Source organism: Streptomyces sp. NPDC020742 (assembly GCF_040641675.1).
In the GTDB taxonomy this organism is placed as follows: Bacteria; Actinomycetota; Actinomycetes; order Streptomycetales; family Streptomycetaceae; genus Streptomyces.
This window is the reverse complement of the sequence record NZ_JBFAEA010000022.1, coordinates 1-56,834: the sequence shown is the minus strand read 5'-3', so window position 1 is coordinate 56,834 and position 56,834 is coordinate 1. Positions and strand designations below refer to the sequence as shown.

Here is a 56,834-nt window from a genome sequence, read left to right as displayed (position 1 = left end):
CTGTGGATCACCCTGGTGCTGCTGGCGGCGCTGGGCGCGGTCTTCCTCAAGGGCTTCCGCGAGGCGATCGGCATCGCGGTGGGGCTGGTCGGCAGCTATCTGGTGCTGAACATCGTCGTGCTGGCCACCGCGGCCTGGCATGTGGTCTCCCACCCGGTGGTGGTCGGTGACTGGTGGGGAGCGATGACCGCCGGGCACTCCTCGCCACTGGCGATCGTGGGCGTGGCGCTGCTGGTCTTTCCCAAACTGGCGCTGGGCATGTCCGGTTTCGAGACCGGTGTCGCGGTGATGCCGCAGATACGGGGCGACGCCACCGACACCGACGCCAAGCCGGCCGGCCGGATCCGCGGCACCCGCCGGCTGCTGACCACCGCGGCACTGATCATGAGCGGCTTCCTGCTGCTGTCGAGCCTGGCCACCACCCTGCTCATCCCGCAGAAGGAGTTCGAGGCCGGCGGCGCGGCCAACGGGCGCGCGCTGGCCTACCTGGCGCACGCGTACCTGGGCGAGGGCTTCGGGACCGTGTACGACGTCTCCACCATCGCCATCCTGTGGTTCGCCGGCGCCTCGGCGATGGCCGGGCTGCTGAACCTCGTACCGCGCTACCTGCCGCGCTACGGCATGGCCCCGGAGTGGACCCGGGCGGTGCGCCCGCTGGTGCTGATCTTCCTGGCCATCGCCTTCGGCATCACCGTCGTCTTCAACGCCAGCGTCGACGACCAGAGCGGGGCGTATGCGACCGGTGTGCTGGTGCTGATGCTCTCGGCGTCCTTCGCCTCCACGGTGGCCGCCCGCCACCGGCGGCACCGCGCGGCCGCCGTCGGCTTCGCCGCCATCACCGTGGTCTTCGGCTACACGCTGATCACCAATGTCATCGAGCGGCCGGACGGCCTGAAGATCGCGCTGCTGTTCATCCTGGGCATCCTGCTGACGTCGTTCGCCTCCCGGGTCCGCCGCGCCTTCGAACTGCGCGCCGTGCAGGTCGACTTCGATGAGACCGCCGGGCGGCTGATCGACGCGGCGATGGCGGCCGGGCCGCTGCGGGTGATCGCCAACGAGCCCGATGAGCGGGACGCGGAGGAGTACCGGGAGAAGGAGTACAGCCAGCGCGAGGAGACCCACATCCCCGACGGCCGGCCAGTGCTGTTCCTGGAGGTGACGGTGCGGGACTCCTCGGACTTCACCACGAATCTGCACGTCCAGGGCGAGGAGCGGTACGGGGCGCAGATCCTGCGGGTGGAGGGCGCCGGCGTGGCGAACACCATCGCCGCGGTGCTGATGCAGCTGCGCGAGCGCACCGGCCAGGTCCCGCACGCGTACTTCAACTGGACCGAGGGGCATCCGGTCAGCCACCTGCTGCGCTTCCTGGTCTTCGGTGACGGTGAGGTCGCGCCGGTCACCCGGGAGGTGCTGCGGCGGGCGGAACCCAACCCGGCCCGGCGGCCGCGGGTGCACGTCGGCTGACGCCCCACGGCCCCGCCACGGCGCCCCGTCAAGGACCCGGTCGCATTCCCGACCGGCTCCCTGGCGGGGCGTTCCGCATGCCGCCGCCGGCGTCGTGGCCCCTGGACGTCGGCGGCGCCCGCGTCCGTCACCGTTCCTTGACGGACGCGGGCGCACGGTGCCGTGGCGGCCCGCCCGGAGTGCCGGGCCGGATCAGTTCCGCCGGCCGAGCGCCTTCGCCCGGGTGTGTGACCAGCCGGCCAGCAGCACCCCCACGGCGACGAGCAGCACCTGGGCGGCGAGCGTGACGCCGAAGCCCCCGCCGAGCCAGCCGAGCAGGCCGGTGTCGCCGTGGTCGAACAGCAGCCGGACGGCTCCCTGGGCGAAGACCACCGTCATGGCCGCGCCGATGATCTGCAGGACGTCGTACTTCATCGATTCCGAACCCCCCTTGACGAATTCCGTCGCCCCGTTCAGCACGTGACGACGTTACGAACGTACCATTGGGAAAGTCGAAGAAGTCGCCAGAATTACTGGGGAATTCGATTTACGTCACACAATTTCAAGGACCGTGGAGGGGAATTGTGCGTGTGGAAAAGGGGCGGACGACGGGGCCGGCGTGCCGGATCTGCCGTACGGCCATCACCCCCTCGGGCCGCGGCCGGCCACCGCTCTACTGCTCGCGCAGCTGCCAGGCGAAGGCGTACCGGCGGCGGCGCCGGCCGGTGCCGCCGGAGTCCGAACAGCCGGCGGCGAGCGACGCCCAGGGCCGCCGGCGCCGGCAGATCGCCGAGGCGCTGTGGCGGATCGCCGCCGAGCGGGGGCTGCATGCGGCGAGCCTGCGCGAGGTGGCGGCGGAGGCCGGGGTGTCGCTGCGAGCGGTGCAGTACCACTTCACCACCAAGCACCAGCTGCTGGTCGACGCGCTGCACCTGCTCCATGAGGAGAACGAGCGGATCGCGCGCTCCCGGATCGACCACGACCCCACCGATCCGCGCGCGCTGCTCCGGGCCGTACTGGAGGAGTTCCTGCCCGTGGACGCCCAACGCGCCACCGCACTGAGGGTATTCGCGGCCTATTACGCCCGCAGCCTGACCGACCCCGCGCTCGCCGAGGTCTTCCTGCCCGCCGAGCAGCCGCTGGAACGGCTGGTGGCGGACCTGATCGGGGCGGCACAGGCCGCGGGGCGGACCGCTCCCGGTCTCGACGCCTGGCGGGAGGCGGACCTCCTGGTCTCCGGCGCGGTGGGGCTGGGCGGCGATGTCCTGCACGGGCGCCGCGGACTGGACGACGTACGGCGGACCCTGGACTACCACCTGGACAGGCTCTTCGCGGGGTAGCCGGCGCAGGCTGCGCAGACCGCACGCCCTCACCCGGCCCTGGATCACGTGACCCCAAAGTGACCTACCGCCCGGTAAGCACCGAGGAACCGGCTATACCCAGTAAGTGAGTTGGGCGTGGAATCGGACAGATGGTGCACATCTCTCAGGTGCCCCCGCCCGTCACCCCGCCGCCTTCGACTCGAAGGGGAACTGGCGCTTCGTACCTATGGACGATCTGTTAATCTGCCCGCTCCTAGAGGTTCCTCCATGTCACCGCCCCCCAAGTACCCCTCCCATGCCGGGTGCAGCGAGGTGTCCCGTACGTGTACAGCACTCCCTTCTCCCCCGCCGAGGCCAGATCCGCGCGGGCCCGGGTGGGCCTGAGCACGGCTCAGGTCGCCCAGGCCATGACGGCGTGCGGGGCGCCGGTACGTCCCGAGCTGATCGAGGCCTGGGAGTACGGTTCCCAGGCGCCGACCGAGGCCCAGCTGTTCGCCCTGGCCGACGTCCTGTGGTGCCCGCCGACCGTGCTGATGGGCATGGAACCCCGCACGCTGGCCGAGCAGCGGATGGCCCGGCAGCTGAGCGTGGAGCGGCTGGCGCAGCTGATCGGGATGGCTCCGGCGGCGTACCAGGCGGCGGAGGCCGCGCAGCGGTGGAACGGTGACTACCGCCAGACCAGGGCGCTGGTGGAGGCGCTGGGGCTGTCGCTGCGCAAGCTGATCGGGGTGATGGGGCGGGACGAGGAACTGGCCGGGCACCTGCGGTCGGCGATCGACGGGCGCTGGAAGTCCCATGTCGCCGCGGTCGTCGAGATCACCACGCTGAACAAGACCCGGGTGAGCGATGCGCTGCGCACGATGCACGCGGAGTTCGCGGAGTTCTCCGACCGCTACATGGGGCACCTGGTGGCGCGGAACGACGACTCCCGGCTGAAGGAGGTCGCGGCCGAGCGCTCGGCGTACCTGCGCCGGCTGGCCGACCACTTCTGGGAGCTGATCGGGGAGGCCGGCGAGGCGCCGCCGTTCAACACGGTGCCCACGTACTGACGGCGGCGGGGACGGGCCGGCGAGGGCCCGTCCCCTGAGGCGTTTTCGGCCGCGATGCTGGATGCGTTTCCGGATGCGGCTTCGGCTCGCTTCGCCGCGTGCGTCTGGGGTGCGGCTCAGTGCGTCGGAGTGCCCCAGTGCGGGCCCTGCGGTCCGTGCGGGGCCTGCGGCCCGGGTGCCCCGTACGGGCCCTGAGGGGCCTGCGGCCGGTACGCCCCGGGCGTGCCCTGCGCCCCGTACGGCCCCGGCACCCCCTGCGGCCCGTACGGGTCCGCCGGCCCGGGTGCACCCATCGGGCCGGGGGCGCCGGCGGGCTGCGGGGTCTGTGCCTGCTGCGGGACGTCCATCGGCTCCTCGTCGTCCGCCATCTCGTCCCAGTCGATCTCGACCGAGTTGCGGCGGGTGAAGACGTGGAAGAGCAGGTTGAGCAGGATCGCGGTCAGTCCGCCCAGTGTGATCCCGCTGTTGAGGACCGCGCGGACGCCCTCCGGCATCCGCTCGAAGAACGGCGCGACCGCGGTGGGCAGCATCGAGGCGCCGAGGCTGACGGCGAGGATCAGCGCATTGCGCTCCTCGCGCAGGTCCACCTTGCCCAGGATCTGGATACCGACGGTGGCGACCATGCCGAACATCGAGATCGCGGCGCCACCGAGCACCGGATGCGGAATCGCCGCGACCAGGCTGCCCACCTTCGGCAGCAGGCCCAGAACGATCATGAATCCGCCGGCCGCGACGACCACGAAGCGGCTCATGACTTTGGACATCCGCACCAGGCCGATGTTTTCCGCAAAGGCCACGTAGGGGAAGGAATTGAAGATTCCACCGAGGAGCGTCGCCACACCGTCGGCGCGCAGCGCCTTGGCGACGGTGTCATTGTCGACCCGCTTTCCGGTGATCTCCCCGATAGCGTAGACGTCACCGGTGGTCTCCACCATCGTGATCAGCATGACGACGACCATCGCAATGATGGGGAACAGCTCGAACTTCGGCATTCCGTAGTGGAAGGGCGTGCTGACGCCGAACCAGTCGGCCTTCTGCACCCCACCGAAATCCACATCACCCAGGAACCAGGCGACCGCGGTGCCGGCGACCAGGCCGAGCAGCACCGCGAGGCTGCTCAGATAGGGCTTGCCGATCCGGACCACGGCCAGGATGAACAACAGGGTGCCCAGGGCGTATCCGAGGTTCTTCAGGTCGCCGTATTCGGGCTTGCCCATCAACTGCGCACCGCCGGCCGCGTCCTGGAGCGCCTGCGGAATCAGCGTCAGGCCGATGGTGGTGAGGATCGTGCCGATGACGACCGGCGGGAAGTACTTCACCAGCTTGCTGAAGAACGGGGCGAACAGGAAGGTCGCTATACCCGCGGTGATCACCGCGCCGTAGACGACCAGCAGCCCCGCGGTGCCGCCGCCGGCCCCCTGACCGATGGCGATCATGGGCGAGACCGCGGTGAAGGTGACGCCCTGTACCAGCGGCATCCTGGCGCCGATCTTCCATACCCCCAGCGCCTGGATCACCGAGGCGATTCCGCAGGTCAGCAGGTCCGCATTGATCAAATAGACCAGCTGGTCATGGGAGAGCCCCAGGGCGTTCCCGAGCAGGATCGGGACGATGACCGCGGCCGCGTAGAAGGCGAGGACGTGCTGGAAACCATAGAGGGCGAGTTTGCCGACGGGGAGCACCTCGTCGACGGGGTGCGCCCCCTGCTGGGGAAACTGCCGGGGTTCTTGTCGGGAGACTCGTGCCATCTCTGCCTTGCCTTCAGGAGGTAGGTGAATAAGAAGGGACCGGCATCGCCTCGCCGTGGACGGCGGGCGGGCCGGCTGGGTCCTACAAAGCCGACGTTGAGCGGTGTTGCCGACACCACGCAGCCCTGCGCTGCACATTGCGTCCTGGTTCGACAGGACTCCCTTGGAACAGTCCGACAAAGTCCCGGATTTCCTTGGGATATGCAGGTTGAGCTAATCGAACGCTCACCCTAGTTGACCTGTGCAGTTTCTCGCGAGTAACCGGTCGTATGCGCTCACGCACAGGGGAGAACATTCCCGAAATGCCGTTTTGGGTAGGGGCTTTGCGGGTGGGCGGCGGGGCCGTGCGAACAGGCGGACCGGGCCCCTCCGCCGTAAGATTCTGGTATGGCTGAGCGGCCGGATGCGCCTCCTGCGCCGGAACTCGTCGTCGAGTCCGACGGCGGCACCCAGGTGATGAGCCCCGGCCGCATCTACCACGTCGGACGGGACCCGCAGAGCGAGGTCGTGCTGAACGACGCCCGGGTCTCCTGGCACCACGCGGTCCTGCGGACCCGGGCTGGCCACTGGATGGTGGAGGACGAGGGCAGCACCAACGGCACCTACACCGACGGCCGCCGCATCCAGGAGTCCGGGGTCGGGCCCGGCAGCGTCATCCGGTTCGGCAACCCCGCCGACGGGCCGTGCGCGAGGCTCTCCGACGTCCCGCGGCCCACCCGGATCGAGCGGCCGTCCTCGGTCTCCCACCCAGCCGGCACCCGCACCTTCCGCGCCCCCAGCGCCGTCCGCCCCCTCCCGGCCGCCCGGACCACCCGGATCGGCCGGGCCCCCGACAACGACCTGGTCGTCGACGACCTCTCGGTCTCCCGCCAGCACGCCGAGCTGCGGGCCGGCTCCGAGGGCTTCGAGATCGTCGACCTGGGCAGCCACAACGGCACCTACCTCAACGGCCAGCCGGTGGACCGGGCCCCGCTGATCCCCGGCGACATCGTCGGCATCGGGCACTCCGCCTTCGCCCTCGTCGGCGATGAGCTGCAGGAGTTCATCGACACCGGCGAGGTCTCACTGGACGTGCAGGACCTGGCCGTACGGGTCGACGGCGGCCGCAAGACCCTGATGGAAGGGGTCTCCTTCCCGGTGGGCGAGAAGTCGCTGCTGGCCGTGGTCGGCCCGAGCGGCGCGGGCAAGTCGACGCTGCTCAACGCGCTGACCGGGCTGCGCCCCGCGGACGACGGCACGGTGCTCTACGACGGCCGCGACCTCTACCGCGACTACGCCGAGCTGCGCCAGCGCATCGGCCTCGTCCCGCAGGACGACATCCTGCACCTCCAGCTGACCGTGCGGCGGGCCCTGGGCTACGCCGCACAGCTGCGCTTCCCCGAGGACACCGCGGCGGCCGAACGGCAGGCCCGGGTCGACGAGGTGATCCATGAACTGGGCCTCGACCAGCGGGCGGACCAGCACATCCACAGCCTCTCGGGAGGCCAGCGCAAGCGGGTCAGCGTGGCCCTGGAACTGCTGACCAAACCCTCACTGCTCTTCCTCGACGAGCCGACCTCCGGGCTGGACCCCGGGATGGACCGCTCGGTGATGCATATGCTGCGCGGCCTGGCGGACGACGGCCGCACGGTCATCGTGGTCACCCACAGCGTGCTCAGCCTGGACGTCTGCGACCGGCTGCTGGTGCTGGCTCCGGGGGGAACGATCGCGTACTACGGCCCCCCTGGGGAGGCGCTTTCGTACTTCGGCTACACGCAGTGGCCGGAGGCGTTCGAGGCCTTCGAGAACGACCGGGACCGGGACTGGGCCGGTCACTACCGCGCCTCTCCGCAGCACCGGCGCTACATCGCCATGGAGTCCCACCAGCCCCCGCGTGCCCCCGAGGCGCCGCAGGGTTCGGTTCGGCCGCCCAAGGCACAGAGCTGGGGCGGTCAGCTGAGCACGCTGGTGCGGCGGTACGCGGCGGCGCTGAGTTCGGACCGGACGTTCCTGATCATCATGGTCGCGCTGCCCTTCGTGATGGGGGCGATGGCGCACGCCCTGGCGGGGTCCAGCCTCACCCGGGACTCGGCCCTCAACGGGCTGCTGATCCTCTGCGTCGGCGCGGTGCTGACCGGCGCCGCCAACGCGGTGCGGGAGCTGGTCAAGGAACGGACGATCTACCAACGGGAGAGAGCCGTCGGCCTGTCCCGTTCGGCGTACCTGATGTCCAAGGTGCTGGTCCTGGGTGTGATCACGGTCGTGCAGGCCGTGGTGCTCACCATGGTCGGACTGGGCGGCGTCAAACTGAACGCGCCCGGCGGCAAAGGGGTGTTGCTGCCGCCGCTGATCGAAATCACGTTGGCCGTGGCGCTGATGGCGTTCACCGCGATGATGCTCGGCCTGGTGGTCTCCGCGCTGGTGCGCAAGGAGGAGGTCACCATGCCGCTGCTGGTGTTCCTGGCGATCATCCAGGTGGTCTTCTGCGGTGCGCTGCTCAAGCTGAACGGCGTACCGGGGCTGGAGCAGTTGGCGTGGCTGGTGCCGTCGCGGTGGGGGCTGGGGGCCATGGCCGGCACCATCGATCTGCACCGGCTGGTGCCGGGCGGTGTCACCGCGGACCCGCTGTTCCAGCACAAGCCGTCGGTCTGGCTGCTCAACATGGGCATGATGATCGTGCTCTCCCTGGTGTCGGGGTTCGTGGTGACCCGGCTGCTGCGCCGGCACGAACCGGAGATCATGCGCAAGTAGCGCCGAGGAGCCGCCTGTGACCTCCGCCGAGTTCCTGCCCAGCCATGTCGTCCCGCCGGAGGGTATGGCGACCTGGTCGGCACCGGACTCGTCCCTGCCGAGCTCACCGCTCGATCCGCTGCTGCCCGTGCAGGTAATCGACCGCCGCGGGGACTGGGCACTGGCGCTGTGCTCCAACGGCTGGGCGGCCTGGGTCGACGGCCGGCTGCTGCTGACCATTCCGCGCGAGCCGCCGGCCGCCGGGCAGTCCGCCGCCCGGACCGCCGATCCCCGGCCGCTGCTGGGCGCGGTGGAGGGCGAACTGGGCCGCTACCGGCGGCTGGTCGAGGAGCTGGCCGCCGGGCAGTTGGACGGTGAGTCCTTCGCCGAGCGGACCCGCGGCACCCGGCTGGGCGTCGTCCTGGATGGTGATGCGCTCTGGCTGTACGACGTGCGGCACGAGCGCTGGTGCTACTGCGACGGGGTGTCGTTGCAGACCTATGCGGTGGCGTCGCGGCCGTCGTCGCGGGGCTCGGGCGAGGACTCGCCGCAGCCTCCGCCGCCGTCCGGGACACCGCAGCAGCCTCCCCCCGGATCTCCGCAGCAGCCTCCGCCACCGTCCGCGGCGCCGACGCGGGCCCCCTCGCAGGCCTATCCGCCGGGTGAGGTCCGGTGAACGGCGAGGGGCCCGGCCGCAGTCGGGACCACTCGACCGCTCCCGACTCCTCCGGGCTGCGCGGGCGCCGGATCGCCGAGTACCTGCTCCAGGAGGAGATCGGCCGGGGCGGGATGGCGGTGGTCTACCGGGCGGAGGACCTGCGGCTGGGCCGCACCGTGGCGGTGAAGCTGCTGTCGCCCGAACTGGCCCGGAACGACACCTTCCGTCAGCGCTTCGCCCATGAGTCACGGGTGGCCGCGGCCATCGACCATCCGCACATCGTCCCGGTCTTCGAGGCCGGGGAGACCGAGGGCATGCTCTACATCGCGATGCGGTACGTGCAGGGGCGGGACCTGGCGGCGCTGCTGGAGCGGGACGGCCCGCTGCCGCTGGAGACCGCCTGCCGGATCGCGGTCCAGGTGGCCTCCGCGCTGGACGCCGCACACGCCCACGACCTGGTCCACCGGGACGTCAAACCGGGCAACATCCTGATCGCCGAGGGCACCGACAGCGACCGCCCCGAGCACGCCTACCTCACCGACTTCGGGCTGACCAAGAAGTCGCTCTCGCTGACCGGCTTCACCAGCGTCGGCCAGTTCGTCGGCACGCTGGACTACGTGGCGCCCGAACAGATCTCGGGCCGCCCGGTGGACGGGCGGTGCGATGTCTACAGCCTGGCCTGTGTGCTCTTCGAGATGCTGACGGGAGCACCGCCGTTCCGCCGCGACGACGACATGGCGCTGCTCTGGGCGCACCAGTACGACCCGCCGCCGGCAGCGACCGAGCGGCGCCCCGACCTTCCGCCGGCCGTCGACACGGTGTTCGCCCAGTCCCTGGCCAAGACTCCCGATGAGCGCTACGACACCTGCCGGGGCTTTGTGGCCGCGCTCCGTGCGGCCGGCCGGACCACCGCACCGGTGCCACCGCCACAGCCCCAGACCCATGCGCTGACCCAGGTCGACGCACAGTCCCAGCCGGGCCACCCGCGCAGCCCCGCTCCCCCGCCGCCGCCCCGCTGGGCGTCGCCGGTCTTCACCGCCCGCCCCGTGCCCTAGGGCGTTGACCGCTCAGTCCGGTCTCGCGCCGCGGCGCCGTGTGCCCCGGGCCAGCAGGCTGCCGGCGAAGCCGGTGACCAGGCCCCAGACCAGGCCCACGCCCACCAGCCGGAGCAGCTGCGGCTGGAGGGTGACCTGGCCGCCCAGGTTGCCGCCGAGGTCGCCGACGCCGATCAGGGACAGCCCGTAGTGGGCGGAGATCGCGGTGAGCAGCCCGACGACGAACAGGGTGACCGCCAGCGCCACCGCCAGCTCGACGGCGTGCCGCCAGGCGGGCCGCCGGACCGGCGAGCGGACCACCGCGGAGAAGGCGGCGACCAGCAGCACCGCGGCCGCCAGCGCCACCAGCAGCCAGGCCCGTCCGTCGCGTTCGGCGAGCGAGCCGAGGTCGACGGTGTGCTGCCCGTGGGCCCGCAGCAGCTGGTCCAGGGCGGGCGGCATGGGCAGTCCGATGGCCTTGTCGACGTGCCCCACCCAGCCGCCGCCGGTCCCGATGCCCAACGCCATCCAGGCCAGGTTGGGAAGTCCGAGGAGGAGCACCGCGAGGGTGTCGGCCGGCCGCCCCCGGGTGAACAGCTCGACGATCGCGACCACCAGCCCCACCGCCACATAGATCAGCAGCGTCAGCACCATCGCGAAGGCGGGCGCCCGTACCGCGTCCTGCAGGCGCAGCAGCCCGGAGGAGAGCGGTACCCGGCGCGAGACCAAGACGGTCAGGGCCAGCAGCGCCACCACCCACAGCAGGCCGACCCCGAGGGTGGCGGGCACATCGGCGCGGAAGCCGACGGTGGGGGTGCTGCCGAGCTCGGCACCGATCTGGTTCGCGATGTCGTTGCCCACCGACAGGGTGAAGTCGTGCCGGGCGGCGAAGGTGAGCAGCAGCAGGAGGACCAGCCAGCACACGGCCGTACGGGCGATCCGGGCGAGCACCTCCCCGGTGCCGGCCACCGCCCGGTGGCGTAGCGGCAGCAGGAAGACGGCGGCGACCACCAGCGCCCCGGCCACGGTGACCGACAGCGGTACGACGTCGAGGGCGGCGTTCGCCTCCGCGATGATCCCGGCGTCGCCGGACAGGGTGACCGAGCCACCGGCGGCGGTCAGCACGGCGGCGGCGACCACCGAGGGGAACGCCCCGCCGGGCAGGTTCGCTGCGCCGGCCGCCCAGAGGCCGAGCGCGGCGATCACGAGCATGGTGACGATACCGGCCAGGGCCGCCCAGAGGGCAGCTGCCCAGGCCCGCACTTCGGGCGGTACGCCCCGGGCGCGGGTCGGGCCGGGGGGACCGGCGGACGCGGGGCCCCGTTGTTGGCTCACGCTGCCTCCCGAGCTTCCGGTTGCCTCATCCTGTCCTCGGCCCCCGCACGCTCACCGGCCGTCGCACGGTGGCGGCGACCGGTGCCGTCGGACGCACACTCCCCCCACGGTAAGCACGCTGCGTCGCGCACCGCTTGCGGAGAGCACCCCCTCCCGGCACACAATGTCCTGGACAGCGACAAATACGGGCAAAATTCGCATCGCCGGATGGCCCACGCGCCGGAAGAGGGAGCCGTGACAGCTGCACCGCCGCCCGACAGCCATCCGACGGGGCCACCGTCGGGCCCGCTCTCCGGCCCGCCGTCCGGCGCCCCGACCGGCACCGGGTCCGGCTCCTCCCACGAGCCGACGCAGGTGGGCTCGGGGCCGTGGCGGCGCCAGCCGCAGCCCTCCCGCCCGGGGCCGCCCCCACCGCCCGGTGGACCCGGCGGCAGGGGTGGCGGAGGCGGGGGCGGCGAGGAGGGCGGCCAGCCCTGGTGGCGGTCCGCGCCGCGGGTGGCGATCATCGCGGCGGTGGTCGTCGCCGTGGTGATCGCGGTCGTGGTGTTCAGCCGCGGCGGCTCCGGCCAGACCGAGGTGTTCGCCGAACCGGCCGCCTCGACCGGCCAGAACCCGGTCACCAAGTCGTCGGCGAACCAGACCCTCCCCGCCCCCTCCGCCACACCGACGAAGGCGTCCGGCTCCACCAACGCGGAGGTGTCCGGCGGCACCGCCGGCCTCTACGGCGGCACCCAGAACAACGCGAGCTGCGACGTCGAGCGGCAGATCCGCTACCTGCAGGGAGACCCGACGCGCAACCGGGCGTTCGCCGGCGTCCTGGGCGTCTCCCCCGGCGGGGTCCCGGGCTACCTGCGGTCGCTGACGCCGGTGCAGCTGAGCTACGACACCCGGGTCACCAACCACGGCTTCAAGAACGGCCAGGCCTACGGGTTCCAGTCGGTGCTGCAGGCCGGCACCGCCGTCATGGTCGACCCGTACGGGGTGCCGCGGGTGCGCTGCAAGTGCGGCAACCCGTTGACCGAACCCAAGCCGGCGCAGAACGCCAAGACGACCGGCCCGACCTGGCCCGGCTACAACGCCCACAACGCGGTGGTCGTTCAGCCCACGAAGTCCAAGATCAGCCAGTTCACCCTGCGCAACCCGAAGACGGGCCAGTGGTTCAAGCGCCCCCGGGGCGGCAGCGGCGCCAGCGACCAGTCGACGAGCCCGCCGACCCAGACCCCGGGCGGACCGGTGTCCTCCGAGCCCCCGCCCTACGGGACGGCCACGCCCGGCGAGAGCACCCCGGGCAGCTCGCCACCGGGGTCCGGCACCTCCGGTACGTCCTCCGGCTCCCCCTCGGGAGGCAACGGCGGGACGGGCACCAGCGGCGGGCCGACCGGCCCCTCCGGCTCCAACGGAGGCAGCACCACCGGCGGTTCCCCTACGGGCGGCGGGAGCAGTACGGGCGGCTCGTCCACCACCGGCGGCTCCTCGACCACGGGCGGCTCCTCGACCACCGGGGGCTCGTCCACCACGGGCGGCTCGACGACCGGGGGCTCGACCACCGGGGGCTCGACCACCGGCGGCAGCACGACAGGAGGCGGCACGACCGGCGGCAGCACAACCGGCGGTGGCTCAACGGGCGGTGGGGCAACGCCGCCGTCCACCTGACGTAGCACCCGACCACCCGAACACAGCAGGCGACGAGCACGGAAGACGATGAGAGGAGGGCACCCGCCCAGAGCGGGTGCCCTCCTCCGATATCGAACTGTGTCCTGAATATCCGGTGCACCGGACAACCACCTCAGCGAACAGCCCCTCTGCATATGCGGCGGGTGCTTTGGCAGCCTTCGACGGCTTCGCCCTCACAGGTTCAAGGGCCCGCCACTGCCAGTTGCTCTGCTTTGGAGGGAACCCGTGCACGCCGCACCCCGTCGCCACCCCGCCCGGTACATCGCCGCTCTTGCCGCGGCGTCCGGACTCCTGACCGCGTGCGGAGGCGCCGCCGACGCCTCGAAGGCGGACGGCCCGGCGGCCAAGGTAACCGTCACGCCGGCTGCGGGCAGCACGCCGGCCAAGCTCGGCTCGCAGATATCGGTACGGGCCCAGGGCGGGAAGCTCACCTCGGTCGAGGTGAAGGACGACAAGGGCGGCACGGTCGCCGGACAGCTGGCCGGTGACGGCACGTCATGGAAGTCGGACGGCAAGGTCCGGCCGCAGACCACCTACACGGTGAAGTCCAGGACGACCTCGACCGAGGGCAAGAAGGCCTCCGCCACCTCGACCTTCACCACCGAGCAGGCCGACCGGGTCAACAAGCTCACCAACACCCCGGGCGGCGGGCAGACCGTGGGCACCGGCATGCCGATATCGGTCCTCTTCGACCACCCGATAGCCAAGGACCAGCGCGCCGAGATCGAGAAGGCGCTGAAGGTCAGCAGCCAGCCGAAGGTCGAGGGCGCCTGGGGCTGGGTCAAGGACTACTCTGGCAAGGACCGGATCGACTGGCGTCCCAAGGACTACTGGCCGGCCGGCACCAAGGTCTCCGTCAAGGGCGCGCTGGCCGGCATCAACTCCGGTGAGCAGGGCGGCTGGTTCGCCCGCGACTACAACTTCGGCTTCACCGTCGGCAAGGACCGCAAGGCCGTCATCGACGTTCCCGGGCACACCCTGACCATGTACGAGAACGGCAAGAGCGTCGGCAGCGTCACCGGCTCCGCGGGCTCCCCGCAGGACCCGACCCGCGGTGGGGTGCACACCGTACGCAGCAAGAACGCGGCCGAGACCATGGACTCCGCCACCATCGGCCACGGCAACGAGTGGATGCTGGACGCGAAGTGGGTCACCCACCTCACCGCCTCCGGCACCTTCCTGCACTCCGCCCCGTGGAACAAGCAGATCGGCGTGGTCAACAACAGCCACGGCTGCTTCGGCATGACCACCTCGGACGCCCAGAAGGTCTTCGACTTCCTGACCATCGGCTCCACCGTCGAGGTCAAGGGCACCAGCAACCCCAACAAGACCGACGTGGGCAACGGCCTGGAGGTCTGGCAGGAGTCCTGGCCGCAGTGGCAGCAGCGCAGCGCCCTGAAGTAGCAGCCCGGACCGCCGGCACCCTCATCTGCGGTGCCGGCGGTCCGCGCGCTCGCGGGTGGCAAGCAGCGGCACGGTGGCCAGGACGGTGACCGCCTGGCCCAGCGCCGCGAGCTTCTTGTCACCGAACCAGCGCGGGTCGTACATGTCCGGGACCGGCCCCAGCCGCCCGGGGTGCACATACGTGTAGAACAGCAGCAGTGCCAGCCCGCCCGCCGCCACCGCGAAGGCGAAGGCGTCAGCCCCCGGCCGGCGCAGCACCAGCACCAGCAGGGCGGCGAGCGCGGCCAGCGCGGCCTCGACGCGGAACAGCGTGCCCTGGCTGAGCGTCGCGGTGATCGCGTCATAGCGGCCGGCCAGCGCCGCGTGCACCCAGGCGTCCAGCGCCAGCCCGGCCGCGGCCAGCAGCCGGGCCACCGTGGTCGCACCCGCACGGGTCGGCGTCATCGGCGGGTCCCTCAGCGCACGCTGAGCGTGGCCTTCATGTACGGGTGGATGTCGCAGACGTAGGGGTAGCTGCCGGGCTTGGTGGGCGCGGTGAAGGTCACGGTCTTGCCAGGCTCGATGGTGCCGGTGTCGAAGGCCTTGGGGCCGGTGGCGCTGACGTCGTGCGCGGTGGAGTCCTCGTTGACGACGGTGACCTTGGCGCCGGGGCGCACCGTCAGGGTGGCCGGCTTGAAGGCGAAGTCCTTGATGGTGATCCGGGCCGGCGCGGTGACGCTGGGTCCGGTGGCGCCGGGGCTGTGCGCTCCCGATGGGCCGTGGGAGACCGAGGGCGCCGGGGACTTCGACGGGGCGGTGCCGCCGGTGCCGCCCGAGCAGCCGCCGGCCACCGTGACGATCAGGGCGGCGGTGACCGCGGTGAGCGCCGTCCTGGCGGTGTTCCTCATGGGAGCCTTCCTCATGGGGCGTCGGTCTCCTTCAGTGCGGCCCGGGCGGGCCACGCCCTCCCCACTAGAGCGCAGGCGCCGCCACCCGGCCATCCGGGCGGCGGCGTTCGGCGTATCCGGCCCCGCGGGCGGGCCGGGGCGGCTCAGCGCACGCCGTGCACCGTGCGGCGGTGGGTCGAGCGCCGGTCGTCGATGGCGTCCCAGCGGTCGCCGTAGACGTTCTCGACGATCCCCGGCTCCCGCAGGAAGTCGTGCGGGAAGCCCAGCTCCACCGCGCTGGTCCGGTCCAGCCGCGCCAGCGCATCGGCGTCCAGCGCGACGTCGGTGCTCGCGAGGTTGTCGGCGAGCTGCGTCTCCCCGGTGGCGCCGATGATCGGGATGACGGTGCCGGGCCGGCTGCGCAGCCACGCCAGCGCCACCTGCGCCGGGGTCCAGCCGCCCTGCTCGGCGATCTCCACCACCGCGGTGACGGTCTCCTCCTCGTTGTGGTCCCGGGTGGCGGACGGACCGGAGACGTCGAGCCGGCCGGTTCCGCCGCGCCGGTACTTGCCGGTCAGCTTGCCGGCCGCGAGCGGCGCCCACGCCAGCACCGCCAGGTCGAAGGCGCGGGCCTGCGGCAGCAGTTCCCGCTCCGGGGTCCGCTCCAGCAGGTTGTAGCGCAGCTGCGAGCCGGCGAACGCGGTCCAGCCGCGCAGTTCGGCGAGCGTGTTGGCCTGCGCGATCTCCCAGGCCGCCCAGTCGGAGACGCCGAGGTACTGCACCTTGCCGGTGCGCACCAGGTCGTCGAGCGCCCGCATGACCTCCTCGACCGGGGTGAACTGGTCCCGGGCGTGCACCCACAGCACGTCGAGGTGGTCGGTGCGCAGTCGGACGAGGCTGTCCTCCACCGAACGGACCAGGTTCTTGCGGTGGTTGCCGGCGGCGTTCACATCCCCCTTGCGGGTGGCGCAGCTGTACTTGCTGGCCAGGACGAAGCGGTCCCGGCGGCCGTGCAGCAGCTCCCCGAGGATCTGCTCGGAGGCGCCGCCGGCGTAGTTGTTGGCGGTGTCGATGAAGTTGCCGCCGGCGTCCGCGTAGGCGTCGAGGATCCGGCCGCCGGTCTCCTTGTCGGCGCCCCAGCCCGGCCCCGCGCCGAACGTCATGGTGCCCAGGCTGAGCTCGCTCACCCGCAAGCCGGTCTTGCCGAACAGTGTGTAACGCACGGAGTTCCCTGTTCCCTTCGCTCGGGTCGTGCGCGCCACGCTAGGAGCTGGAGCGCGCTTCAACGCAAGGCGCGCGGACCGTTCGCCGGGTCGCACCGGGCGGCGGAGCGGGGGCCGGGACCGGCCGCTGCCGGCGGGCCCGCACAGCGGTGCGCCGCACCCGGACCGTGCCGGGTGCGGCGCACCGTCCTCCGTCCGGCCTCAGCCGGTGATCAGACCGGGGTCGCTGACGCCCGGCTCGCCGTTCTCGACATGGCCGGCGAACCGGCGCAGGAACGTCTTGTCGGTGTCGGAGGTGACCGTCAGGTCGTACCAGCGCTTGCCGGCCCGCAGGTCGATCGGGCGCTCGACGGTGGCGCCCGCACGGACCGGGAAGGTCTCCCGCGCGCCGCCGTAGGCGTTGGCGACGGTGAGGTGCACGTCCCTGGTGCCGGGGTTGGTCAGCTTGAGGACGATCCGGCCGGCGGTGGCGTCATGACGGGCGGTCACCTCGGGTCCGGTCTTCTTGCCCTCGCCCTTGAAGGTGCGCAGGAAGCCGTTGGGGCCGAAGACCGACAGGTCGTAGACGTCCTTGGAGTAGGCGGTGTTCCAGGTGTCGGATATCTTCTTGCCGGCCTCCGTGGTGTACGTCCACGGGCCGTCGGTGCGGTTGCCCGCGGTGACGGTGAAGCAGGCACCGGCCTTGTCGCCGGCGCTGAAGGTCAGCGTGAAGCGGCCCTCGGCCGGGGCGGCCGAGCCGTCGACCAGCGGCGCGTACGGCAGCGGGCGGGCGGGGCGGGAGCCCGGCTCCTGCTTGGGCAGCACCGGGTTGGCCGGCGGCTTGGGCACATAGCTGTCGTGCCGGTTCTTGTCGGGCGGCTGGTAGCCGTCGGTGTCCGGGAGCGCGGCCGGCTTGGTGTTCTCCAGGGAGAAGTCGAAGGCCGAGGTCAGATCGCCGCAGATGGCGCGCCGCCAGGGCGAGATGTTCGGCTCGTGCACCCCGAAGCGGCGCTCCAGGAACCGGATGATGGAGGTGTGGTCGAAGGTCTCGGAGCAGACGAAGCCGCCGGTGCTCCAGGGGGAGACGACCAGCATCGGGACGCGCTGACCGAGGCCGTAGGGGCCGGCGGAGAACTTGGCGTCGCCGGAGAAGTAGTCGAGCGAGGTGTCCACGGTCGACTTGCCCCGGTCGGCGGAGGCCGGCGAGAACGGCGGGAGGACGTGGTCGAAGTAGCCGTCGTTCTCGTCGTAGGTGATGAACAGGGCGGTCTTGCTCCACACCTCGGGGTTGGAGGTGAGCGCGTCCAGCACCTGCGAGACGTACCAGGCGCCGTAGTTCGCCGGCCAGTTGGGGTGCTCGGAGAAGGCCTCGGGGGCGGCGATCCAGGAGACCTGGGGGAGCTTGCCGGCCTTGACGTCGGCCTTGAGCAGGTCGAAGTAGCCGTCGCCCTGCTTGGCGTTGGTGCCGGTGCGGGCCTTGTCGTAGAGCGGGTCGCCGGCCTTGGCGTCGCGGTACTGGTTGAAGAACAGCAGCGAGTTGTCGCCGTAGTTGCCGCGGTAGGCGTCCTCGATCCAGCCCCACTTGCCGTCGGCGTCCAGGCCGTCGCCGATGTCCTGGTAGACCTTCCAGGAGATCCCGGCCTTCTCCAGCCGCTCCGGGTACGTCGTCCAGCTGTAGCCGGCCTCCGCATTGTCCAGGACCGGGCCGCCGCCCGAGCCGTCGTTGCCGACGTGGCCCGAGAACATGTAGTAGCGGTTGGGGTCGGTGGCCCCCATGAACGAGCAGTGGTAGGCGTCGCAGACGGTGAAGGCGTCGGCGAGCGCGTAGTGGAACGGGATGTCCTTACGGGTCAGGTGGGCCATCGTGCCGGTGCCCTTGGCCGGGATCCAGCTGTCGTACTTGCCGTCGTTCCAGGCCTTGTGGCCGCCCGCCCACTCGTGGTCGAGGCCCGCGATGAACTGCATGCCGAGGTCGTCGGCGTCCGGGTGGTAGGGCAGCACGTCCTTGCCGCCGTCGGGCTGGTGCCAGACCGACTTGCCGCTCTCCAGGGTGAGCGGGCGGGGGTCGCCGAAGCCGCGGACGCCCTTCAGCGAGCCGAAGTAATGATCGAAGGAACGGTTCTCCTGCATGAGGATCACGACATGCTCGATGTCGTTGACGGAGCCGGTGCGCCGCTTGGCGGGGATGGCCGCGGCACGGGCGATGCTGCTGGAGAGCGCCGAGACGCCGGCGGTGGCGCCGGCGATCTGGAGGAAACGCCGTCGATTCAGTTCAGGCATGGGACTGGGAACCTCTTCGAAAGTGCGGGAGTTCGCGATGTGTGGGGGTGGGTGGTTGCGCGGATGTGGAGTGTTGATCAAACAACGGTCAACAGAGTGTTCCAAGAGGAACGAGCGGTAGGGAAGAGGGGGTGTCCCTGGTGTGACACATCGCGGTACGCAGGACGAAATCCCCGGCCGGGGCGCCGGGCACCATCAGACGTGGAACAATTCGGGCAAGGAGCGTGTGATGGTCCGCAATCACCACCAGAGCAGGGATGCCGGCGCAAGATCGGCGCCCGGTGGGACCGTCGCGCCGGGCAACGCCGCGCAGGCGGAGGCCTGGAACGGCGCGGACGGGGAGTTCTGGACCCGGCAGCAGGACCGCACCGAGCGGCGGTTTCGCCACCTGACTCCGCACCTGCTGACGGCGGCCGGGCTGCGGCCGGAGAGCCGGGTGGTGGACATCGGGTGCGGCGCCGGTGGTACGACCCTGGCCGCCGCGCGGATCGCGACCGGGGGCTCGGTGCTCGGGGTCGACCTGTCGGGGCAGATGCTGGCGGCGGCCCGGGGTCGGGCGGCCGCCGCCGGGCTGCGGCAGGTGACCTTCGCGCAGGCCGATGCGCAGGTGTACGCCTTCCGGCAGGGTGACTTCGACCTCGCGATCAGCCGCTTCGGGGTGATGTTCTTCGCGGACCCGGCGGCGGCGTTCGCCCGTATCGCCGGGGCCCTGCGCCCCAGGGGCCGGCTGGCGTTCCTGTGCTGGCGCGGGCTGCCGGAGAACCCGTACCTCTCCGTGCCGTTCGGCGCGCTGGCGCCGTATGTGCAGCTTCCGGACCTCGGGGCACCGGGCGCTCCCGGGCCGTTCTCCCTGGAGGACGCCGACCGGATCAGGGCGTTGCTGGCCGGCGCAGGCTTCCAGCGGATCGCGGTGCGCGCCGTCGACGAGCCGCTGTGGATGGGCGCCGATCCGGACGATGTGGTGGCCTCGCTGCTGGAGATGCCGATGAGCAGGGCGATGTTCGAGGGGATCGGTGCGGAGCGGCGGGACGAGGCGCTGGCCGCCCTGCGCGGCGCCCTGGCCGGCCACCAGGGCCCGGACGGCGTGCTGCTCGGCGGTGCCGCGTGGCTGGTGACCGCAGTGCGGCCATGACGGTACGTCAAGGGCGGTTCGCAGTAGGCGGGTTGGCCAGTGGCCGCCGGTACGCCCGAGGCCGGGCGGACCGGGCGGCCACCGGACGGCTCAGCCCGGCACCACCTCCGGCGCCCGGGGCGACCGGGCGAGCCGGCCGGTACGGTGCAGTCCGTGGAGCGCGGCGCTGCAGGCCAGCCCCAGCGCCGGCAGGGCGAGCCAGGGCAGGGCGGGCAGACCGGCGGCGCGGGAGGCGTCCAGCGCGGCACCGGTGAGCAGATTCCCCAGGGTGATGCCGATGCCGCAGAGGGTGTTGTAGAGCCCGTAGTGGGTGGCGACCAGGCGGTCCCCGGAGAGCCGGACGATGGTGTCCATCTCGAACGGGTAGGTGATCATCGTGCCGACGGCGAGCAGCAGGGCGCTCAGCGCCGGCGGGACGACCGCGAGCGCCCAGCGGCCCGGGCCACCGTCCGGCACCGGCAGCGCACCGGCCACCAGCAGCGGCACAAAGGCCAGGCCCATGGTCAGCACCCCCCGTGCGAGGGCGCGCCCGGCCGGCATCCGGGCCCTGCACCAGCGGGTGACCCGGGTCTGGCCCAGGATCGTGCTCAGCCCGGACACCGCGAACAGCACCGCCACCGCCGCCGTGCCGAACGTCCCCTCGCCGCCCAGCCGCCGCACCTCCAGCGGCAGCGCCAGATAGACCTGGAAGGAGAGCACGTACGAGCCGGTCATGGCCGCGGAGAACAGCAGGAACGGCCGGTTGGCCAGCACCCCCCGCCACTGGGACAGCACACCGGTCCGCCGGTCGGCGCCGTCCGTCCGCTCCGCGCCGTCCGCCCGGGACGGCAGCGCCCTGATCTGCACCAGGCTCAGCAGCGCGAAGACGCCCGCGGCCACCAGGCAGGTGACCCGGAAGCCGATGCCGGTCAGCACCATGCCGACCAGCGGGCCGAGCAGGATCCCCGCCTGGTAGAAGACGTTGAACAGCGCGAAGGCCTCCAGCCTGCGCTCCCCGGCCGCGGCCGCCAGATACGCCCGCACCGCCGGGTTGAAGAGCGCGCCGGCCAGCCCGGTGGCCGCGGACGCCGCCAGCAGCGCGGGCAGCGAGTCCACCAGGCCGAGCGTGGCGAACCCGGCCGTACGCAGCAGGCACCCGGCGACGATCAGCGGCTTGTAGCCGAACCGGTCGGCGAGGGTGCCGCCGACCAGGAACATCCCCTGCTGGCTGAAGTTGCGCACGCCCAGCACCAGTCCGACCAGCCAGCCGGCCAGGCCCAGCGTCCCGGACAGATGCGCCGCCAGGTACGGCATCAGCATGTAGAAGCCGAGGTTGATGGTGAACTGATTGACCATCAGCAGCTGGACGCTGCGCTCGTAGGACCGCACCTGGGTCAGCTGCCCCCTCATCGGGCCACCTCCGGTGCGCGCCCGGCGGGGGCCGGTGCGGCGTCGGCGGAGGGACCATCCGCCGTCCCGGCCGGCCGGCCGAGCGGATCGACGACCCGGGCGCAGCGGCTCCAGGTGGTCACCTCCCGCTCCCCCGGGTGGCTCAGGACCTGCGGCGCCTCGGCCGGCGGGGCGTCGAGCAGGCCGTGGGCGGCGCAGTACTCGTCGTCGTACACGGTGCCGAGATAGCGCTGCGGGCCGTCGGGGAAGACGGCCGCGATACGGGTGCTCGGCGGGCTGGTGCGGGCCAGCCAGCCGGCCACCAGCGCGACCGCGCCGACGCTCCAGCCGCCGGTGGCGTAGTGCGAGGACGCCAGCCGGCGGCAGGTCCACACCGCTTCGCCCGGCGCGACCCAGTGGACCTCGCTGAACTGGTCGTAGGCGACGTTGCGCGGATAGATGCTGGAGCCCAGGCCGCGCATCAGCCGGCTGCGGGCGGGCTGCCCGAAGATGGTCGAGCCGATGGTGTCGACGCCGACCAGCCGCAGCTCCGGGTAGAGCTGGCGCAGCACCCGGGACACGCCGGCGGAGTGCCCGCCGGTGCCCACGCTGCACACCAGGACGTCGATATGGCCCAGTTGGGAGGCGAGTTCCAGGGCCAGCGGGAGGTAGGCGGTGGTGTTGTCGGGGTTGTTGTACTGGTCGGGGCACCAGGAGCCGGGATGTCCGGCGAGCAGCTGCGCGACCCGGTCGCGGCGGGCCTGCTGCCAGCCACCGGTCGGATGCGGTGCGGACACCACCTCGACCTGGGCTCCGTAGGCGGTCAGCAGCCGGGTCATGGCGGGCTCCAGTCCGGGGTCGGCGACCAGGCTGACCGGGTGGCCGTGCACCATCCCGGCGAGCGCCAGGCCGAGGCCGAGGGTCCCGCTGGTGGACTCGATGATCCGCGCACCGGGCCGCAACTCCCCGCGGGCGCGGGCGCGTTCGACCATGTGCAGACCGGGCCGGTCCTTGATGCCGCCCGGGTTGCGGCCTTCGAGCTTGGCCCAGAAGCCGCGGCCGGGCGGGGTCAGCGGCTCGGAGAGGTACAGGACGGGGGTGTTGCCGACCAGGCCGGGGATGCCAAAGGAGCGGTCCCGGACCGCGGGTGCGGGGACCGGGCTCGCGACCGGGGCGCCCGGGATGCCGGAGGATCCGGAGCCGGCGGCGGTGGGAGTCGTGTGCATGAGCTGCTCTCGTTCGGTGCGAAGGGCTGGGACGCTCGTTCCGCGTCGGTCGCACGGGCGCGGTCGGGCGCGCCGGCGGGCGACGGAAGCGGCCGCGGGCTCCTATATCCGGCACCGGCAGAGGGCGGCGAGGGTGGACCGGCCGCTGTGCGCGCGGCCGGGCGGCACGCCCGGTCTACGGGCGGCGTCCGACCGGCCGGGCGGTACCAGCACCGCGCCCCCGGTGGTGGGTCCGCCGCCCTGCCCGTCCGACGCCGGCCGCCCCTGCGGGAGGTGTCCGGACGGTCCGGGTGCGCAGGCGGCGGGGTGCCCGTCGTCGTGGTGGGTGACGGGCGCGGCCGTGGGGCCGGGCTGCTGGGGTGCGAAGGCCACCGGGACGGCCGGACGGTGGTGCCCGTCGGCGTCGTCGGAGCACGGGAAGAGCGCCAGCAGCAGGCCGAGGGCGAGCAGCGGCAGTAACGGCAACGGCGGTACGGGGCAAGGGGGACGGCGATACGGGGTGCGGGCGGGCACGGGTCCTCCGGGTGTCCGCCGCCGCGTCGCGGCGCGGCGCGCGGCGAACGCGGGCGCGGACGGACGGCATCAGCAGGGGGGCTCCGGAATGGCCGGAATCCACGGGGTGTCCCGTTGGCCTCTGTGAACACGGAGGCCAACGGGACAGCGCTCTACACCTGCTGGACGGGGGAACCCGTGGCGCTATGCAGCGGCGGGCGGACGGCAGCGGCGCCCACGGCGGAGCCGCACCGGACCGAGGACGGGGTGGGCCGGAGGGCGCCGCCCGGTACGGCGCGGACGCAGGGGGCGGCCAGCGCGCCGCCCTGTTGCGGCGGGGCCGAGACGCACAGCTCGTGGGAGTGCGACGGGGACCGGTCCGGGTGCCCTGCGCACCCGCTGTCGTCGGGGACGAGCGGGCCACCGGCGGCGGGGGCCGCGGCGCGGGAGTCCATGCCCCGGGGGTCCAGGCCCTTGGCGTGCAGGGCACGGGATTTCACGGCCGTGGCGTCCGTGGCCCCGTGGCCCGTGGCGGCGGGGGCCGCGGCGGCGGCCGGCAGCGAACTCACCAGATGCCCCTCGGCGCTCTCCGCCCGCGCACCGTGCGCGAGCAGCACCCCGAGCAGCAGCGTGGCCAGCCACAGCAGGCGGAACGGGACCGCTGAACCGCGGTTCCGGGTCCTGCCGTTGCCCGACCGAGCCGTTGCCATGGCGCGATCGTAACCGCGGCCGGCCGCCCTGCCGGGCATCCCCTGCCGGAGCCGTCGGATATCGGCCCCGACGGCGCGCCGCGCGAGGGTGGCGTCACCACCACGTGACGGTGCGCCAGATGCAGGGGCAGGGGCAGGGGCAGGCGACGGTGTGCCAGGTACCGGTGTCAGGCGAAGGACACCGCGGCCGCCGCCGGGGCGGGGTCGCCGGCGACGGCCGGGGCCACGGGCTCGACGAGCGGCTCGGCCGGGAGGACCGGCGGCACCGCCGGCTCCCCCTTGGCGTCCGGGACGCTGCGCGGCGGGGTGCGGCCGGTGAGCGGGGTCTTGCGGGCGGCCTCGACCCGCCGGGTGAACCAGATGACCTTGCCGTCCGGGGTGCCGCAGGTGCCCCAACTGTCGCTCAGCGCCGCCACCTTGACCAGTCCGCCGCCGGCGGCACTGGACAGCTTCGGCAGCCGGGGGCCCTCGTCGGCCACGGAGGCCGTGAGGTGGCGGCCGGACCAGCGGAGTTCGACGACGCAGCGGGCGTCCGGACCGATGTGGCGATGGACGTTGGTCAGGAGTTCCGCCACTCCCCGGCACACCGGCTCGATATGGAGCTCAAGATGCCAGTACCGCAGGTGCGCGGCGAGGATCCGCCGGATCTGCGGCACGCGCTCCGCCGAAGCGTGCAATTCGACCGTGTAGTGCCGATCGCTGGGAAGTGTCATGTCGTGGCTCCTCACCGCGAGGCTCACGCCCTTCACCTCGTTGGACCAACGAACCCCGAAACACGAAGAGTGAGCATCTATCACGTATGGGTCATTTGTCATGGTGACCCGGCGTCGCGACATCCGCAACTGATCTTGAGCCGCCGGAGTCCCGTGCGCTCGCCCGACTCCGGTGGTCCCCGGCGCCTCACAGGTGCGCCAGGAGCTTGTCCGGGGTGAGCGGCAGGTCGCGCAGCCGGACGCCGGTGGCGTGCCGGACGGCGTTGGCGATCGCCGCCGCGGTGCCGACGATGCCGATCTCCCCGATGCCCTTGCTGCCCATCGGGTTGAGGTGCCGGTCCTCCTCGTCGAGCCAGTACGCCTCGATCCGCGGGACGTCGGCGCACGCCGGCACGTGATAGGAGGCCAGATCGCACTCCGCGAAGTCGCCGAAGGCGGGGTCCAGACCGCTGCCCTCCGTCAGCGCCATGCCCAGTCCCATCGTCATCCCGCCGATGAACTGGGAGCGCGCCGTACGGGAGTTGAGGATCCGTCCGGCCGCGTAGACCCCCGTCATACGGCGCACCCGGACCTCGCCGGTGACGGTGTCGACCTGGACCTCGGCGAAGGTGGCGCCGAAGGCGTGCCGGGCGTACGGGGAGCGCTCGGACGTCTCCTGGCGGGTGTCCGCGGTGACCGTGAAACCGTCCTCGGGGAGGGGCCCCACATGGTCCCGCAGCCGGGCCCGCAGCGCCGTGCACGCCTTGTGGACCGCCCAGCCCCAGGACCCGCTGCCGGCCGAGCCGCCGGCCAGCATCGCGGGCGGCAGGTCGCTGCTGCCGATCACGACCCGGACCCGCTCCTCGGGCACGCCCAGCGCGGCGGCGGCGACCTGGGCGAGGACGGTGCGGGCGCCGGTGCCGATGTCGGTGGCGTTGATGCGGACCGTGAGGCCGCCGTCGGCACCGGCGTGCGCCTCGGCCGCGGAGGCGGCGAGGTAGACGGGGTAGGTGGCCGAGGCGACGCCGGTGCCCACCAGCAGGTCGCCCTCGCGCCGTACGCCCGGCCGCGGGTCGCGCGGCTGCCAGCCGAAGCGCTCGGCGCCCTCCCGCAGACAGCCCACGAGGTGCCGACTGCTGAAGGCGCGACCACTGTCCGGCTCGGTGTCCGGCTCGTTGCGCATCCGCAGTTCGACGGGGTCGATGTCCAGCAGGACGGCGAGTTCGTCGACGGCGGACTCCAGGGCGTACATCCCCGGGGCCTCGCCGGGCGCCCGCATCCACGAGGGGGCCGGTACGTCGAGGGGGACCACGCGGTGGGTGGTGTGGCTGTGCGGCGAGGTGTACATGATGCGGCCGGGCACCGCACCCTGCTCCACGAACTCGGTGAGCGTGGAGGTGTAGGTGAGGCACTCGTGCGCGAAGGCCGTGATGACGCCGTCCGTGCCCGCGCCGATGCGGATCCGCTGGAGGGTGGCGGCGCGGTGGCCGACGACCGCGGGCATCTGGCGGCGGGGCAGGGCGAGTTTGACCGGCCGTCCGGTGTGCCGGGCGGCCATCGCGGCGAGCACGACCTGTGGACGCGGGGTGCCCTTGGAGCCGAACCCGCCACCGACGTGCTCGGAGACGGCGGTGACCTCGTCCTCGTCCAGGGTGAACAGCGCGGCGAGGTCCTCACAGACCTTGGTGGACCCCTGGCTCGTGTCGTACACGGTGAGCCGGCCGTCGCTCCACCAGGCGGTCGAGGCGTGCGGCTCCATGGGGTGGTTGTGCAGCGGCGGGACGGAGTAGGTCGCGTCGACGGTGGCCGGGGCGTCGGTGAAGGCCCGCGCGAAGTCGCCGCGGTCCCGGGTCGCTGGGTAGCCGCCGTTGACCCGCTCCGGCTCGTACCGCCCCGGATGCCCGGGGTGCAGCCGTACGTCGTGGCCGTCGGTCTCGTAGCGGACGTGCACCGCCGCGGCGGCGGCGCGCGCGGTCTCCAGGCTGTCGGCGACGGCGAGCGCGACGTACCAGCCGCGGTGCGGGACCCGGTCGTTCTGGAGCACCAGCAGGGTGGGGTCGTCGACGGCGGCGAGGCGGGGCGCGTTCTCATGGGTGAGCACCGCGAGGACACCGGGCAGCGCGAGGGCCTCGGCGGTGTCCACGGCGGCGACCCGGCCGCGGGCCACGGTCGCCGGCACCGGCCAGGCGTAGGCGCAGCCCGGCGGGGTGTGCTCGGCCGCGTAGCGGGCGGTCCCGGTGACCTTCTCGCGGCCCTCCCGGCGGACGAGGGGCGCGCCCACCGGGTACGGGGGTGGACCTTGCGGGAACTGGGAGGTCATGGTGCGAGTCCTTGGGGTGGGGCCGGGGGCGGTTCCTCGGGGCGGATCCGGGGACGGCTTCTCGGGGCGGGGGCGGTCAGGTGGGGCGGGACGGGCCCGGGGTGTGCTGGGCGGCCTCCGCCAGGCCGGTCAGCACCTCGACGGCGAGGTTGCGGGCGAGCGGCACCTTGAAGCCGTTGTCGCGCAGCGGGCGGGCGGCAGCGAGTTCGGCCTCGGCGGCACGGGCGAAGGTGTCCTTCGTGGCGGGCGCGCCGGTGAGCACCTCCTCGGCCGCGCGGGCGCGCCACGGCCGGTGTGCCAGCCCGCCGAACGCCAACGCGGCGCTCACCACGGTGCCGTCCCGGACGTCGAGCACGGCGCCGACCGAGACCAGCGCGAAGGCGAACGAGGCGCGGTCGCGGGCCTTCCGGTAGCGCGAGCGCGCTCCGGCGTCCAGCGGGGGAAGCTGCACGGCCGTGAGCAACTCACCGGGCCGGATCACGGTGTCCTGCTCCGGGTGGTCGTCCGGCAGGCGGTGGAAGTCGGTGGCCGGCACGCTCCGTTCACCGTCCGGGCCGTGCAGGTGGACGGTGGCGTCGAGGGCGGCCAGCGCGACCGCCAGGTCCGAGGGCTGGGTGGCGACGCAGTGCTCGGAGTGGCCCAGCACGGCGAGGTCGCGGTGGACGCCGTCACGGGCCGGGCAGCCGCTCCCCGGGGCGCGCTTGTTGCAGGGCTTGGAGGTGTCCTGGAAGTACAGACAGCGGGTGCGCTGGAGCAGATTGCCGCCGGTGGTGGCGGTGTTGCGGAGCTGTCCGGAGGCGCCGGCCAGCAGCGCCTGGGACAGCACCGGGTAGCGCTCGCGCACCGGAACGGCCGCGGCGAGGTCGCTGTTGCGGACCATGGCGCCGATCCGCAGGCCGCCGTCCGGCAGCTCCTCGATGCGGTCCAGGGGCAGCTGGGTGACATCGATGAGCAGCCGCGGGGTCTCCACGCCCAGCTTCATCAGGTCGACGAGGTTGGTCCCGCCGGCCAGGAACCGGGCGCCCGGCTGCCCGTCGGCGGCCCGTACCGCCTCCTCGACGCTGCCCGCGCGCAGGTATCCGAACGGCTTCACCACGCCACCCCCTCGTCCGTGGGACAGCCGGCCGCGGCCCGGTCGCGGACCTCCGCGTCGGCGTCCGCGACCGCTTCGACGATCCGGGGGTAGGCGCCGCAGCGGCACAGGTTGCCGCTCATCCGCTCGCGGATCTCGTCCGCGGTGAGCTCCACCGGGGCTCCGGCGGGTGTGGCGGGCGGGGTGACGTGGGACGGGAAGCCGTCGGCGGCCTCCGCCAGCACGCCGAGGGCCGAGCAGATCTGGCCGGGGGTGCAGTAGCCGCACTGGAGGGCGTCGCGTTCCAGGAAGGCCTCCTGGAGGGGGTGCAGCCGGTCGTCTTCGGCCAGGCCCTCGACGGTGGTGATCCGTCGCCCCTGCTGCGCCACGGCCAGCAGCAGACAGCTGTTGGCGCGCCGGCCGTCGACGAGCACCGTGCAGGCGCCGCACTGGCCGTGGTCACAGCCCTTCTTGGCGCCGGTGAGGCCGAGGTGCTCGCGGAGCACGTCCAGCACCGTGGTGCGGTGGTCCAGGGTCAGTGCGTACGGGGTGCCGTTGAGGTGCAGCACCAGCTCGGAGTGGTGCTCGGCGGCCGGCGGCGCTCCAGCGACGTCGGCCGGTCGGTCGGTGGGCTCCACTGGCTCCTGCCTTTCCGATGCGGGTCGTGGGCTGTGTATCCCGTTCCCCCACCCCCACCGCGCCGGCCCGTGGGCTGTCTCCCGTTCGCCCCCACTGCGCCGGCTCGTGGCCCGGTACGCCGTTGCGGCCCGGGTCAGCGGGTCTCCAGGCGCAGTTCGACCTCCTTCTCCTGGTCGCCGGCGGCCATGCCGAGGAGACGGACGGCGAAGGCCGGCTCCAGGCCCTTGCACAGTTGGTCGACCGCCCAGTAGCCGCCCTGGAGGCTGACGATGACGGGCGCGGTCAGCCGCCGGGGCTCGGCCTCGGCCTTGAGCTCGCTCACGTCGAAGGTCGAGGTCCACACGGTGGCTCCCGGCCCGGCCATCTCCTCCGGTACGTCGTCGGCGGCCCGGTCGGAGGCGAAGGAGGTGCTCAGCGCGCTGAAGACGGCGTGTGCGTCCTGTGCCGCACAGCTCTCCAGCTCCACGACCACCTCGGCCGATACGTGTTCCGCATGTGACGCCTGATCCGCGCTGTTCACTGTGGGGGCCTTCCTCTGCGGGCCTTCCTCCGGGCCGGTCGTATCCAGGCTCGCCCGACGGCCCGGTGTGTGCGACCCGAGGCTCGAACGAGTGGTTTGAACGGGCGCACCCTTGCGGCGCCACGCCGGATCATTACTCTGAGTAGTCAGAGCGGGCTTTCCGTAATCACCGCTGATCACGGCAGCGCCGAAGGCTCCGATCGCGCCCTCGACCACAGCCCGCTCACCCACCGCAGCACGCCCGCCACCACCCGAGGAGCACCCCTTGAGCAGCGGCACCATCGACCAGCGGACCACCGGCTACTCCCTGCGCCACGCGCTGTGTCTGGCGCGCGCCTCCGAGCTCGCGTACCAGGATGAGAAGACCATCGAGGACACCGCCCGCACCTGGGGATTCGACCGGGTCCGCCACCATCACACGACGTTCCGCCCGCCCTTCCCCCTGGAGGACACCCAGGCGTACACCCTCGGCGGGGAGAACATGATCATCACCGCGTTCCGGGGCACCGAGCCGGCGAACCTGCGCGACTGGCTGTCGGACGCCACCACGCCGCCGCGCCCGGGCCCCGGCGGCACGGGATACGTCCACCACGGCTTCGGCGAGGCGCTGGACAGCGTCTGGCCGCAGGTGCGCGCCGCCCTCGACGGATTCCGCGACAACGGCCAGACGGTGTGGTTCACCGGCCACAGCCTCGGCGGCGCACTGGCGATGCTCGCCGGCGCCCGGCTGCACTTCGAGGAGCCGTTCGTCACGGCCACCGGTGTGTACACCTTCGGCCAGCCGCGTACCTGCGACCGGCAGCTGTCACAGGCGTTCAACACGGCCTACGCCGACCGGATGTACCGCTTCGTCAACAACAACGACATCGTGCCCCAGCTGCCGACGGAGCCCTTCCACCATGTCTCCGCACTGCGCTACATCGACTCCCGGGGCGCCATTCACCCCACCATGCCGGTGATCAGTGGCCTGGTGGACCATGCCAAGGGCTACACCGCCGATGTGCTCGCGCCCGCCTCCGACGGCGTCCGCGACCACTTCATGGGCGCCTACCTCAACGCGCTGGAGAAGAACCAGAACTGACCGGCCGGGTGACGTCGACCGCGGCGAGTTCCGGCCGCGCCCGCTCTCCCCCCAGCCCTGCCTCTCCTCGCCACCGTCCGCGCCTCACCTCCGCGCCTCGCCTCCGCCCCTGCCCCTCCTCCGGCCCTACCTCCTGCGGCTCCGCCTCCCCTCCCGCGCTGCCCCACTCCGGCCCGCCCCTCCTCCCGCCGGACTCTCCTCCAGCCCGCCCGGCCTCTCCTCGCCCACCGCCGGCCGTGGCCGGTTCCAGCCCTGGCCGGTTCCAGCCCTGGCCGGCTGCGGCCGTGCCGGCCCACGGGGACACGCCTCGCTGCGCCGTCCGGACCCACATCGTTGCCAGGGGCATCGACCTGGGCGGATCATCCGATGGGATCCGACGGATCCGAGGGGGACGTCGTACGCGCGTACGACGTCCCCGGACGACCGCACACGGACGATGCGAGGAGACCCACCGTGGGAGCAGCCACCGTCAGCGGCCACTGCGCACCGGGCTTCGCCGGCGTGCGGGAGGCGTTCGAGCGCAACTTCAGCGAGCACGGCGAGGTCGGCGCGGCGGTCGCGGTGACCGTGGACGGCGAGACCGTGGTCGACCTGTGGGGCGGGCACGCGGACGCCGCCCGCACCCGCGCCTGGGAGCGCGACACCCTGGTCAATGTCTACTCGACATCCAAGGGGATGACCGCGCTGTGCGCCCATCTCCTCGTCGACCGCGGCGAGTTGGACCTCGATGCGCCGGTCGCGCGCTACTGGCCGGAGTTCGCCCGGGCCGGCAAGGAGGACATCCCGGTCCGCTGGCTGCTGAGCCACCGCGCCGGCCTGATCGCGCCCCGCGAGCCGCTGCCGGCGGGGTGCGCCTACGACTGGGACGCGGTGTGCGCCACCCTGGCGGCCACTGCACCCTGGTGGGAACCAGGCACCGCGCAGGGCTACCACGCGGTGACCTTCGGCTACCTCGTCGGTGAGGTCGTCCGGCGGATCACCGGGCGGTCCCTGGGGGCGTTCCTGCGCAGCGAGATCACCGGGCCGCTGGGCGCCCGGGTGTTCATCGGCACCCCCGCCGAGGAGCACGCGTCCTGTGCGGACATGGTCGGGCAGCTGGACGAGGCGCGGCTCGCCGAGCAGTTCCCCGGCGCGCCCCGGCCGCCGTTCCGGTCCCTCGCCGACCATCCGCTGGCCGTGGTGATGCTGGCCCTGACGTCCATCCCGACCGGCGACGTCAACAGCGCCGCCTACCGCGCGGCGGAGATCCCGGCGGGCAATGCGCACGCCTCGGCCCACGGCCTGGCGACGGTGTACGGCGCGCTGGCGTGCGGCGGGCTCGTCGGGCCGACCACACTTGCGGCGATGCGGCGGCTGCAGACCCGCCCCGGCGAGCCCGACCTGACCATCGACGCACTGGGCCCGACGGGCGCGGGGCTCCAGTGGAGCCTCGGCTACATGCTCAACCACCGGGGCCAGGCCGGGCCCAACCCGCGGGCCTTCGGACACGGCGGCGCCGGCGGCTCGTACGCCTTCGCCGACCCGGAGAACCGAGTGTCGTACGCGTACGCCATGAACAGGTACGGCGGGGGTACGACCGGCGAGGATCCGCGAAGCAGCAACCTGGTCGCCGCGGTGTACCGGGCACTGCCGGGGACCGGGCGCTGACCGCGGCCCGGGTCCACCAGGGCTGGCGACGGCCGACCACTGCTGGCGGCGGCCGACCGCTGGGGCGACCGGGCCCCGGCCGCCGCCGGGACCGGCCGGGGCCCGGTCGGAAATCCGGCCCCGCGGGCGCCGGGGCACAGCGCCATAATGGAAGGTGCGGCAGGCAACCGGCCCCGGTGCAGCGCGGCGGGTCCGGGGAGAGGGCGTGGTGACCATGGAACGGGACACCGAGACGGTTCACGAGGCGTATGCGTTCGTCTGTCTGCACTGCGGACACGGCTGGGAAGAGGAGTACGAGATCCGGCACACCACGGATCTGTCCGGCCATCGGCGTGCCGACTACTTCGCCCACGGCGTCCGGGTCGCCTCCCCGCTGACCCGCGCCGACTGCCCCTCCTGCAACCTCGGCCCGATCCGGATCCTGCGCCCCGGGCGGGTGAACTCCACCCGGCCGTATCTGGCCTGACCCGGCGGCACGCCTCGCGGGGCGCTCACCAGCCGGTGTAGAGCAGGTGGTTGAGGAGCAGCGCCAGCGCCGTCTGCGCGGCCAGCCAGCGGCGGTGGCGGGCCACCGGCAGCAGCGCGCAGGCCGCCAGCAGCCACCAGGCGAAGGGCAGCCAGATCCGTTCGGTCTCCGCCTTGCTCATGCCGGAGAGGTCGGCGATCAGCAGGGCGGCCAGCGCGGCCAGGACCAGGACGACCAGCCGGCCGACCGGGTCGGTGTGGGGCCCGGCGGAGGGGCGCAACTGCCGCACCGCGGCGGGCGCCGCCAGGGCGGTGTGCCGCAGACCGGCGACGGTGGCCAGGCCGGTGATCAGCACGGTGCAGGCGAGGTTGCCCCAGATCCAGTACGCGTACGGGCGGACCGAGGCGGCGCCCTGGTAGTAGCGCTCGACCAGCAGCCGGTACCCCTCCCACCAGGAGAAGCCGGCGAGGGTGAAGGCCAGCGCGACGGCCGCCGCCCCGGCCACCAGGTAGGGCAGCGGGCGCGCGGTCCGCGCGAGCCACAGCACCGCCGCGGCGATCAGCACGATCAGGGTGAGTCCGTAGGACAGGTAGCAGGTCAGGCCGAGGAGGAGCCCGGCGGCCAGGGCGGCGGCCGCGGGGCTGGGGGTGCGGCGGGTGGCGGCGAGGGCGAGCAGCGCCAGGGCCCAGGCCGCGACGGCGGCGAAGTACCCGTCCGCGGAGGTGCCCACCCAGACCGCGGCCGGGGCCACCACCAGGAACGGCGCGGCCCGGCGGGCCAGGGACTCGTCGGTCAGGGCGCGCAGGGCGATCAGGACCGCGGCCACGGCGGTGGTGCCGGTGGTCAGGCACCAGGCGCCGGCCCAGCCACCGCCGCCCAGGCCGATGCGGTCCAGTCCCACGAAGGTGAGCACCGCGGCCGGCGGGTGCCCCGCGACATGGGCGGGCCAGTGGTCCGGCGCGTTGTTGAGGATGTGGCCGGTGAATCCGCGCAGCGCCGGCCCCAGGTCGTCGAAGCGGCGGATGACGGTCAGGTACTCGTACATGGTGGTGAGGCGGCGGGCGACCCCGGTCTGCCAGCCGTCGATGAGGGCCAGTGACCAGGTCCAGGCCAGCGACGCGGCCCATGCGGCAACGAGCAGCGCGCGCCAGGGCAGCCGGGCGGCGAGGGCCGGCCCGTAGAGGACCACCAGGGCGGCCACCAGAAGCGCGGCGGGGGTCCCGGGCCCCACGTGGGGGAACCACGAGGCGTACAACGGCGGCCAGTTGACGTGCAGGCTGCCGTTGGCGTGCTGGATGACGGTGCCGACGACGGCGGCCAGCACGACGAGCAGGGCACCGGCCGCGGCGGCCAGCAGGTCGGCGCGGTCGGACGCGCGCTGTTCGGGGGTCGCGCGGGGCGCCGCACCGGCGGGGGTTTCGGAGGTCGGTCGCGGAGTCACACCGGCACGCTAGGCCGCCGGGGGCACCGCCGGACGCCGCCGATCCGCTGACGTCAGCGTTTCGTCATGGGTCGTCACCCCTCGGCGGCCCCGGACGCGCCTACCGTTCGCGGCATGGCTGCACACCGCCTCACTCCCCCGACCTCGCCCTCGTTCTGGCGCAGTCCGCTGCGCGGCCCACGGCTGACCGCACTGCTCGGCGCCGTGCTGCTGGCCGGCATCACGCTGCTGTTCGTGACCGGTCTGCTGTCGTACGCCGCGTACAACCCGGACCTGGCCGGCGGCGTCAACGACAAGACCCCCAGCAAGGGACTGCTGGGCTTCTACCTCTTCGACTGGCCGACCGGCCCCTACTGGCTCTACCGGGTCACCCAGGGCCTGCACGTCACCGTCGGCGTCGCGCTGGTGCCGGTGCTGCTGGCGAAGCTGTGGTCGGTGGTCCCGAAGCTGTTCACCCTGCCGCCGGCCCGGTCCCTGGGGCACGCACTGGAGCGGCTGTCCTTGCTGCTGCTGGTGGGCGGGGCGCTCTTCGAGTTCGTCACCGGCCTGCTCAACATCCAGCTGGAGTACGTCTTCCCCGGTTCGTTCTATCCGCTGCACTTCTACGGCGCGTGGGTGTTCATCGGCGCGTTCGCCGCCCATGTGGCGCTCCGGATGCCGCGGACCGTACGGGCGCTGCGGGAGCGGACCGACCCCACGGCGGACGCGGACGACACCGGGCTGGTCGCCGTCCGCCCGGCCCCGCCGACGGTGACCCGGCGCGGCGCGCTGGGCCTGGTCGGCGCCGGGTCGCTGGTGCTGCTGGTGACGACCGCCGGCCAGAGCATCGGCGGCCGGTGGCGTCGTACGGCGCTGCTGGCGCCGCACGGGGGCCGCGATCCGGGCAGCGGCCCGAACGGCTTCCAGATCAACAAGTCGGCCGCGGTGCTCGGGGTCAGGGCCCAGGACACCGGCGAGGACTGGCGGCTGACGGTCGAGGGCGGCGGGCGGCGGGCGGTGCTCGGGCGGGCCGAGCTGCTGGCGCTGCCGCAGCACACCGCGGCGCTGCCGATCGCCTGTGTGGAGGGCTGGTCGACCGACGACCAGCGGTGGAGCGGGGTACCGCTGCGGGACCTCGCGGCGCTGGTGGGGCTCGGCGACCGGCCGCCCGGTGTGCTGGTGGAGTCGCTGCAGTTGCACGGCGCGTTCCGCCGGGCCGCGCTGCGCGACAACCAGGTGCGCGATCCCCGGTCGCTGTTGGCACTGCGGGTGGGCGGCGCCGAGCTCTCCCTCGACCACGGCTATCCGGCGCGGATCATCGTCCCGGGGGCGCCCGGGGTGCTCAACACCAAGTGGGTGTCGCGGTTGACGTTCGGGGAGTGGTGACGGTGCGCAAGCGGTGGTGTGCAGGAGCCCGGCGCATGCGGCAGGGGTGGCGTGCAGGAGCCCGGCGAGTGCGGCAGGGGTGGAGTGAAGGAGCCCGGCGAGTGCGGCAGGGGTGGGGTGAAGGAGTGGGGCGGGTACGGCAGTTGGCGGTCCGTCAGCACTGGTACGGCGAGGGTCCGCTGCATCTGGTGCTGATGCTCGCCTCGTTCGCGCTGGCCGGGTACGCCGGGGTGCGGCTGCTGGCCGGCGGTCAGTGGCCGCTGGTCGTGGTCTGGTTCGTCGGAGCGGCGCTGCTGCACGATCTGGTGCTGCTGCCGCTGTACGCCCTCGCCGACCGGGCGCTGGCCCGGTACACCGCGGGCAGCGCCCGGCAACGGGCCTGGACCGGGTACGTCCGGGTCCCGGCCGCGCTGTCCGGGCTGCTGCTGTTGGTGTGGTTCCCGCTGATCGCGGGCTCGACCGGGGGCGACTCGGCGGCACACTACGAGGCGGTGACCGGGCTGCCCGCCGGGGTGTTCCTGCCCCGCTGGCTGCTGGTCACCGCGGCGTTGTTCGCGGCGTCCGCCCTGTGGCTGCTGCTGCGTACGCTCCGACCGCGCGGCGGGCGGGGAGCGCGGGACGCTGCCGCAGGGCGACGAAGCACCGCTCGTCGGCGCCCGGGGGCCGGTCCGTCGGGCCGGTGACGGTCCACCGCTCGGCGGGCGTCCAGCCGGTGGCGGCGGCGTGCTCCAGCAGGGCCCGGGTGCCGACCCGGGCCCAGGGGAAGGGCTCGCCCGCCGCGCAGTGGCCGCCGTGCGGGGCACGGTACCCGCCGTCGACCTGGACCTGGACCCGCTCATCGATGTCCACCGGGACCGTCTCCACCAGGAGCAGACCGCCTCGGTCGACCAGTTGGGCCGCCCGGGCGAGCAGGGCGCGCGGGTCGCCGCCGATCCCGATGTTCCCGTCGAGGAGCAGCGCGGTGCCCCACCTCCCCTCGTCCGGGAGGGGGTCGAAGACCGAGCGATGCAGCGCGGCGCCCCCGCTCGCGAGGGTACGGGCCACCGCTGCCGGGCTGAGGTCGATGCCGAGGGCCCGCCGGCCCTGTGCGGTCAGCGCCGCGACCAGCCGTCCGGGGCCGCAGCCGATGTCGAGGACGGTGCCCTCGCAGCGGCGCAGCGCGGAGCGGTCGGCCGCGTCCGGCCCGGCGCACCAGCGCTCCACCTCCAGCGGCAGCAGCCAGCCGTCGCTGCGGCGCAGGAAGAGCGGGCCGCGGCCGCTGCGGAGGGCATCGGCGTAGGGGTCGGCGCCCCAGGAGGCACGGGTCGTGGGCGATACGGCGGAGGTCATCGGCGGGCGCCCTGACGCAGCCGGGCGAGGGTGGCGGCGAACCGGCCGCCGGGCACGGTGGCCGCGACCCGCTCGGCGTCGGCGGCGGTGTCGACGTCGCACAGCGGCGGCAGTTCGCGCACCCGCAGGCCGGCGGCGGTCAGCCGGTCGTGCTGGGCGGCGCCGGTGCGCGAGGTGGACATCGGGACGCCGCGCAGCAGCCGGGGGTCGGGCGTGGCCAGGCCGAGCGCCCAGAACCCGCCGTCCTCGGCCCGGCCGAGCCAGGCGTCGCAGTCGTCCCAGGCGCCGGGGGCCAGGGCGGGGGCCAGGAGCCGCGCGGTGACCTGGGGGGTGTCCATGCCGATGAGCAGCGTCGGTCCGGTGCTGCCGGCGAAGGCGGCGGCCAGCCGCTCGTCGAGGCCACCGGGGCACTGCGGCCGGACGTCGAAGCCGGCCGGCAGCCAGCCCCCCGGCCGGCCGTCGAGGACCACCACCCGCCGCCGGGCGGGCATGGCGCGGACGGCCTGGAGGGTGTCGTACAGCGCGGCCTCGGCCAGCTCGGCGGCCTCGGCGGGGGTGTAGGGCGGGGTGAGCCGGGTCTTGACCCGGCCGGGCAGCGGTTCCTTGGCGATGACCAGGACCGTCGTCGGACCGGCAGCCGGCCGCTGGGCGCGTGCTTCGGGCTCGGTCATCGGGGTGTCGGCTCCTGCGTTCGGGGGGCGATCGGCGGCTGGTTGAGGACGGTGCGCATGTCCCGGACCGCCTGCCAGGTGCCGCGCCAGGTCCCGGTGACCTTGGAGCGGCCGGTGCGCGGCCGGTAGGGCACCTCGCGCTCCTCGATGCGCCAGCCGGCGTCGGCGGCCCGGACGACCATCTGTAGGGGGTAGCCGCTGCGGCGGTCGGTGAGGCCGAGTTCGAGGAGCGCGGTGCGCCGGGCGGCGCGCAGCGGGCCGAGGTCGTGCAGCCGCAGTCCGGTGCGCCGGCGCAGCATCCGGGCCAGCGCGAGGTTGCCGGCCCGGGCGTGCGGCGGCCAGGCGCCGCGCCCTTCGGGACGGCGGCGGCCCAGCACCAGGTCGGACGCGCCGTCACGGACCGCGCGGACGAACGGGGTGAGCAGCGCCGGGTCGAGTGAGGCGTCGCAGTCGCAGAAGCAGACGATGTCGGCGTCGGCGGCCAGCAGTCCGGCGTGACAGGCGGCGCCGAAACCGCGGCGCGACTCGTGCACGACGGTGGCGCCGAGGCCACGGGCGATCTCGGCGGAGCCGTCGGTGGAGCCGTTGTCCACGACGATCGCCCGCCAGTCGCGCGGGATCCGCGCCAGTACCCAGGGCAGCGCGGCGGCCTCGTTCAGACAGGGCAGGACGACGTCCACCGGGGCGGGAGGGACGGCTGCGGGGCGGGCAACGGCCGGGCGGGCGACGGCGGTCGCCCGCCCCACAGCACCGGCCGGGGCAGCAGGACCGGTCAGAGCAGCCGGGCCGACCTGGGCAGCCGGGGCGGTCGGGCCGTTCGGGTCGGCCGTCGGGCGCATCTCCTCGCGCGCGAACTCCGTCATTCCCGCGGTGAATCCGATCTCCGCCCGCCAGCCGAGGTCCTCGGCGATCCGCTGCGAGGACGCGGTGATGTGCCGTACGTCGCCCAGCCGGTACTCCCCCGTCACCACCGGCGCCGGCCCGCCGTACGCCGCCGCCAGGGCGCGGGCCATCTCGCCGACCGTGTGCGGCCGCCCGCTGCCGGTGTTGTACGCGGTCAGGGTGCCCGCCGCCCGGTCCGGCAGGGCCTCCAGGGCCACCGCGTTGGCCGCCGCGACATCGCGGACATGGACGAAGTCCCGCCGCTGACCGCCGTCTTCGTAGACGGTCGGCGGCTCGCCTCGGGCCAGCGCCGAGCGGAAGAGGGCGGCGACCCCCGCGTAGGGGGTGTCGCGCGGCATCCCGGGGCCGTAGACGTTGTGGTAGCGCAGGGCGACGGCCCGGCCGCCGGTCGCCCGCGCCCAGGAGGCGGCCAGGTGCTCCTGGGCGAGCTTGGTGGTGGCGTACACGTTGCGGGGGTCGGTGGGGGCGTCCTCGCCGACCAGGCCCGGGCGCAACGGAGCGGCGCAGTGCGGGCAGGGCGGCTCGAACCGCCCGGCGTCCAGGTCGGCGGCGGCCCGCGGTCCGGGGCGCACGACCCCGTGCCGGGGGCAGGTGTAGCGCCCCTCGCCGTAGACCACCATCGAGCCGGCGAGCACCAGGTCGTGGACTCCGGCCTCGGCCATCGCGGCCAACAGGACGGCGGTGCCCAGGTCGTTGCAGCCGACGTAGTCGGGCGCGTCCGCGAAGTCCTTGCCGAGGCCGACCATCGCCGCCTGGTGGCAGACCGCGTGGACACCGGTGAGGGCTTCGGCAACGGCCGCCCGGTCCCGTACGTCGGCGACGATCCGGCGCTCCCCCGGGCGGTCCGGCGGCGGTTCCCGATGGGCCGAGGGCAACAGGGCGTCGAGGACGACGGGCTCGTGCCCGCGGGCGGCGAGCGCCGCGACGACCTGCGATCCGATGAATCCGGCACCGCCGGTGACCAATACGCGCATGCCGGTCACGCTAAGCGCGATCCGGCCTTCCGGCGCGCGGTGCGGCCGTCGCGTCATGGCTCCGTAAGGTCCGGCGGTTTCGATGACCGATTGATCACCATGGCCACAGCAATTCGGTAACAGGGCCATTCGAGGTATTTCGATGCGGCATACCCTGCCTATGCTCAGCTCGGGGGCCGGGGCCGGTTTCCGGACACTCCGACGGCCGGCCGCTCCCCTTGCCCGATCACCCAGGACACCCTCGGAGAACGCCTTGGCCGTGGAGAACGGGGAGCGACGCACCGGCTCCCGAGTGCTGTCCGTGCTCCCCTACGCGGTCATGGGCGTCGTCAGCGCCGTCGACCTGGTCGCGGGTCCGGAGGTCGGCTTCCTGCCCCTGGTGTCGCTGGGGCCCGCGTTCGCCGGGCTGGTGGGCGGCTGGCGGCGGACCCTGCTGGTCGGGCTGGCCGCCTTCGTCCTCTGCCTCGGCCTGGGCGTGCACAGCGGCCTCTTCGAGAGCCGGCGCGGGCTGACCGCGCTGCTGTCGGTGGCCGGGGTGACCGCGGCCGGGCTGGTCGCCGCGGTGATGCGGCAGCGTCGGGAGGCGGAGCTGGCCAGCGTCCGCTCGATCGCCGAGGTCGCCCAGCGCGTACTGCTGCGGCCGGTGCCGCGCAGCGCCGGCCCGCTGCGGATCGCGGTCTCCTACACCTCGGCGGTGGCCGAGGCCCGGATAGGCGGCGATCTGTACGAGGTGGTGACCTCGCCGGCCGGTGTGCGGATCATCGTCGGCGACGTCCAGGGCAAGGGCCTGGAGGCCGTGGAGAGCGCGGCGGTGGTGCTGGGCGCGTTCCGGGAGGCCGCGCACGACGAGCCGGACCTGCCGGCCGTCGGGCAGCGCGTCGAACGGGCCCTGAACCGCCACCTGTCCGGCGAGCGCTTCGTCACCGCGGTGCTCGCCGAGATCGGCGACGGCCCGGACGCGACGCTGCTCAACTACGGCCATCCGTCGCCGCTGGTCGTCCGCCCCGGTGGCACGGTCGCCTTCGCCGCGCCGCCCGACCGGGCGCTGCCGCTCGGCCTCACCGCCCACGGCTCCGGTGACCCGCTCCCCTACCGGGTGCCGTTCACCCCCGGCGATCAGCTCCTCTTCTACACCGACGGGGTCTCCGAGGCCCGCGATGCGGCGGGCCGGTTCTACCCCCTCGACGACCGCGCGGCCCATCTGAAGGACCCCGACCCGGAGACCGCGCTGCGGGCGGTCCGTGAGGACCTGGTCGAGCACGCCGAGGGGCCGCTGCACGACGACGCCGCGATGCTGCTGGTCCGCTACCGGGCGGACCGCTGAGGGCGCGTCACTCCGGGGACGGGCCGGCGTGGTTCCCGGCCGGCGGCGCCGCTCAGTCCGCGCGCGTCCCGGTACCGCGCCCGCCGTCGTCGCCACCGTCGTCGCCACCGCGTCCCTGACCGCCGTTGCCGTGGACATCGCCGTCGTCGCCACGGCCGTCGTTGCCGTCGTCGCCGTCACCGGCACCGCGGGCGTCGCCGCTACCGCGCCCGTCGTCCTCGCCACCGGCGCCGCCGTCCGCGCGCTTCGCCGCCGCCCGGCGGGCGATCTCCTCGCGTGCCGCGGCCGTGGCGACCGACGGCCACACCCGGTCCAGCGAGGCGTTCATCGCCGCGCCGACCAGCACCGCGAAGGCGGACACCCCGATCCACAGCAGGACCGCGACCGGCGCAGCCAACGAGCCGTAGATCGTGGGCCCCTCGACCGTCGAGACCAGGTAGAGCCGCAGCAGGAAGCTGCCCAGCACCCAGATGCCCAGCGCGACCACCGCACCGGGGATGTCCTCCGGCCAGGGCGACCGGACCGGCACGGACAGGTGGTAGAGCGTGGTGAGGAAGGCGACCGACACCAGCAGCACGACCGGCCAGTACAGCGCCCGGATGATGTGCTCGCTGGCCGGCAGCCAGCCCACGACGGTGTCCGGGCCGACCACCATCAGCGGCAGGACGACGGCACCGACCACCAGCCCGCCGAGGTAGAGCGCGAACGCCAGCAGCCGGGTCTTGACGATGCCGCGCCGCCCGTCGAGCCCGTACATGATGGTGATGGTGTCGACGAAGACGTTCAGCGCGCGGGAGCCGGACCACAGGGCGATGGCGAAGCCGATGGAGATGACATCGGGCCGGCGGGCGGTGAAGACGTCGTTCAGCAGCGGGCGGGCGATCTCGTTCACGCCCCGGCCGGAGAGCACGGTGCCGGCGGCGCTGAGGATGTGCCGGCGGACGCTGTCGATGGTGTCGTGCCCGATCCACTCCTGCGTGTAGCCCAGCACACCGACGAGTCCGAGGATCAGCGGCGGTAGCGACAGCAGGCACCAGAACGCCGCCTCGGCGGCCAGCCCGGTGACCCGGTAGGTCATGCAGGAGTGGACGATGTCCTTGAGCAGCAGCCAGGACAGCCGGCGCTTGGAGACGTTGCGGTACAGCACACGGGCCCTGGTCAGACGGCCCGCCCGCTCGGTTGGTTCGTTTGCCGGCTGCACCTCCTTACCGTATCTGCCATGGCAGCCACCACCCACACGGTCACCAACCAGCCCCCGCCGCTGGTCGGCTACGACGTCTTCACCAGCGACCGGGCCCTCACCGAGGGCGTCACCCGGTATGTCGCCGACACCCACCTGGACGCGGTACGCGCGGAGCTGGTGCGCCTGGGACTGGCGGCCGGCTCGGCGCACGCCCAGCGCTGGGGCGAACAGGCCAACGCCCACCCGCCGGTCCTGCGCACCCACGACCGCTTCGGCCACCGCATCGACGAGGTGGAGTTCCACCCGGCCTGGCACCGGCTGCTGGGCCACGCCGTCACGGCGGGCCTGACCGGCGCCTGGTCGCGGCCGGACGGCCACGTCCGCCGCACCGCCGGCTTCCTGGTGTGGACCCAGGCCGAGGCGGGGCACGGCTGCCCGCTGTCGATGACCCACGCGGCGGTGCCCGCCCTGCGCCACGAGCCGGAGCTGGCCGCCGAGTGGGAGCCGCGGCTGACCTCACGGGTGTACGAGCACGAGCTGCGGCCGGTCTCCGGCAAGGCCGGTGCGCTGGTGGGCATGGCCATGACCGAGAAGCAGGGCGGCAGCGACGTACGGGCCAACACCACCCGCGCCGAACCGCTGTCCGCACCCGGCGAGTACGCGCTGACCGGGCACAAGTGGTTCTGCTCCGCCCCGATGTCGGACGCCTTCCTGGTGCTGGCCCAGGCGCCCGGAGGGCTCACCTGCTTCCTGCTGCCGCGGGTACTGCCGGACGGCACCCACAACGCCTTCCGTATCCAGCGGCTCAAGGACAAGCTCGGCAACCGCTCCAACGCCTCGGCGGAGGTCGAGTTCGACGGGCGGACCTGGGCCCGCCGGGTCGGCGAGGAGGGGCGGGGCATCGCCACGATCATCGACATGGTGGCGGCGACCCGGCTGGACTGTGTGACCGCCTCGGCCGCGGTGATGAGGCAGGCGGTGGCGCAGGCGGTGCACCACGCCGCGTACCGACAGGCGTTCGGCCGGCGGCTGATCGACCAGCCGCTGATGCGCAATGTGCTGGCCGATCTGGCACTGGAGTCGGAGGCGGCGACCACCCTCGCGCTGCGGCTGGCCGCGGCGTACGACGGCGACACCGCACAGGACCGGCACTTCCTGCGGCTGGCGGTCCCGGCGGCGAAGTACTGGGTGACCAAACGGTGCACACCGCTGGTGGCCGAGGCGCTGGAGTGCCTGGGCGGCAACGGCTACGTCGAGGAGTCGGGGATGCCGCGGCTGCTGCGGGAGGCACCGCTCAACTCGATCTGGGAGGGCGCCGGCAACATCCAGGCGCTGGATGTGCTGCGGGCCCTGCGGCGCGAACCCGAGGCGCTCAACGCCCTGCTGACCGAGATCGGGACGGCGCGCGGCGCCGACCACCGCCTGGACCGGGCGATCAAGGGGATGCTCACCGAACTGGCCGACCTGGAGGGCATCGAGGGCCGGGCCCGGCGCCTGGTGGAACGGATGGCGCTGGTGCTCCAGGGCTCGCTGCTGGTGCGGTACGCACCGCCCGAGGTCGCGGACGCGTTCTGCGCCTCCCGGCTGGGCGGCGACGCGGGTGCGGCCTTCGGGACGCTGCCGTCGACCCTGGACCTCGCGGCGGTGGTGGACCGGGCCCGTCCGCTGTCCGGGCACTGACCGGCCACCGGCCCCGCCGCGGTACGCGTTCCGTGGGCGCGGCGGCGGTCCCCCGCCGCCTCCGAGCCGTTGCCGCAGGGAGGGGCGGGGGCAGGGGGTTACCGCCGCCGCGCCGGTCGGGGAGCGGTGCCGCGCCGACACGGCACCGCTCCCGGTCTGAGGGGCCGGGCCCCGTGCGGGCGCTAGGCGGTGTCCGGCGGCTGCCCCGCGGTGCGCCCGCGCAGCGCCGCGTCCACGGCCATGATGATCTCGCCGTCGGGTGCGTCCGGCGGGAAGCCGGCCAGCACGCCGCGCGCCTCGTAGTACCGCAGCACCCGGCAGGCCTCGTCCGCGCCGGTCCAGTCGGCCCCGCACAGCACCACCACGAGGTCGGCGAGGGCCAGCGCGGGCAGCAGGCCGCCCGTCGCAACACCTCGGTCGAGCAGCCGCGGGGGACTGTCGATGACATAGCCGTCGGCGGGCGGCGGCTGACGCCCGATCAGCACGTCGACCGCGGGGAGCCGGGGGACCCCGTAGTGGCCGGCCAGCCGGGCGGCGCGCGCACTGCGCACCCCCTCGCCCACACCGATCACCACGATGCGCGGAGCAGCGGCCGCCATGGTGCACCCCTCCCCCGCACTGTGCCCGTTCGCACGCGGCGGCCGATGGCGTCCCGGCGACAACCGGCGGGTTCTCCGACGGGTGACCGGCGAACTCGCGGTGGCGAGAGGCCATCGGCCGCTCGCATCAGCGTCCCCGCTGCACACCATGGGCCACAACGGTTGCAGCGCGTTGCAGTGCGTCGCGACCGATCGGGACAATGACGCCTCCAGGACGGCCCGATGGCGGCACCATGGGCACCGGCCGGCGGACCCAACGGAGTACAGCGTGAGCGACAGACCGATCGACAGCGCCATCTGGTCGGCCCGGGACACCCGCGCGACCGCCCGCCGGCTCGCCACCGTCCACGAGGCCGCGCTCACCGGCGAGCCACCGCCGCACACCGCCCCGGACGCCCCCCGCGCGGTCATCGGTGAGTCCTGGCGGCGGGTGCTGACGTCCGGTCTGGACCCGGACGGCGAGCACACCCAACATCCGCTGTCCGTCGCCGAGTTGGAGCACCGTCGGCAGCGGTCGCAGCTGGCTGCGGTGCTGCCGGTACTCAACGAGGGGCTGCTGGCGACCGCCGACGCGGCCCAGCAGATCATGGTCGTCACCGATGCCGAGGGCCGGGTGCTGTGGCGGGAGGGCAGCGCTCCGGTCCGGCGGATGGCCGACCGGCTCGGCTTCGACAAGGGCGCCGACTGGACGGAGGGCGCCGTCGGCACCAACGCCATCGGCACCGCGCTGGTGGCCCGCCGCCCGGTACTGGTGCACTCCGCCGAGCACTTCGTCCGCAGCCACCACCAGTGGACCTGCGCCGCGGCACCGCTGCACGACCCTCGGGACGGCCGGCTGCTGGGCACCGTGGACATCAGTGGCCCGGCCCCCACCTTCCACCCCACCACCCTCGCCCTGGTGTCCGCGGTCGCCCGGCTCGCCGAGGGGGAGCTGCGCGGCCGCCACCACCGTTCCCTGGAGCGGCTGCGGTCCAGCGCGGCGCCGATGCTGGCGCGGCTCGGTGGGCGGGCCCTGGCCGTCGACCCGAACGGCTGGGTGGCGGGCGTGACGGGGCTGACGCCGCCGGACCGGGTGGCGCTGCCCAAGGCGCCCGAGGCCGGGCCGCTGTGGCTGCCGCGCTACGGCAGGTGCGCCCTGGAGCCACTGCCCGGCGGCTGGCTGGTCCGGGTCGGGGGGCCGGAGCCGGAGGCCGGACCGAACCGGGTGCTCCTGGACGTCAGCGGGCGGGACGGCTCGACGGTCACGGTCAGCGGCCCGGCCGGCAGCTGGTCGCACGAGCTGACCCCGCGCCATGCCGAGCTGCTGTTCGTCCTCGCCGCGCATCCGCAGGGGCGGAGCGCCGCCGAGCTGGCCGAGGACCTGTTCGGCGACGGCAGCCGTACGGTCACGGTGCGGGCCGAACTCTCCCGGCTGCGCCGGCACCTCGGGAGCGTACTGGCGCACCGGCCCTACCGCTTCGCCGACGGGGTGGAGGTGGAGCTCCGGCTGCCGCCGGTGTCCGGCCACCTGCTGCCGCAGTCGCTGGCCCCGGCGGTGGCGGCGGCGCGCCAGGGGTGAGCGGGGCGGGCGGCTCCGGTAGGCGGCTCCGGTGGGCGACGGCTTGCCCGGGTTCGGGCCACCATCGCAGGGGCCCCGCGCTGCTGTCCCAGTAGGCGGGACGGTGTTCCGTGATGTGGGTGCGGCGCCCGTCACCCGTTCGACGCCGTCCCGTCGCTGCCGCCCCGGCCCGGGCCTAGCGTGCCGACCGGGACCGTGCCCCTGGGGCGCGGCCCCTCTGGAGGTGAGCGATGAGTCCGACCGGCCCGCCGGAAGCACCGGAGGCCGCGGAGGCGCCGGAGGCGGCCCCGTCGGCACCGGCTGCCGCCCGCCGGCCCCGGTGGGGCGTGCTGGCCCTGGTCGGGCTCGCCGGGTTCGGCATGCTGCGGCACGGACTGTCCGGCGCCGCGGACGGCCCGCCACAGCCCGGCGCCGCCACCGCCCTGTTCCCCGGTGACGCCCCGCCCGACGGCCCGGCTCCGCCGCCGCTGCCCCGTTCCGCCCCCGCCCTGGTGGCGATCCCCTCCCTCGCGGTGGCCGCCCCGGTGGTGCCGCTCGGCCTGGACCGGGACGGCTGGATCGAGCCCCCGCCGTCGGGGGACCCGAACCTGGCGGGTTGGTACCGGGGCGCACCGTCCCCGGGCGAGCGCGGCACCGCGGTCCTGGTCGGGCACGTCGACAACCTCAGCGGCCCCGCGGTCTTCTACGCGCTGGGCGCCCTGGAGAAGGGCCGGACGATCCGGGTCACCCGGGAGGACGGGCGGACCGCGGTCTTCGAGGTCTACGGCGTCCGGGTCTTCGACAAGCGGCACTTCCCCGCCCGCACGATCTACGCCGACACCGGACGCCCCGAGCTGCGCGTGCTGACCTGCGGCGGCAGCTACGCCGCGGGGTCGGGCTACACGGGCAATGTGGTGGTCTTCGCGAGGATGACGGGCGGGCCGGAGGCGGCGGGCTGAGCGCCGTAGCGCCGCGCCGCACACCGCCCCGCTGCCCCTGTCCACGGACCGCCGCCCGCTCACGACGGGCGGTGTGATGTGCTGGCCCCATGAGCATCCCGGTCACCACCTGGTACCTCCAGCAGACCTCGCCCGCCGACCTGTCCCCCGCGCAGGAACCGCCGGCCACACAGGACGTCCGGATCGTCCGGTCTGGGATGCCTTCGCCGGAGTTCAGCCGCTTCCTCTACACCTCGGTCGGCGGGGACATCGCCTGGACCGACCGACTGGACTGGCCGTACGCCCGGTGGGCGGAGCACCTGGGGCGGCCCGGCGTGGAGACCTGGGTGGCCTATGAGCGCGGCACGCCTGCCGGGTTCGTCGAGCTGAACCCGGCCGCGGACGGCTCCGTGGAGATCGTCTACTTCGGGCTGCTGCCGGACTTCCGCGGGCGCCGGATCGGCGGGCACCTGCTGTCGTACGGGACCGAGCGGGCCTGGGACCTGGCCGAACGTCATCCGGGGCAGCCGCCGACGAAGCGGGTCTGGCTGCACACCTGCGACCTGGACGGCCCGCACGCCCTGGACAACTACCGGCGGCGCGGCTTCCAGCTCTACGACACCACCGTGACCGAGGAGCCCGAGGCGCCCGCTCCCGGACCGTGGCCGGGGGCGGGTCCGGTCACCGCCGTGACCTCCGGTACGCCCGGCACCCCCACCGGGGAGTGACCGAGACCACATTGTCTCGCCATGCGGGACATTGGTGTCCGCATTCTGGATGACGGTGGACTGCCCGGAGAGCGGCGTGCCAGGCTTCCGTCATGTCTCGAGCTGGAATTGCCTTGGTGAGTCGGCGGCACGTCGACCTCGGCCGCATGTCCAGTGCCATTTGTCGGGCGGGCTGAGGCCGTACCTCTCCGGGGCCACCCGTCCCGGACAGCGCCCAGCACCACCGCACGCCCCGCCGTCCCCATCGTCGCGGACGCGCCAGGACCCCACGACCCGCAGTTTTTGACCGACGCGTTGCCACGCGCCGCCCTTCGGCGTGCCTGCGCAGGTCACCGTGGGTATCCGGCGCCGGTCCCGACTCCCTTGAGCCCGCCCAGAAGGACGTATTTCCATGGCCGCCACCCCGGAACTCCCCCAGCCTTCGACCGGGGGTGCCCCCACCGCAGCAGCAGCCGCCACCCGCCGCAAGGCCGGACGCCACCGCGGCGAGGGCCAGTGGGCCGTTGGCCACTTCACCCCGCTCAACGGCAATGAGCAGTTCAAGAAGGACGACGACGGTCTCAATGTGCGGACACGCATTGAGACGATCTACTCCAAGGCCGGCTTCGACTCCATCGACCCCAACGACCTGCGCGGGCGGATGCGTTGGTGGGGCCTGTACACCCAGCGCAAGCCCGGGATCGACGGCGGCAAGACCGCGATCCTGGAGCCGGAGGAGCTGGACGACAAGCACTTCATGCTGCGGGTGCGCATCGACGGCGGCCGACTGACCGTCGCCCAACTGCGCGCCATCGGCGAGGTCTCCGAGCAGTACGCCCGCGGCACCGCGGACATCACCGACCGGCAGAACATCCAGCTGCACTGGATCCGGATCGAGGACGTCCCTGCCATCTGGGAGAAGCTGGAGTCCGTCGGGCTGTCCACGACCGAGGCGTGCGGCGACTGCCCGCGCGTGATCATCGGCTCACCGGTCGCCGGGATCGCCGCCGACGAGATCATCGACGGCACGCCGGCGGTGGACGAGATCCACCAGCGCTACATCGGCAGCAAGGAGTTCTCCAACCTGCCGCGGAAGTTCAAGACCGCGATTTCGGGATCCCCGGTCCAGGATGTGGTCCACGAGATCAACGACGTGGCCTTCGTCGGGGTGGTCCACCCCGAGCACGGCCCCGGCTTCGACCTCTGGGTCGGCGGCGGGCTGTCCACCAACCCCAAGCTCGCCCAGCGCCTGGGCACCTGGGTCCCGCTCGACGAGGTCGCGGACGTCTGGGCCGGGGTCGTCGGGATCTTCCGCGACTACGGCTACCGCCGGCTGCGCACCCGCGCCCGGCTGAAGTTCCTGATGGCCGACTGGGGCCCGGAGAAGTTCCGCCAGGTGCTGGAGGACGAGTACCTCAAGCGCAAGCTGGTCGACGGCCCCGCGCCCGAGCAGCCGGCGTCCACCTGGCGCGACCACATCGGCGTGCACCAGCAGCAGGACGGCCGCTTCTACGTCGGCTTCGCCCCGCGCGTCGGCCGGGTCGACGGCGCCACCCTCACCAAGATCGCCGAACTGACCGCCGAGCACGGCTCCGACCGGCTGCGCACCACCGTCGAGCAGAAGATGATCGTCCTCGATGTGGCGCCGGACCGGGTCGACTCCCTGGTGGCCGGGCTGGAGGCGCTGGACTTCCAGGTCAAGCCGTCGCCGTTCCGGCGCGGCACGATGGCCTGCACCGGCATCGAGTTCTGCAAGCTCGCCATCGTCGAGACCAAGGGCCGCGGGGCGTCCCTGATCGACGAACTGGAGCGGCGGATGCCGGACTTCACCGAGCCGATCACCATCAACCTCAACGGCTGCCCGAACGCCTGCGCCCGTATCCAGGTCGCGGACATCGGACTCAAGGGGCAGCTGGTCCTGGACGGGCAGGGCAACCAGGTCGAGGGCTACCAGGTGCACCTGGGCGGGGCGCTCGGCCTGGACCCCGGCTTCGGCCGCAAGGTCCGCGGACTGAAGGTCACCGCCGACGAACTCCCCGACTACATCGAGCGGGTGCTGCGCAACTTCCAGGCGCAGCGCCACCAGACCGAGCGGTTCGCCAGCTGGGCGGCCCGGGCGGAAGAGGGTGCGCTGAAATGAGCGAGCCCCGGCGCGCGGCGCGGGCTGGACTGAGGAGCCGCGCAGTGACGGACGAACGAGCCGTGTCGAGGGAAGCCGACGCATCCGAGCGAGCCGAGGCCGAGCGGGGGACATCGTGAGCGAACGTGCCGCGCCGTTCTTCTGCCCGTACTGCGGGGACGAGGACCTGCGGCCCTCCGAGGAGGGTCACGTCCGCGGCGAGGGCGCAGCCTGGGAGTGCCGGTCCTGCAGCCGCGCCTTCCGGCTGAAGTTCCTGGGCCTGCTGGCCCCGGGAGCCGCCGGCGCCCCCGCTTCCCCGCCCGCTTCCGACGGAGGTGCCCCGTGACCACCGCCACCGACCTCCAGCGGCTCGCCGAGCAGGCGGGCCGCGACCTGGAGGACGCGCCCGCCCTGGAGATCCTCACCTGGGCCGCGCAGACCTTCGGACCGCGCTTCTGCGTCACCTCCTCGATGGAGGACGCGGTCGTCGCGCACCTGGCCTCGCGGGCCTTCCCCGGGGTGGACGTGGTCTTCCTGGACACCGGCTACCACTTCCCCGAGACCCTCGGGACCCGGGACGCGGTGGCCGCGGTGCTGGACGTCAACGTCATCACCCTGACGCCACGTCAGACGGTGGCCGAGCAGGACGCCGAGTACGGCCCCCGGCTGCACGACCGCGACCCCGACCGGTGCTGCGCCCTGCGCAAGGTCGCGCCGCTCGAAGAGGGCCTGGCCGGGTACGACGCCTGGGCGACCGGGCTGCGCCGGGACGAGTCGCCGACCCGGGCGAACACCCCGGTCGTCGGCTGGGACGCCAGGCGGCAGAAGGTGAAGGTCTCCCCCATCGCCCGCTGGACCCAGGCCGATGTGGACGCCTACGTCACCGAGCACGGCGTGCTGACCAACCCGCTGCTGATGGACGGCTACGCCTCCGTCGGCTGTGCGCCCTGCACCCGCCGGGTGCTCCAGGGCGAGGACGCCAGGGCCGGCCGCTGGGCCGGGAGCAACAAGACCGAGTGCGGGCTGCACGGATGACAGAGCATCAGGAGATATCCATGACGGGCGCCACGATCTGGCTGACCGGTCTGCCGAGCGCGGGCAAGACGACCCTCGCCCACGAGCTGGCCGGGACGCTGCGCGGCGAGGGCCACCGGGTCGAGGTGCTCGACGGCGACGAGATCCGGGAGTTCCTCTCCGCGGGCCTCGGCTTCACCCGCGAGGACCGGCACACCAACGTCCAGCGCATCGGCTTCGTCGCCGAGTTGCTGGCCAGCAACGGCGTCAAGGCGCTGGTCCCGGTGATCGCGCCGTACGCGGACAGCCGCGAGGCGGTGCGCAAGCGGCACCAGACGGAGGGCACCCCGTACCTGGAGGTGCATGTGGCCACCCCGGTCGAGGTGTGCTCCGAGCGGGATGTGAAGGGGCTGTACGCCAAGCAGGCGGCCGGTGAGATCTCCGGCCTGACCGGGGTGGACGACCCGTACGAGGCGCCCGAGACGCCCGATCTGCGGATCGCGTCGCACACCCAGACCGTGCAGGAGTCCGCAGCCGCACTGCATGCGCTGCTCGTCGAAAGGGGACTGGCGTGACCACGGCCGCTTCCATCACCGAGACCGGTCCGGGGCACCAGGGCGACTCCCCGTCCGCGCTGTCCCACCTGGACTCCCTGGAGTCCGAGGCGGTGCACATCTTCCGCGAGGTGGCGGGCGAGTTCGAGCGGCCGGTGATCCTGTTCTCCGGCGGCAAGGACTCCATCGTCATGCTGCACCTGGCGCTGAAGGCGTTCGCGCCGGCCCCGGTGCCCTTCTCGCTGCTGCACGTCGACACCGGGCACAACTTCCCCGAGGTGCTCGACTACCGCGACCGCACCGTCGAGCGGCACGGCCTGCGGCTGCACGTCGCCTCCGTCCAGGACTTCATCGACCGCGGTGAGCTGCGCGAGCGCCCGGACGGCACCCGCAACCCGCTACAGACCGTCCCGCTGCTGGACGCCATCGAGAAGAACCGTTTCGACGCGGTCTTCGGCGGCGGCCGCCGGGACGAGGAGAAGGCGCGCGCCAAGGAGCGGGTCTTCTCGCTGCGCGACGAGTTCGGCGGCTGGGACCCGCGCCGGCAGCGCCCGGAGCTGTGGCAGCTCTACAACGGCCGGCACTCGCCCGGTGAGCACGTCCGGGTCTTCCCGCTGTCCAACTGGACCGAGCTGGACGTGTGGCAGTACATCGCCCGCGAGAAGATCGAACTGCCCGCCATCTACTACGCCCACGAGCGCGAGGTGTTCGCCCGCAACGGCATGTGGTTGGCGCCCGGCGAGTGGGGCGGCCCCAAGGACGGCGAGAGCCTGGAGCGGCGGCAGGTGCGCTACCGCACCGTCGGCGACATGTCCTGCACCGGTGCCGTCGACTCCGACGCGGACACCATCGAGGCCGTGATCACCGAGATCGCCGCGTCCCGGCTCACCGAGCGGGGCGCGACGCGGGCCGACGACAAGCTGTCCGAGGCCGCCATGGAGGACCGCAAGCGCGAGGGGTACTTCTAACCATGAGCACCACCCATCCTGTTGAGGGCGTCGTCGACGCCGGCCCGACCTCGCTGCTGCGCTTCGCCACCGCCGGCTCCGTCGACGACGGCAAGTCCACGCTGGTCGGCCGGCTGCTGCACGACTCCAAGTCGGTGCTCGCCGACCAGCTGGAGGCCGTCGAGCGGGCTTCCCTGGGCCGCGGGCAGGAGGCGCCGGACCTGGCGCTGCTGACCGACGGGCTGCGCGCGGAACGCGAGCAGGGCATCACCATCGACGTCGCCTACCGCTACTTCGCCACCCCGCGGCGCCGCTTCATCCTGGCGGACACCCCCGGGCACGTGCAGTACACCCGCAACATGGTCACCGGTGCCTCCACCGCCGAGCTGGCCGTGGTGCTGGTCGACGCCCGCAACGGGGTGGTCGAGCAGACCCGCCGGCACGCCGCGGTCGCCGCCCTGTTGCGCGTCCCGCACGTGGTGCTGGCGGTCAACAAGATGGACCTGGTGGACTACCAGGAGCCCGTCTTCGCCGCCATCGCCGAGGAGTTCACCGCCTACGCGGCCTCGCTGGGCGTCCCGGAGATCACCGCGATCCCGATCTCCGCGCTGGCCGGTGACAACGTCGTCTCCCCGTCGGCGCACATGGACTGGTACGGCGGCCCGACAGTGCTGGAGCACCTGGAGACCGTGCCGGTGGTCGCCGACCCGGCACAGGACCCGGCCCGCTTCCCGGTCCAGTACGTGATCCGTCCGCAGACCGCCGAGCACCCCGACTACCGCGGTTACGCCGGCCAGATCGCCTCCGGTGTGCTGCACGTCGGCGACGCCGTCACCGTCCTGCCGTCCGGCCGGACCAGCACCGTCGAGGGGATCGATGCACTGGGCCAGGCCGTGGACGCCGCCTGGGCGCCGCAGTCGGTGACGCTCCGGCTCACCGACGACATCGACGTCTCGCGCGGCGATCTGATCGCCGCGGCCGCCACCGCGCCGGTGCCCGTGCAGGACGTCGAGGCGACCGTCTGCCATGTGGCCGACCGTCCGCTGACCGTCGGCCAGCGGGTGCTGCTCAAGCACACCACCCGCACCGTCAAGGCGATCGTCAAGGACATCCCGTCCCGGCTGACGCTGGACGACCTCTCCCAGCACCCGGCGCCGGGTGAACTGGCCGCCAACGACATCGGACGGGTGGTGATCCGCACGGCCGAGCCGCTGGCACTGGACGCCTACGCCGACTCCCGGCGCACCGGCTCGTTCCTGCTGATCGATCCGGCCGACGGCACCACGCTGACCGCGGGGATGGCGGGCACCGCCTTCGCCGAGGCGGCCGCGCAGGCCGCACAGGCCGACGGTGCGGACGACGAGGGATGGGACTTCTGACCGTGCTCAAGGACATCTTCTCGACCTTCGCGAAGGAGGGCGGCCGCATCGGCAGCGGCGCCCTGGGCAGCGGGCAGGGCGGAGTCGGCCGATGTGTGCGCTGACCATGCCCCGCTCCGTAGCCCGCACGCCACCCTTCCGAAGATCCATCGCCCCGCCGGGCGCGCCCTAGAGGGGCGCGGCGCACCCCGGCCCTCCGAGAGGAACTCCTCCCGTGTCTGCCGTTCGACACCGCCTGCTGGCGGCCGCAGTCTCCGTCCCCGTGCTGATCGGGGCGCTGGGCGCCTGCGGTTACGGTTCCCAGGCCAAGAAGGACACCTCGGCCGAGGTCGCCCCCAAGGGCCCCAAGGTCGATGGACTCGATCAGGTCAAGATCGGGTTCTTCGGCAACACCACCCATGCCACTCCGCTGATCGGCCTCCAGAAGGGCCTGTTCCAAAAGGAGCTGGGCGGCACCGCGGTGAAGTCCTCCGTCTTCAACGCCGGGCCGCAGGAGATCGAGGCGCTCAACTCGCACGCGATCGACATCGGCTGGATCGGCCCCTCCCCCGCGATCAACGGATACGCCAAGTCGCACGGCAAGAGCCTGAAGATCATCTCCGGTTCGGCCTCCGGCGGTGTCTCGCTCGTCGTCAACCCCAAGAAGATCAAGGGGCTCAACGACCTCAAGGGCAAGACGATCGCCACCCCGCAGCTCGGCAACACCCAGGACGTGGCCCTGCTGAACTTCCTCGCCAAGAAGGGCTACAAGGTCGACCCCACCACCGGCGAGGGTGACGTCACCGTCCAGCGCACCGACAACAAGGTGACGCCGACGGCCTTCGAGCAGGGCTCCATCGACGGCGCGTGGGTGCCCGAGCCCACCGCGTCCAAGCTCGTCGCCGCCGGCGGCAAGACCGTCCTGGACGAGAAGAAGCTCTGGAAGGGCGGCAAGTTCGTCATCACGAACATGATCGTCTCCCAGTCCTTCCTCAAGGAGCACCCCAAGGCCGTCGAGGCCGTGCTGCGCGCTTCGGTGAAGACCAACGCCTGGATCCGGTCGCACCCGGCCGAGGCGAAGCAGGCGCTCAACGACAAGCTCGCCGACCCGAAGATCGCCGGCAAGGCGCTGCCGGACAAGGTGCTCGACCCGGCGTTCAAGAACGTCGACCTCACCGACGACCCGCTGGCCGCCACGCTCCAGGAGGAGGCGGACCACGCCGTCAAGGCCGGCCTGCTGCAGAAGCCCGACCTCAAGGGCATCTACGACCTCACCCTGCTCAACAAGGTGCTCAAGGCCGAGGGCAAGCCGCCGGTCGACGACGCCGGACTCGGCAGCAAGTAGACCGGCCCCGCACTCCCCCCAGGAGGTGACACCGATGACGACCACCACGCTCCCCCAGCAGCAGCCCGCCCCCGCGGACCAGGGCACCGGCACGCCGTACGCGGCTCGCATCGACCATGTCTCGAAGTCGTTCGGCCGCCCGGGCGCGCAGCAACACGTGCTCGACGACATCACCATCGATGTGGCACCCGGCGAGTTCGTCTGCCTCCTGGGGGCCTCGGGCTGCGGCAAGTCCACCCTGCTCAACCTCATCGCCGGCCTCGACGCACCGTCCGCCGGACGCATCGAGACGCCCGGTGGACGGCCGGCCCTGATGTTCCAGGAGCATGCGCTGTTCCCGTGGCTGACCGCGGGCCGCAACATCGAACTGGCGCTGCGGCTGCGCGGGGTGCCGCGGTCCGAGCGTCGCGACGAGGCCGAGCGGCTGCTCGAACTCGTCCGGCTCAAGGGCGCGCACGGCAAGCGGGTGCACGAGCTGTCTGGCGGTATGCGGCAGCGCGTCGCGATGGCCCGGGCGCTCGCCCAGGACAGCCGGCTGCTGCTGATGGACGAGCCGTTCGCCGCGCTGGACGCGATCACCCGCGATGTGCTGCACGACGAGCTGACCCGCATCTGGACCGCGCAGAACGACAGCGGCTCCGACGCCGGCGGCCTCTCCGTCCTCTTCGTCACCCACAACGTCCGGGAGGCGGTACGGCTCGCGCAGCGCGTGGTGCTGCTGTCCTCCCGTCCGGGCCGGATCGCCCGCGAGTGGCAGGTGGACATCCCCCAGCCGCGCCGCATCGAGGACGCCGCGGTCGCCGACCTTTCCATCGAGATCACCGAACAGCTCCGCGGGGAGATCCGCCGCCATGGCCAGCACTGAGACCGAGGCCGAGTCCACCGCCGCGCAGGCCGGCGGCGACTCGGCAGCCCCCGAAGCCGCCGCCAAGGACACCGCGGCCACCGACCTCGCCGGCCTGGAGGCGGGGCTCGACGCCCTGGAATCGCGGATCATCAACCGGCAGCCGTGGCTGCGCACCGTCGTGTCCAAGGCGTTCCCGCCCGTCGTCGCGATCGTGCTGGTCCTGGCGCTGTGGCAGCTCGCCTACCACTTCTCGCTCAAGCCGCACTACTTGCTGCCCAGCCCGGTGGACGTCTTCCGCTCGCTCCAGCAGAAGTGGTTGGAAGGCACCCTGCTGGGCTTTGTGTGGACCAGCGTCTCGCGGGGCGCCCTGGGTTTCCTGGCCTCGGTCGGCATCGGTACCCTCCTCGGCCTGGTCGTCGCCCGCGTCAAGGTCGTACGGGCCGCGATCGGGCCGATCCTGAGCGGGCTGCAGTCGTTGCCGTCGGTGGCCTGGGTCCCCGCGGCGATCATCTGGTTCGGGCTGAGCGACGCCACCATCTACGCGGTGGTGCTGCTGGGTGCCATCCCCTCCATCGCCAACGGCCTGGTGGCGGGCGTCGACCAGATCTCCCCGCTCTACCTGCGGGCCGGCCGCACCATCGGTGCCACGGGGCTGGCCGGGGTCCGGCACGTCCTGCTGCCGGCCGCGCTGCCCGGCTACCTCGCCGGTCTCAAGCAGGGCTGGGCGTTCTCCTGGCGCTCACTGATGGCGGCCGAACTCATCGTCAACGCGGCCGACCTGGGCACCGGGCTGGGCCAGTTGCTGGAGCAGGGCCGCGAGCTGCAGGACATGTCCTGGGTGCTGGCGGCGATCCTGCTGATCCTCATCGTCGGCATCGGCATCGATCTGCTGATCTTCGCCCCCCTCGAACGGCGGGTGCTGCGCAGCCGCGGTCTCCTGGTCAAGAGCTGAACCATGAACGCACACCCCGCACTTGTGGTCATCGCCCACGGCAGCCGCGACCCGCGGCACGCGGCGACGGTCTCCGCGCTCTGCGCGCGGGTCCGTTCGCTGCGGCCGGGGCTGCGCGTCGAGGTCGGCTACCTGGACTTCAACGCGCCCCGGGTCCCCCGGGTGCTGGAACGGCTCTCGGCCGAGGGGGTACGGCGGGTGGTGGCGCTGCCGCTGCTGCTCACCCATGCCTTCCACGCCAAGGCCGACATCCCGGCGGTGCTGAGCGAGGCGGCCGCGCGGCTGCCGCTGCTGCACATCCGCCAGGCCGAGGTGCTCGGCCCCTCCCCCCTGCTGGTCGGCGCCCTGGAGCGCCGGCTGGCCGAGTCCGGGCTGCGGCCCGGCGACCGTCGCTCGACCGGGGTCGTACTGGCCTCGGCGGGCTCCTCCGACCCGGAGGCGATCGCAGTGATCGCTGAAACCGCGCGGGAGTGGCGGCGCACCGCTGGTTGGTGTGCCGTGCGTCCTGCGTTCGCCTCCGCATCCCTGCCCCGCACGGCCGACGCCGTACGGGCCCTGCGCGCCGAGGGCGTGCACCGGGTGGCCGTCGCCCCGTACGTGATCGCGCCCGGCTTCCTCCCGGACCGGATCGCCGCCGGGGCCCGGGAGGCCCGGGCCGATGTCCTCGCCCCGGTCCTGGGCGCCGCGCCCGAGCTGGCCCGTCTGCTGCTGCACCGCTACGACGAGTCGGCGGCGGCCGGGGCCCGCGACGGACTGGCGGCACTGAGCGCGTAGCCGAACGGGCGGGCTTCCCACGTTGTCGGCTATCCCGCCGTGGCCTGGCGGCCAGGTGCCTTCCGACGTTGTCGACTTTCTCGCCGTGACGCCTGCGGCGGGCGGTGCCGCTGCGCGGGGCTGTTGGGTGCGGTGACGGGCCTGCGGGGTCTGGTGTGTGGACTGCTTCGCTTTACGTCCACAC

Annotated in this window: 51 protein-coding genes and 2 pseudogenes (1 of these 53 running past the window's edge); 30 read left to right on the top strand and 23 right to left on the bottom strand. The window is 73.3% G+C overall.

What is annotated here, in order from left to right; genetic code table 11:
* Nucleotides 1–1,464, top strand: partial view of an amino acid transporter gene (locus AB0G84_RS28620; RefSeq protein WP_361326805.1) — the 3' portion only. The gene continues 507 nt to the left of window position 1, outside the view; the window shows 1,464 of its 1,971 coding nt (coding positions 508–1,971); the start codon falls outside the window, past its left edge; it ends in the stop codon at nt 1,462–1,464.
* A gap of 192 nt (nt 1,465–1,656) precedes the next feature.
* Here the strand turns inward: AB0G84_RS28620 and AB0G84_RS28615 are convergent, their stop codons facing one another.
* Entirely contained in the window at nt 1,657–1,923 is a 267-nt protein-coding gene (locus AB0G84_RS28615; protein WP_361326803.1) for a hypothetical protein, read from the bottom strand.
* A 104-nt stretch (nt 1,924–2,027) separates the two neighbouring features.
* On the opposite strand from AB0G84_RS28615, the gene AB0G84_RS28610 reads away from it, so the two are divergent.
* Nucleotides 2,028–2,783: a TetR/AcrR family transcriptional regulator gene (locus AB0G84_RS28610; protein ID WP_361326800.1), complete on the top strand. Its 756-nt coding sequence runs from the start codon at nt 2,028–2,030 to the stop codon at nt 2,781–2,783.
* 305 nt (nt 2,784–3,088) lie between these two features.
* Nucleotides 3,089–3,814, top strand: coding sequence for a transcriptional regulator (locus AB0G84_RS28605; protein ID WP_361326797.1), 726 nt, complete (start codon nt 3,089–3,091; stop codon nt 3,812–3,814).
* A 116-nt stretch (nt 3,815–3,930) separates the two neighbouring features.
* On the opposite strand, the gene AB0G84_RS28600 is transcribed toward AB0G84_RS28605, so the two are convergent.
* Nucleotides 3,931–5,562, bottom strand: coding sequence for a solute carrier family 23 protein (locus AB0G84_RS28600; RefSeq protein ID WP_361326794.1), 1,632 nt, complete (start codon nt 5,560–5,562; stop codon nt 3,931–3,933).
* 387 nt (nt 5,563–5,949) lie between these two features.
* Between AB0G84_RS28600 and AB0G84_RS28595 the strand changes: the two genes are divergently transcribed.
* The 3 genes from AB0G84_RS28595 to AB0G84_RS28585 are packed head-to-tail and all read left to right on the top strand — an operon-like array spanning nt 5,950 to nt 9,984.
* The gene (locus tag AB0G84_RS28595) at nt 5,950–8,292 is read left to right on the top strand and encodes an FHA domain-containing protein (protein ID WP_361326791.1); all 2,343 of its coding nucleotides are present in this window, start codon (nt 5,950–5,952) and stop codon (nt 8,290–8,292) included.
* A gap of 16 nt (nt 8,293–8,308) precedes the next feature.
* Nucleotides 8,309–8,947, top strand: a complete 639-nt coding sequence (locus AB0G84_RS28590) for a hypothetical protein (protein ID WP_361326788.1) — start codon at nt 8,309–8,311, stop codon at nt 8,945–8,947.
* Nucleotides 8,944–9,984, top strand: a complete 1,041-nt coding sequence (locus AB0G84_RS28585; RefSeq protein WP_361326785.1) for a serine/threonine-protein kinase — start codon at nt 8,944–8,946, stop codon at nt 9,982–9,984. The genes AB0G84_RS28590 and AB0G84_RS28585 overlap by 4 nt, the downstream gene beginning before the upstream one ends.
* 12 nt (nt 9,985–9,996) lie before the next feature.
* On the opposite strand, the gene AB0G84_RS28580 is transcribed toward AB0G84_RS28585, so the two are convergent.
* A complete protein-coding gene (locus tag AB0G84_RS28580) occupies nt 9,997–11,298 on the bottom strand; it encodes a streptophobe family protein (RefSeq protein ID WP_361326782.1) in 1,302 nt (433 codons plus the stop codon).
* Nucleotides 11,299–11,532: 234 nt separating this feature from the next.
* Here AB0G84_RS28580 and AB0G84_RS28575 point away from each other — a divergent pair, with 234 nt between their 5' ends.
* Together AB0G84_RS28575 and AB0G84_RS28570 are read left to right on the top strand one after the other, a co-directional pair.
* Nucleotides 11,533–12,951 carry a DUF6777 domain-containing protein gene (locus tag AB0G84_RS28575; RefSeq protein ID WP_361326779.1) on the top strand — a complete coding sequence of 473 codons (1,419 nt, stop codon included), beginning with the start codon at nt 11,533–11,535 and terminating at the stop codon, nt 12,949–12,951.
* A 246-nt stretch (nt 12,952–13,197) separates the two neighbouring features.
* The gene (locus tag AB0G84_RS28570) at nt 13,198–14,376 is read left to right on the top strand and encodes an Ig-like domain-containing protein (RefSeq protein ID WP_361326776.1); all 1,179 of its coding nucleotides are present in this window, start codon (nt 13,198–13,200) and stop codon (nt 14,374–14,376) included.
* 21 nt (nt 14,377–14,397) lie between these two features.
* On the opposite strand, the gene AB0G84_RS28565 is transcribed toward AB0G84_RS28570, so the two are convergent.
* From AB0G84_RS28565 to AB0G84_RS28550, 4 genes are all read right to left on the bottom strand, one after another.
* Nucleotides 14,398–14,820, bottom strand: a complete 423-nt coding sequence (locus tag AB0G84_RS28565) for a hypothetical protein (RefSeq protein ID WP_361326773.1) — start codon at nt 14,818–14,820, stop codon at nt 14,398–14,400.
* Nucleotides 14,821–14,831: 11 nt separating this feature from the next.
* Entirely contained in the window at nt 14,832–15,263 is a 432-nt protein-coding gene (locus tag AB0G84_RS28560; RefSeq protein ID WP_361326770.1) for a cupredoxin domain-containing protein, read from the bottom strand.
* Nucleotides 15,264–15,406: 143 nt separating this feature from the next.
* Nucleotides 15,407–16,465: an aldo/keto reductase gene (locus AB0G84_RS28555; RefSeq protein ID WP_361326767.1), complete on the bottom strand. Its 1,059-nt coding sequence runs from the start codon at nt 16,463–16,465 to the stop codon at nt 15,407–15,409.
* 201 nt (nt 16,466–16,666) lie between these two features.
* Nucleotides 16,667–18,724: a phosphocholine-specific phospholipase C gene (locus tag AB0G84_RS28550; RefSeq protein WP_361326764.1), complete on the bottom strand. Its 2,058-nt coding sequence runs from the start codon at nt 18,722–18,724 to the stop codon at nt 16,667–16,669.
* A gap of 229 nt (nt 18,725–18,953) precedes the next feature.
* Between AB0G84_RS28550 and AB0G84_RS28545 the strand changes: the two genes are divergently transcribed.
* A complete protein-coding gene (locus AB0G84_RS28545) occupies nt 18,954–19,856 on the top strand; it encodes a class I SAM-dependent methyltransferase (RefSeq protein ID WP_361326761.1) in 903 nt (300 codons plus the stop codon).
* A 90-nt stretch (nt 19,857–19,946) separates the two neighbouring features.
* Here the strand turns inward: AB0G84_RS28545 and AB0G84_RS28540 are convergent, their stop codons facing one another.
* The 9 genes from AB0G84_RS28540 to AB0G84_RS28500 all read right to left on the bottom strand — a co-directional run bounded on the left by AB0G84_RS28540 (nt 19,947) and on the right by AB0G84_RS28500 (nt 28,895).
* The gene (locus AB0G84_RS28540) at nt 19,947–21,245 is read right to left on the bottom strand and encodes an MFS transporter (RefSeq protein ID WP_361326758.1); all 1,299 of its coding nucleotides are present in this window, start codon (nt 21,243–21,245) and stop codon (nt 19,947–19,949) included.
* Nucleotides 21,242–22,450: a PLP-dependent cysteine synthase family protein gene (locus tag AB0G84_RS28535; protein WP_361326755.1), complete on the bottom strand. Its 1,209-nt coding sequence runs from the start codon at nt 22,448–22,450 to the stop codon at nt 21,242–21,244. The genes AB0G84_RS28540 and AB0G84_RS28535 overlap by 4 nt, the downstream gene beginning before the upstream one ends.
* Before the next feature lie 102 nt (nt 22,451–22,552).
* Nucleotides 22,553–22,915 (bottom strand): hypothetical protein, encoded by a 363-nt coding sequence (locus tag AB0G84_RS28530; RefSeq protein ID WP_361326752.1) that lies wholly within the window; start codon nt 22,913–22,915, stop codon nt 22,553–22,555.
* Nucleotides 22,916–23,115: 200 nt separating this feature from the next.
* Nucleotides 23,116–23,652: a hypothetical protein gene (locus AB0G84_RS28525; RefSeq protein ID WP_361326749.1), complete on the bottom strand. Its 537-nt coding sequence runs from the start codon at nt 23,650–23,652 to the stop codon at nt 23,116–23,118.
* Nucleotides 23,653–23,819: 167 nt separating this feature from the next.
* The gene (locus tag AB0G84_RS28520) at nt 23,820–24,365 is read right to left on the bottom strand and encodes an ATP-binding protein (RefSeq protein ID WP_361326746.1); all 546 of its coding nucleotides are present in this window, start codon (nt 24,363–24,365) and stop codon (nt 23,820–23,822) included.
* Between the two features lie 187 nt (nt 24,366–24,552).
* Nucleotides 24,553–26,664 (bottom strand): xanthine dehydrogenase family protein molybdopterin-binding subunit, encoded by a 2,112-nt coding sequence (locus tag AB0G84_RS28515; RefSeq protein WP_361326743.1) that lies wholly within the window; start codon nt 26,662–26,664, stop codon nt 24,553–24,555.
* Between the two features lie 76 nt (nt 26,665–26,740).
* Complete coding sequence (locus tag AB0G84_RS28510) at nt 26,741–27,757, bottom strand: xanthine dehydrogenase family protein subunit M (RefSeq protein WP_361326940.1); 1,017 nt, start codon at nt 27,755–27,757, stop codon at nt 26,741–26,743.
* Nucleotides 27,754–28,308, bottom strand: coding sequence for a 2Fe-2S iron-sulfur cluster-binding protein (locus AB0G84_RS28505; protein ID WP_361326937.1), 555 nt, complete (start codon nt 28,306–28,308; stop codon nt 27,754–27,756). Before AB0G84_RS28505 ends, AB0G84_RS28510 begins: the two co-directional genes overlap by 4 nt.
* Before the next feature lie 200 nt (nt 28,309–28,508).
* Nucleotides 28,509–28,895, bottom strand: coding sequence for a hypothetical protein (locus tag AB0G84_RS28500; RefSeq protein ID WP_361326740.1), 387 nt, complete (start codon nt 28,893–28,895; stop codon nt 28,509–28,511).
* A gap of 265 nt (nt 28,896–29,160) precedes the next feature.
* On the opposite strand from AB0G84_RS28500, the gene AB0G84_RS28495 reads away from it, so the two are divergent.
* The 3 genes from AB0G84_RS28495 to AB0G84_RS28485 all read left to right on the top strand — a co-directional run bounded on the left by AB0G84_RS28495 (nt 29,161) and on the right by AB0G84_RS28485 (nt 32,089).
* On the top strand, nt 29,161–29,976 hold the full coding sequence (locus AB0G84_RS28495; RefSeq protein WP_361326737.1) for a lipase family protein: 816 nt from the start codon (nt 29,161–29,163) through the stop codon (nt 29,974–29,976).
* A 453-nt stretch (nt 29,977–30,429) separates the two neighbouring features.
* A complete protein-coding gene (locus AB0G84_RS28490) occupies nt 30,430–31,623 on the top strand; it encodes a serine hydrolase domain-containing protein (protein WP_361326734.1) in 1,194 nt (397 codons plus the stop codon).
* 214 nt (nt 31,624–31,837) lie between these two features.
* Nucleotides 31,838–32,089: a hypothetical protein gene (locus AB0G84_RS28485; protein WP_361326934.1), complete on the top strand. Its 252-nt coding sequence runs from the start codon at nt 31,838–31,840 to the stop codon at nt 32,087–32,089.
* Between the two features lie 25 nt (nt 32,090–32,114).
* Here AB0G84_RS28485 and AB0G84_RS28480 read toward each other — a convergent pair whose 3' ends face one another.
* Nucleotides 32,115–33,446: a hypothetical protein gene (locus AB0G84_RS28480; RefSeq protein ID WP_361326932.1), complete on the bottom strand. Its 1,332-nt coding sequence runs from the start codon at nt 33,444–33,446 to the stop codon at nt 32,115–32,117.
* Nucleotides 33,447–33,644: 198 nt separating this feature from the next.
* Between AB0G84_RS28480 and AB0G84_RS28475 the strand changes: the two genes are divergently transcribed.
* Together AB0G84_RS28475 and AB0G84_RS28470 are read left to right on the top strand one after the other, a co-directional pair.
* On the top strand, nt 33,645–34,895 hold the full coding sequence (locus AB0G84_RS28475; protein ID WP_361326731.1) for a molybdopterin-dependent oxidoreductase: 1,251 nt from the start codon (nt 33,645–33,647) through the stop codon (nt 34,893–34,895).
* A gap of 194 nt (nt 34,896–35,089) precedes the next feature.
* Nucleotides 35,090–35,578: a hypothetical protein gene (locus tag AB0G84_RS28470; protein ID WP_361326929.1), complete on the top strand. Its 489-nt coding sequence runs from the start codon at nt 35,090–35,092 to the stop codon at nt 35,576–35,578.
* A gap of 157 nt (nt 35,579–35,735) precedes the next feature.
* Here AB0G84_RS28470 and AB0G84_RS28465 read toward each other — a convergent pair.
* The 4 genes and pseudogenes from AB0G84_RS28465 to AB0G84_RS28450 form a co-directional block, all read right to left on the bottom strand.
* Nucleotides 35,736–36,224 (bottom strand): annotated as a pseudogene (locus tag AB0G84_RS28465) (methyltransferase domain-containing protein); the annotation flags it as partial.
* Complete coding sequence (locus AB0G84_RS28460) at nt 36,221–36,895, bottom strand: DUF2064 domain-containing protein (protein ID WP_361326728.1); 675 nt, start codon at nt 36,893–36,895, stop codon at nt 36,221–36,223. The pseudogene AB0G84_RS28465 and the gene AB0G84_RS28460, both read right to left, overlap by 4 nt.
* Entirely contained in the window at nt 36,892–37,734 is an 843-nt protein-coding gene (locus tag AB0G84_RS28455; RefSeq protein ID WP_361326926.1) for a glycosyltransferase family 2 protein, read from the bottom strand. Before AB0G84_RS28455 ends, AB0G84_RS28460 begins: the two co-directional genes overlap by 4 nt.
* Nucleotides 37,714–38,772: pseudogene (locus tag AB0G84_RS28450) on the bottom strand (NAD-dependent epimerase/dehydratase family protein); the annotation flags it as partial. The gene AB0G84_RS28455 and the pseudogene AB0G84_RS28450, both read right to left, overlap by 21 nt.
* 319 nt (nt 38,773–39,091) lie before the next feature.
* Between AB0G84_RS28450 and AB0G84_RS28445 the strand changes: the two are divergent.
* Nucleotides 39,092–40,096 carry a PP2C family protein-serine/threonine phosphatase gene (locus tag AB0G84_RS28445; RefSeq protein WP_361326923.1) on the top strand — a complete coding sequence of 335 codons (1,005 nt, stop codon included), beginning with the start codon at nt 39,092–39,094 and terminating at the stop codon, nt 40,094–40,096.
* 52 nt (nt 40,097–40,148) lie between these two features.
* On the opposite strand, the gene AB0G84_RS28440 is transcribed toward AB0G84_RS28445, so the two are convergent.
* A complete protein-coding gene (locus tag AB0G84_RS28440) occupies nt 40,149–41,297 on the bottom strand; it encodes a YihY/virulence factor BrkB family protein (protein ID WP_361326725.1) in 1,149 nt (382 codons plus the stop codon).
* An 18-nt stretch (nt 41,298–41,315) separates the two neighbouring features.
* Here AB0G84_RS28440 and AB0G84_RS28435 point away from each other — a divergent pair, with 18 nt between their 5' ends.
* Nucleotides 41,316–42,959 carry an acyl-CoA dehydrogenase family protein gene (locus AB0G84_RS28435; protein WP_361326722.1) on the top strand — a complete coding sequence of 548 codons (1,644 nt, stop codon included), beginning with the start codon at nt 41,316–41,318 and terminating at the stop codon, nt 42,957–42,959.
* 182 nt (nt 42,960–43,141) lie between these two features.
* Here the strand turns inward: AB0G84_RS28435 and AB0G84_RS28430 are convergent, their stop codons facing one another.
* Nucleotides 43,142–43,558: a hypothetical protein gene (locus tag AB0G84_RS28430; RefSeq protein WP_361326719.1), complete on the bottom strand. Its 417-nt coding sequence runs from the start codon at nt 43,556–43,558 to the stop codon at nt 43,142–43,144.
* Nucleotides 43,559–43,826: 268 nt separating this feature from the next.
* Between AB0G84_RS28430 and AB0G84_RS28425 the strand changes: the two genes are divergently transcribed.
* From AB0G84_RS28425 to AB0G84_RS28360, 14 genes are all read left to right on the top strand, one after another.
* On the top strand, nt 43,827–45,116 hold the full coding sequence (locus tag AB0G84_RS28425; RefSeq protein ID WP_361326716.1) for a GAF domain-containing protein: 1,290 nt from the start codon (nt 43,827–43,829) through the stop codon (nt 45,114–45,116).
* Nucleotides 45,117–45,475: 359 nt separating this feature from the next.
* The gene (locus AB0G84_RS28420; protein WP_361326920.1) at nt 45,476–46,054 is read left to right on the top strand and encodes a class F sortase; all 579 of its coding nucleotides are present in this window, start codon (nt 45,476–45,478) and stop codon (nt 46,052–46,054) included.
* Nucleotides 46,055–46,143: 89 nt separating this feature from the next.
* Complete coding sequence (locus tag AB0G84_RS28415) at nt 46,144–46,761, top strand: GNAT family N-acetyltransferase (protein ID WP_361326713.1); 618 nt, start codon at nt 46,144–46,146, stop codon at nt 46,759–46,761.
* Nucleotides 46,762–46,853: 92 nt separating this feature from the next.
* A complete protein-coding gene (locus tag AB0G84_RS28410; RefSeq protein ID WP_350257049.1) occupies nt 46,854–46,937 on the top strand; it encodes a putative leader peptide in 84 nt (27 codons plus the stop codon).
* 215 nt (nt 46,938–47,152) lie between these two features.
* Nucleotides 47,153–48,880, top strand: a complete 1,728-nt coding sequence (locus tag AB0G84_RS28405) for a nitrite/sulfite reductase (RefSeq protein WP_361326710.1) — start codon at nt 47,153–47,155, stop codon at nt 48,878–48,880.
* Between the two features lie 115 nt (nt 48,881–48,995).
* A complete protein-coding gene (locus AB0G84_RS28400) occupies nt 48,996–49,205 on the top strand; it encodes a hypothetical protein (protein ID WP_361326707.1) in 210 nt (69 codons plus the stop codon).
* Nucleotides 49,202–49,894 carry a phosphoadenylyl-sulfate reductase gene (locus tag AB0G84_RS28395; RefSeq protein ID WP_361326704.1) on the top strand — a complete coding sequence of 231 codons (693 nt, stop codon included), beginning with the start codon at nt 49,202–49,204 and terminating at the stop codon, nt 49,892–49,894. The genes AB0G84_RS28400 and AB0G84_RS28395 overlap by 4 nt, the downstream gene beginning before the upstream one ends.
* 20 nt (nt 49,895–49,914) lie before the next feature.
* The gene (cysC, locus tag AB0G84_RS28390; RefSeq protein ID WP_361326701.1) at nt 49,915–50,448 is read left to right on the top strand and encodes an adenylyl-sulfate kinase; all 534 of its coding nucleotides are present in this window, start codon (nt 49,915–49,917) and stop codon (nt 50,446–50,448) included.
* The gene (cysD, locus tag AB0G84_RS28385) at nt 50,445–51,395 is read left to right on the top strand and encodes a sulfate adenylyltransferase subunit CysD (protein WP_361326697.1); all 951 of its coding nucleotides are present in this window, start codon (nt 50,445–50,447) and stop codon (nt 51,393–51,395) included. Before cysC ends, cysD begins: the two co-directional genes overlap by 4 nt.
* Nucleotides 51,396–51,397: 2 nt before the next feature.
* Nucleotides 51,398–52,753 carry a GTP-binding protein gene (locus AB0G84_RS28380; protein ID WP_361326694.1) on the top strand — a complete coding sequence of 452 codons (1,356 nt, stop codon included), beginning with the start codon at nt 51,398–51,400 and terminating at the stop codon, nt 52,751–52,753.
* A 214-nt stretch (nt 52,754–52,967) separates the two neighbouring features.
* The gene (locus AB0G84_RS28375; RefSeq protein WP_361326691.1) at nt 52,968–54,077 is read left to right on the top strand and encodes an aliphatic sulfonate ABC transporter substrate-binding protein; all 1,110 of its coding nucleotides are present in this window, start codon (nt 52,968–52,970) and stop codon (nt 54,075–54,077) included.
* Between the two features lie 34 nt (nt 54,078–54,111).
* Nucleotides 54,112–54,942: an ABC transporter ATP-binding protein gene (locus tag AB0G84_RS28370; RefSeq protein ID WP_361326689.1), complete on the top strand. Its 831-nt coding sequence runs from the start codon at nt 54,112–54,114 to the stop codon at nt 54,940–54,942.
* A complete protein-coding gene (locus AB0G84_RS28365) occupies nt 54,929–55,876 on the top strand; it encodes an ABC transporter permease (protein ID WP_361326687.1) in 948 nt (315 codons plus the stop codon). The genes AB0G84_RS28370 and AB0G84_RS28365 overlap by 14 nt, the downstream gene beginning before the upstream one ends.
* 3 nt (nt 55,877–55,879) lie before the next feature.
* Nucleotides 55,880–56,650 (top strand): sirohydrochlorin chelatase, encoded by a 771-nt coding sequence (locus AB0G84_RS28360; RefSeq protein ID WP_361326684.1) that lies wholly within the window; start codon nt 55,880–55,882, stop codon nt 56,648–56,650.
* The last annotated feature ends 184 nt before the right edge of the window (nt 56,651–56,834 follow it).

Bases quoted from the DNA above. Each gene is read 5' to 3' on its own strand.
- AB0G84_RS28600 (WP_361326794.1), bottom strand. From the start codon at position 5,562: ATGGCACGAGTCTCCCGACAAGAACCCCGGCAGTTTCCCCAGCAGGGG.
- AB0G84_RS28595 (WP_361326791.1), top strand. From the start codon at position 5,950: ATGGCTGAGCGGCCGGATGCGCCTCCTGCGCCGGAACTCGTCGTCGAG.
- AB0G84_RS28565 (WP_361326773.1), bottom strand. From the start codon at position 14,820: ATGACGCCGACCCGTGCGGGTGCGACCACGGTGGCCCGGCTGCTGGCC.
- AB0G84_RS28560 (WP_361326770.1), bottom strand. From the start codon at position 15,263: ATGAGGAACACCGCCAGGACGGCGCTCACCGCGGTCACCGCCGCCCTG.
- AB0G84_RS28550 (WP_361326764.1), bottom strand. From the start codon at position 18,724: ATGCCTGAACTGAATCGACGGCGTTTCCTCCAGATCGCCGGCGCCACC.
- AB0G84_RS28545 (WP_361326761.1), top strand. From the start codon at position 18,954: ATGGTCCGCAATCACCACCAGAGCAGGGATGCCGGCGCAAGATCGGCG.
- AB0G84_RS28540 (WP_361326758.1), bottom strand. From the start codon at position 21,245: ATGAGGGGGCAGCTGACCCAGGTGCGGTCCTACGAGCGCAGCGTCCAG.
- AB0G84_RS28535 (WP_361326755.1), bottom strand. From the start codon at position 22,450: ATGCACACGACTCCCACCGCCGCCGGCTCCGGATCCTCCGGCATCCCG.
- AB0G84_RS28525 (WP_361326749.1), bottom strand. From the start codon at position 23,652: ATGGCAACGGCTCGGTCGGGCAACGGCAGGACCCGGAACCGCGGTTCA.
- AB0G84_RS28520 (WP_361326746.1), bottom strand. From the start codon at position 24,365: ATGACACTTCCCAGCGATCGGCACTACACGGTCGAATTGCACGCTTCG.
- AB0G84_RS28515 (WP_361326743.1), bottom strand. From the start codon at position 26,664: ATGACCTCCCAGTTCCCGCAAGGTCCACCCCCGTACCCGGTGGGCGCG.
- AB0G84_RS28485 (WP_361326934.1), top strand. From the start codon at position 31,838: ATGGAACGGGACACCGAGACGGTTCACGAGGCGTATGCGTTCGTCTGT.
- AB0G84_RS28475 (WP_361326731.1), top strand. From the start codon at position 33,645: ATGGCTGCACACCGCCTCACTCCCCCGACCTCGCCCTCGTTCTGGCGC.
- AB0G84_RS28470 (WP_361326929.1), top strand. From the start codon at position 35,090: ATGCTCGCCTCGTTCGCGCTGGCCGGGTACGCCGGGGTGCGGCTGCTG.
- AB0G84_RS28460 (WP_361326728.1), bottom strand. From the start codon at position 36,895: ATGACCGAGCCCGAAGCACGCGCCCAGCGGCCGGCTGCCGGTCCGACG.
- AB0G84_RS28455 (WP_361326926.1), bottom strand. From the start codon at position 37,734: ATGCGCCCGACGGCCGACCCGAACGGCCCGACCGCCCCGGCTGCCCAG.
- AB0G84_RS28445 (WP_361326923.1), top strand. From the start codon at position 39,092: ATGGGCGTCGTCAGCGCCGTCGACCTGGTCGCGGGTCCGGAGGTCGGC.
- AB0G84_RS28435 (WP_361326722.1), top strand. From the start codon at position 41,316: ATGGCAGCCACCACCCACACGGTCACCAACCAGCCCCCGCCGCTGGTC.
- AB0G84_RS28430 (WP_361326719.1), bottom strand. From the start codon at position 43,558: ATGGCGGCCGCTGCTCCGCGCATCGTGGTGATCGGTGTGGGCGAGGGG.
- AB0G84_RS28420 (WP_361326920.1), top strand. From the start codon at position 45,476: ATGCTGCGGCACGGACTGTCCGGCGCCGCGGACGGCCCGCCACAGCCC.
- AB0G84_RS28415 (WP_361326713.1), top strand. From the start codon at position 46,144: ATGAGCATCCCGGTCACCACCTGGTACCTCCAGCAGACCTCGCCCGCC.
- AB0G84_RS28410 (WP_350257049.1), top strand. From the start codon at position 46,854: ATGTCTCGAGCTGGAATTGCCTTGGTGAGTCGGCGGCACGTCGACCTC.
- AB0G84_RS28405 (WP_361326710.1), top strand. From the start codon at position 47,153: ATGGCCGCCACCCCGGAACTCCCCCAGCCTTCGACCGGGGGTGCCCCC.
- cysC (WP_361326701.1), top strand. From the start codon at position 49,915: ATGACGGGCGCCACGATCTGGCTGACCGGTCTGCCGAGCGCGGGCAAG.
- AB0G84_RS28380 (WP_361326694.1), top strand. From the start codon at position 51,398: ATGAGCACCACCCATCCTGTTGAGGGCGTCGTCGACGCCGGCCCGACC.
- AB0G84_RS28370 (WP_361326689.1), top strand. From the start codon at position 54,112: ATGACGACCACCACGCTCCCCCAGCAGCAGCCCGCCCCCGCGGACCAG.
- AB0G84_RS28365 (WP_361326687.1), top strand. From the start codon at position 54,929: ATGGCCAGCACTGAGACCGAGGCCGAGTCCACCGCCGCGCAGGCCGGC.
- AB0G84_RS28360 (WP_361326684.1), top strand. From the start codon at position 55,880: ATGAACGCACACCCCGCACTTGTGGTCATCGCCCACGGCAGCCGCGAC.